At 44.8% G+C, this 57,671-nt stretch carries 37 protein-coding genes, 3 tRNA genes and 6 pseudogenes; 24 read left to right on the forward strand and 22 right to left on the reverse strand.

Annotation, left to right across the window (positions count from 1 at the left end; all coding sequences use genetic code 11):
- A pseudogene (locus SU60_RS00585) lies at positions 1 to 593 on the forward strand (lipase family protein); the annotation flags it as partial.
- A gap of 44 nt (positions 594 to 637) precedes the next feature.
- On the opposite strand, the gene SU60_RS00590 reads toward SU60_RS00585, so the two are convergent.
- The 4 genes from SU60_RS00590 to SU60_RS00605 form a co-directional block, all read right to left on the reverse strand.
- Positions 638 to 710 (reverse strand) — tRNA-Cys (locus SU60_RS00590).
- A gap of 31 nt (positions 711 to 741) precedes the next feature.
- A tRNA-Leu gene (locus SU60_RS00595) sits at positions 742 to 827 on the reverse strand.
- A 331-nt stretch (positions 828 to 1,158) separates the two neighbouring features.
- Positions 1,159 to 2,238 carry a hypothetical protein gene (locus SU60_RS00600; RefSeq protein WP_041153854.1) on the reverse strand — a complete coding sequence of 360 codons (1,080 nt, stop codon included), beginning with the start codon at positions 2,236 to 2,238 and terminating at the stop codon, positions 1,159 to 1,161.
- Between the two features lie 76 nt (positions 2,239 to 2,314).
- Positions 2,315 to 4,537: a hypothetical protein gene (locus tag SU60_RS00605; RefSeq protein WP_041153855.1), complete on the reverse strand. Its 2,223-nt coding sequence runs from the start codon at positions 4,535 to 4,537 to the stop codon at positions 2,315 to 2,317.
- A gap of 338 nt (positions 4,538 to 4,875) precedes the next feature.
- Between SU60_RS00605 and SU60_RS00610 the strand changes: the two genes are divergently transcribed.
- Together SU60_RS00610 and SU60_RS00615 are read left to right on the forward strand one after the other, a co-directional pair.
- The gene (locus tag SU60_RS00610) at positions 4,876 to 5,607 is read left to right on the forward strand and encodes an AzlC family ABC transporter permease (protein WP_041153856.1); all 732 of its coding nucleotides are present in this window, start codon (positions 4,876 to 4,878) and stop codon (positions 5,605 to 5,607) included.
- Complete coding sequence (locus tag SU60_RS00615; protein ID WP_041153857.1) at positions 5,604 to 5,912, forward strand: AzlD family protein; 309 nt, start codon at positions 5,604 to 5,606, stop codon at positions 5,910 to 5,912. The genes SU60_RS00610 and SU60_RS00615 overlap by 4 nt, the downstream gene beginning before the upstream one ends.
- 72 nt (positions 5,913 to 5,984) lie before the next feature.
- Here the strand turns inward: SU60_RS00615 and dld are convergent, their stop codons facing one another.
- The 4 genes from dld to SU60_RS00640 form a co-directional block, all read right to left on the reverse strand.
- A complete protein-coding gene (gene dld / locus SU60_RS00620; protein WP_041153858.1) occupies positions 5,985 to 7,691 on the reverse strand; it encodes a D-lactate dehydrogenase in 1,707 nt (568 codons plus the stop codon).
- A gap of 244 nt (positions 7,692 to 7,935) precedes the next feature.
- Positions 7,936 to 8,009, reverse strand: a tRNA-Cys gene (locus tag SU60_RS00625).
- A 237-nt stretch (positions 8,010 to 8,246) separates the two neighbouring features.
- Complete coding sequence (gene viaA, locus SU60_RS00635; RefSeq protein WP_041153860.1) at positions 8,247 to 9,692, reverse strand: ATPase RavA stimulator ViaA; 1,446 nt, start codon at positions 9,690 to 9,692, stop codon at positions 8,247 to 8,249.
- Between the two features lie 9 nt (positions 9,693 to 9,701).
- Positions 9,702 to 11,366, reverse strand: a complete 1,665-nt coding sequence (locus SU60_RS00640) for an ATPase RavA domain-containing protein (RefSeq protein WP_041153861.1) — start codon at positions 11,364 to 11,366, stop codon at positions 9,702 to 9,704.
- Between the two features lie 272 nt (positions 11,367 to 11,638).
- Between SU60_RS00640 and SU60_RS00645 the strand changes: the two genes are divergently transcribed.
- Both SU60_RS00645 and ltaE read left to right on the forward strand, forming a co-directional pair.
- Positions 11,639 to 12,154 (forward strand): NUDIX hydrolase, encoded by a 516-nt coding sequence (locus SU60_RS00645; RefSeq protein ID WP_041153862.1) that lies wholly within the window; start codon positions 11,639 to 11,641, stop codon positions 12,152 to 12,154.
- Positions 12,155 to 12,193: 39 nt separating this feature from the next.
- Positions 12,194 to 13,198: a low-specificity L-threonine aldolase gene (gene ltaE, locus SU60_RS00650; protein WP_041153863.1), complete on the forward strand. Its 1,005-nt coding sequence runs from the start codon at positions 12,194 to 12,196 to the stop codon at positions 13,196 to 13,198.
- 50 nt (positions 13,199 to 13,248) lie between these two features.
- Here ltaE and SU60_RS00655 read toward each other — a convergent pair whose 3' ends face one another.
- Positions 13,249 to 13,767: a lipocalin family protein gene (locus tag SU60_RS00655; RefSeq protein WP_041153864.1), complete on the reverse strand. Its 519-nt coding sequence runs from the start codon at positions 13,765 to 13,767 to the stop codon at positions 13,249 to 13,251.
- A 240-nt stretch (positions 13,768 to 14,007) separates the two neighbouring features.
- Here SU60_RS00655 and SU60_RS00660 point away from each other — a divergent pair, with 240 nt between their 5' ends.
- The 4 genes and pseudogenes from SU60_RS00660 (at position 14,008) to glgC (ending at position 19,527) form a co-directional block, all read left to right on the forward strand.
- The gene (locus SU60_RS00660) at positions 14,008 to 14,388 is read left to right on the forward strand and encodes a cystatin domain-containing protein (RefSeq protein WP_041154096.1); all 381 of its coding nucleotides are present in this window, start codon (positions 14,008 to 14,010) and stop codon (positions 14,386 to 14,388) included.
- Between the two features lie 285 nt (positions 14,389 to 14,673).
- A pseudogene (locus SU60_RS00665) lies at positions 14,674 to 15,977 on the forward strand (inosine/guanosine kinase).
- Positions 15,978 to 16,210: 233 nt separating this feature from the next.
- The gene (locus SU60_RS00670; protein ID WP_041153865.1) at positions 16,211 to 17,959 is read left to right on the forward strand and encodes a formate--tetrahydrofolate ligase; all 1,749 of its coding nucleotides are present in this window, start codon (positions 16,211 to 16,213) and stop codon (positions 17,957 to 17,959) included.
- A 353-nt stretch (positions 17,960 to 18,312) separates the two neighbouring features.
- The gene (gene glgC / locus SU60_RS00675) at positions 18,313 to 19,527 is read left to right on the forward strand and encodes a glucose-1-phosphate adenylyltransferase (protein ID WP_041153866.1); all 1,215 of its coding nucleotides are present in this window, start codon (positions 18,313 to 18,315) and stop codon (positions 19,525 to 19,527) included.
- A 98-nt stretch (positions 19,528 to 19,625) separates the two neighbouring features.
- Here the strand turns inward: glgC and SU60_RS00680 are convergent, their stop codons facing one another.
- The gene (locus SU60_RS00680) at positions 19,626 to 22,796 is read right to left on the reverse strand and encodes a chitinase C-terminal domain-containing protein (protein WP_041153867.1); all 3,171 of its coding nucleotides are present in this window, start codon (positions 22,794 to 22,796) and stop codon (positions 19,626 to 19,628) included.
- 277 nt (positions 22,797 to 23,073) lie between these two features.
- On the reverse strand, positions 23,074 to 23,952 hold the full coding sequence (locus tag SU60_RS00685; RefSeq protein WP_041153868.1) for an AraC family transcriptional regulator: 879 nt from the start codon (positions 23,950 to 23,952) through the stop codon (positions 23,074 to 23,076).
- A gap of 205 nt (positions 23,953 to 24,157) precedes the next feature.
- Here SU60_RS00685 and SU60_RS00695 point away from each other — a divergent pair, with 205 nt between their 5' ends.
- Entirely contained in the window at positions 24,158 to 25,306 is a 1,149-nt protein-coding gene (locus SU60_RS00695) for an iron-containing alcohol dehydrogenase (protein ID WP_041153870.1), read from the forward strand.
- 230 nt (positions 25,307 to 25,536) lie between these two features.
- Here the strand turns inward: SU60_RS00695 and SU60_RS00700 are convergent, their stop codons facing one another.
- The 3 genes from SU60_RS00700 to SU60_RS00710 are packed head-to-tail and all read right to left on the reverse strand — an operon-like array spanning position 25,537 to position 30,435.
- Positions 25,537 to 26,805, reverse strand: coding sequence for a sigma-54-dependent transcriptional regulator (locus SU60_RS00700; protein WP_041153871.1), 1,269 nt, complete (start codon positions 26,803 to 26,805; stop codon positions 25,537 to 25,539).
- On the reverse strand, positions 26,795 to 29,149 hold the full coding sequence (locus SU60_RS00705) for an ATP-binding protein (protein WP_041153872.1): 2,355 nt from the start codon (positions 29,147 to 29,149) through the stop codon (positions 26,795 to 26,797). The genes SU60_RS00700 and SU60_RS00705 overlap by 11 nt, the downstream gene beginning before the upstream one ends.
- On the reverse strand, positions 29,149 to 30,435 hold the full coding sequence (locus tag SU60_RS00710; protein WP_041153873.1) for an ABC transporter substrate-binding protein: 1,287 nt from the start codon (positions 30,433 to 30,435) through the stop codon (positions 29,149 to 29,151). Before SU60_RS00710 ends, SU60_RS00705 begins: the two co-directional genes overlap by 1 nt.
- Positions 30,436 to 30,721: 286 nt before the next feature.
- Here SU60_RS00710 and SU60_RS00715 point away from each other — a divergent pair, with 286 nt between their 5' ends.
- The 6 genes and pseudogenes from SU60_RS00715 to SU60_RS00740 all read left to right on the forward strand — a co-directional run bounded on the left by SU60_RS00715 (position 30,722) and on the right by SU60_RS00740 (position 37,270).
- Positions 30,722 to 32,098, forward strand: a complete 1,377-nt coding sequence (locus tag SU60_RS00715) for an MFS transporter (protein ID WP_041153874.1) — start codon at positions 30,722 to 30,724, stop codon at positions 32,096 to 32,098.
- A 138-nt stretch (positions 32,099 to 32,236) separates the two neighbouring features.
- Positions 32,237 to 33,714 (forward strand): annotated as a pseudogene (gene pyk, locus SU60_RS00720) (pyruvate kinase).
- A gap of 209 nt (positions 33,715 to 33,923) precedes the next feature.
- On the forward strand, positions 33,924 to 34,658 hold the full coding sequence (locus tag SU60_RS00725) for an amino acid ABC transporter ATP-binding protein (protein WP_041153875.1): 735 nt from the start codon (positions 33,924 to 33,926) through the stop codon (positions 34,656 to 34,658).
- Positions 34,658 to 35,454: pseudogene (locus tag SU60_RS00730) on the forward strand (amino acid ABC transporter permease). Before SU60_RS00725 ends, SU60_RS00730 begins: the two are co-directional and overlap by 1 nt.
- A gap of 9 nt (positions 35,455 to 35,463) precedes the next feature.
- A complete protein-coding gene (locus tag SU60_RS00735) occupies positions 35,464 to 36,282 on the forward strand; it encodes a transporter substrate-binding domain-containing protein (protein WP_041153876.1) in 819 nt (272 codons plus the stop codon).
- A 67-nt stretch (positions 36,283 to 36,349) separates the two neighbouring features.
- Entirely contained in the window at positions 36,350 to 37,270 is a 921-nt protein-coding gene (locus tag SU60_RS00740) for an amino acid ABC transporter permease (protein WP_041153877.1), read from the forward strand.
- A 199-nt stretch (positions 37,271 to 37,469) separates the two neighbouring features.
- Here the strand turns inward: SU60_RS00740 and SU60_RS00745 are convergent, their stop codons facing one another.
- A complete protein-coding gene (locus SU60_RS00745; RefSeq protein ID WP_041153878.1) occupies positions 37,470 to 37,976 on the reverse strand; it encodes an RNA-binding S4 domain-containing protein in 507 nt (168 codons plus the stop codon).
- A 113-nt stretch (positions 37,977 to 38,089) separates the two neighbouring features.
- Between SU60_RS00745 and SU60_RS00750 the strand changes: the two genes are divergently transcribed.
- On the forward strand, positions 38,090 to 39,043 hold the full coding sequence (locus tag SU60_RS00750; RefSeq protein WP_041153879.1) for an endonuclease/exonuclease/phosphatase family protein: 954 nt from the start codon (positions 38,090 to 38,092) through the stop codon (positions 39,041 to 39,043).
- A gap of 29 nt (positions 39,044 to 39,072) precedes the next feature.
- Here SU60_RS00750 and cra read toward each other — a convergent pair whose 3' ends face one another.
- A complete protein-coding gene (cra, locus tag SU60_RS00755) occupies positions 39,073 to 40,053 on the reverse strand; it encodes a catabolite repressor/activator (RefSeq protein WP_041153880.1) in 981 nt (326 codons plus the stop codon).
- A gap of 395 nt (positions 40,054 to 40,448) precedes the next feature.
- Here cra and fruB point away from each other — a divergent pair, with 395 nt between their 5' ends.
- From fruB to fruA, 3 genes and pseudogenes are all read left to right on the forward strand, one after another.
- Positions 40,449 to 41,582: a fused PTS fructose transporter subunit IIA/HPr protein gene (fruB, locus tag SU60_RS00760; RefSeq protein WP_041153881.1), complete on the forward strand. Its 1,134-nt coding sequence runs from the start codon at positions 40,449 to 40,451 to the stop codon at positions 41,580 to 41,582.
- 9 nt (positions 41,583 to 41,591) lie between these two features.
- Positions 41,592 to 42,583, forward strand: a pseudogene (gene pfkB / locus SU60_RS00765) (1-phosphofructokinase).
- A 19-nt stretch (positions 42,584 to 42,602) separates the two neighbouring features.
- The gene (fruA, locus tag SU60_RS00770) at positions 42,603 to 44,336 is read left to right on the forward strand and encodes a PTS fructose transporter subunit IIBC (RefSeq protein ID WP_041153882.1); all 1,734 of its coding nucleotides are present in this window, start codon (positions 42,603 to 42,605) and stop codon (positions 44,334 to 44,336) included.
- 82 nt (positions 44,337 to 44,418) lie between these two features.
- On the opposite strand, the gene SU60_RS00775 is transcribed toward fruA, so the two are convergent.
- Positions 44,419 to 45,117 carry a hypothetical protein gene (locus SU60_RS00775; RefSeq protein WP_041153883.1) on the reverse strand — a complete coding sequence of 233 codons (699 nt, stop codon included), beginning with the start codon at positions 45,115 to 45,117 and terminating at the stop codon, positions 44,419 to 44,421.
- Between the two features lie 182 nt (positions 45,118 to 45,299).
- Positions 45,300 to 45,490: pseudogene (locus SU60_RS21090) on the reverse strand (efflux RND transporter permease subunit); the annotation flags it as partial.
- Between the two features lie 351 nt (positions 45,491 to 45,841).
- On the opposite strand from SU60_RS21090, the gene SU60_RS00785 reads away from it, so the two are divergent.
- Positions 45,842 to 46,567 carry a TetR/AcrR family transcriptional regulator gene (locus SU60_RS00785; RefSeq protein WP_041153885.1) on the forward strand — a complete coding sequence of 242 codons (726 nt, stop codon included), beginning with the start codon at positions 45,842 to 45,844 and terminating at the stop codon, positions 46,565 to 46,567.
- Positions 46,568 to 46,735: 168 nt separating this feature from the next.
- On the opposite strand, the gene gcvT is transcribed toward SU60_RS00785, so the two are convergent.
- Together gcvT and SU60_RS00795 are read right to left on the reverse strand one after the other, a co-directional pair.
- Positions 46,736 to 47,854, reverse strand: a complete 1,119-nt coding sequence (gene gcvT / locus SU60_RS00790) for a glycine cleavage system aminomethyltransferase GcvT (RefSeq protein WP_041153886.1) — start codon at positions 47,852 to 47,854, stop codon at positions 46,736 to 46,738.
- A 255-nt stretch (positions 47,855 to 48,109) separates the two neighbouring features.
- A complete protein-coding gene (locus SU60_RS00795) occupies positions 48,110 to 48,733 on the reverse strand; it encodes a helix-turn-helix domain-containing protein (protein ID WP_041153887.1) in 624 nt (207 codons plus the stop codon).
- 399 nt (positions 48,734 to 49,132) lie between these two features.
- On the opposite strand from SU60_RS00795, the gene SU60_RS00800 reads away from it, so the two are divergent.
- The 3 genes from SU60_RS00800 to gcvP all read left to right on the forward strand — a co-directional run bounded on the left by SU60_RS00800 (position 49,133) and on the right by gcvP (position 53,821).
- On the forward strand, positions 49,133 to 50,428 hold the full coding sequence (locus tag SU60_RS00800; RefSeq protein ID WP_041153888.1) for a serine hydroxymethyltransferase: 1,296 nt from the start codon (positions 49,133 to 49,135) through the stop codon (positions 50,426 to 50,428).
- A gap of 36 nt (positions 50,429 to 50,464) precedes the next feature.
- The gene (gene gcvH / locus SU60_RS00805; RefSeq protein WP_041153889.1) at positions 50,465 to 50,845 is read left to right on the forward strand and encodes a glycine cleavage system protein GcvH; all 381 of its coding nucleotides are present in this window, start codon (positions 50,465 to 50,467) and stop codon (positions 50,843 to 50,845) included.
- A 111-nt stretch (positions 50,846 to 50,956) separates the two neighbouring features.
- Positions 50,957 to 53,821, forward strand: coding sequence for an aminomethyl-transferring glycine dehydrogenase (gene gcvP / locus SU60_RS00810; protein ID WP_041153890.1), 2,865 nt, complete (start codon positions 50,957 to 50,959; stop codon positions 53,819 to 53,821).
- Positions 53,822 to 54,252: 431 nt separating this feature from the next.
- Here the strand turns inward: gcvP and SU60_RS00815 are convergent, their stop codons facing one another.
- Together SU60_RS00815 and SU60_RS00820 are read right to left on the reverse strand one after the other, a co-directional pair.
- A complete protein-coding gene (locus tag SU60_RS00815; protein ID WP_052481444.1) occupies positions 54,253 to 55,506 on the reverse strand; it encodes a hypothetical protein in 1,254 nt (417 codons plus the stop codon).
- 21 nt (positions 55,507 to 55,527) lie between these two features.
- Positions 55,528 to 57,060, reverse strand: coding sequence for a bifunctional metallophosphatase/5'-nucleotidase (locus SU60_RS00820; RefSeq protein WP_245228335.1), 1,533 nt, complete (start codon positions 57,058 to 57,060; stop codon positions 55,528 to 55,530).
- Positions 57,061 to 57,671 lie beyond the last annotated feature (611 nt).

Below are 57,671 nucleotides of genomic sequence, written 5' to 3' on the forward strand. Positions count from 1 at the left end.
AATTCGGGCCTTACTGATTGGCTATCAAACTTTGCAATGTGGACGAGAAGCTGCCGTCAGTTGGGTCTTAACTATCGTATCCATGCAGGGTTTTACCATCTCCTTTTCCAAGAGAGCCAACCAAGCCGAAATGAAGACCGCTTGGGTCAAACCGTGCTAGAGCGTTTAGAAACCACCGTCGTACCACTAATATTACAGGGAAAGCGCATTACCGTTACCGGGCATTCATCAGGCGGTGCTATTGGTAGTGTATTTGCGGATTATATAGAAAAGAAACATCCCAAAAGCATTAAGCGCATCGTAACATTTGGGCAACCCGCCATTGGTGACTGGTCATTTAAAAGGAACTACGGCTTGGCTCACAAAACCTATCGGATATGTTGTGACATCGATATTGTCACATTTATGCCACCAGTACCGTTTCTTTATTGGCATGTGGGTAAAATGCTGTGGCTATACAACGGTCGAATTTACGAAAATACTCCCACGTTTATCCGTTTAGGTCGCTCTCTACTAAGCTGCTTATCCGCCCCTTTTCTTATCATTTGATGAGCAAATACATAAGAGATAAAGACTTTTTTGATGAAAGATAGCGCAGAAACAAAAAAACCAGCCGATTGGGCTGGTTTTAAGATAATGGAGGCGCCTCCCGGAGTCGAACCGAGGTCCACGGATTTGCAATCCGCTGCATAGCCACTCTGCCAAGCGCCTTAATTTTTAGTTCTCTAAAGAGAAAATAGATGGTGCCCCGGGCCGGACTTGAACCGGCACAGCGCGAACGCCGAGGGATTTTAAATCCCTTGTGTCTACCAATTCCACCACCAGGCACGCAATACTTTGCGATGCCGTTTAGTACGATAAACACCATCTTTGATATCGCTTTCTGCGTTATCATTTAATTCTATTCATGGGGCGAAACGTTTATCCCCGTGTTCTTACTGGACTTCTCCGTGAGAACGAGGCGTACTTTACCGCATAGAAAAATATCGTCAATAAAAAATTTCAATTTTATCAATCAGATGACCAAAAACGCGCCACAACGTATATATGAGCAGCAATCTGCCTATTCTGCGACCATGAAAAAGTAGAAATAAAGCACTGCTTCATGAGGACATAAGATACTATCTGTGGCCCAAAAATGACCAACACAGCCCGAAATTATATATTGAACCCAAAACCAATATTCACATTCAGGTGCTCTGCATCTTGGTAGTCTATCGAGTCACTTGCTACACCTAATGTTAGGCCGTACCACTGAGCTTTTAACCCAATCGCATCCGATTGAATGTTATATGTCACTTGAGTAAATAACTGATTGTTCCAACGTGCAAACCACTCCGCGTCAACTAGCCATAAGTCATCGACATATAAGCTTTTTAAGCCAAACGCATTTTGATCAGCGACGTAAGACACGCGACTATGATATTTCGTAGGCAAGTGTTGTGTATAATCCGTGTCGTCTTCTCGTCCTGTTACCGTAGGCCGAATAGAAACAAATCCATCTTCATCCGTTTCTGCGGTGGCGGTATCCGCTGTTGCGCGTGTACGGGGCACTCCTCGCCATTTGATGGCATTAAGTACGTCTTGCGCCCATAGGCTTACAAACCATTTATCCGTTGGCATCCAGTTCAAACCAACGTCAGAGCTATATCCGAAATGGCTTTTCTGATCTCCGCTCAATTCTCTATCAAGTAACACATCTTCACTGTAGACATAATTCAAGTTGAGCAACCCATCATAATTCTGTCCTTGAAGATGCTGCACATGACCATTAAGTCGGCCACTCATCACTTCCCGGGCTTCTAGATAGCTGACTGATACGTATGAACTGAATGATTCACTCCAATCGTGACTCCAACCCAACTTCAGCCCATTACTGACAAGATGCTCAACATTAAGGTCAATGTCATACACTTTCCCACCTTGCATGTCTTGTCCATTTACTGATTCTCCATAGAGTAACATTGCGTCGGGGCTGTAGTTTAAGTACCACTCGTAGCGGCTAAACAAAGACACTGAAAACTCTCCCATTCTGACACCAATTTCCGCCTGATTTAGGGTATATGCGTGTTCAGAGGTTGAGTAATGCCCAGGGTGGCCTTTAATTAGGGGGTAAATTTCGTTGTTTTCCGCGTAACCGGAGACATGAATATCGGTAAATATTTGCGTACTGTCATTAGGTAGTGACAGAGGAATAAAGCTTAATAATGGTGTGATTAAAGCAGTGCTAACAGTCATAATCGAATAGGCTCAAATAGAAATAAGAAAGAGCTCAGGATAGAGCTCTTTCATTAAAGGTCGGAAGTTCAGTTACTTAGAATAATGTTTCAAAGTCACCGTTGGTGTAACGAACGACAACCGCAGTATCGGTATCGTCAATGTTCGCTACAACGCTGCCATTAACCTTGATTTGGCCAGAAAACTCACCTTGCTCATTTTCTGTCAGCTCTGCGCTAGCAGTACTGTTACTCAGAACAACAACAGGTGCTTCGTCCGATTCTGTATCGATCGTACTGTCGATGTTCAGTTGGTCTTCGTTATAAACTACATGACCATCTAGTACGACTGTGTTTACGCTAGGACGAGTAACTTGAAGGCTAACCTCGCCTTGCTGAGGGTTTTCAGGGTTGAGTTCAGTATTTACTTCTAACAGTACAGAGCCACGGATGAACTTAGACTCGGTTTCTTCTTCAGTTAAGCCTTCGTCTTCAGATTGAGTATTATCTGAAAAATTATCGCTATAGCTCCAAACTTCATCTACGTCGTTGAACGCGATGAAACCATCTGGGTTGTCGACACGAATATCAACCAAAGCTCCAACAGTTTGTTGGTTGTACTCAATCTCACCGCTTAGAGTAAATATAAGGTTCTCGAACGTTGCGTTTTCATCAAACTGGTAAGTGTTGCTGTTCTCATACACATCACCTTCTTGCGTTTCGACGAAGCTGTCTGATTCTTCAAAATTGTATACCAAGCCGTTTACGGTTGCAGTCACAGAACCAGACAATGATACAGGATTGCTTTGCACGTCCTGACCAACAATCTCTAGATTTGTTAGTACGAAGCTTAGTTGATCAGCAGAAGAAGAACCTGTTTCTAACTCGTCCTCATTACCATCTTGATATGAACCAGAGTATTGGTTTTCTTCTTTGAAGTTATCAACAATCACTTGGCCAGATTCAGCACTTAGCGTCGCTGCGCCATTTTTAACCAACAGCTCAGTGATTTCTAGGTTGATATTAGCGTTCGAACTGAAGCTATCTTCACATACATAGGCATTTTCAGTTTCTGTACATGGTTCTTCTGATTCCGTTTCATCGATCTCAATTGAACCAACAACCGTCAACTTTACGCTTTCAGTATTGATCACATAAGTCTTAGTTGCTTCGTTTACAGTAACGTTATAGTCGCCTTGCTCATCGAAAACTTCGCTGTTGATATGGTAAGCAATGGAAGAAAATGCTGTTGCCAGCAGATCAAATGCGCCATTCACATCTTCTTCAAGAAGGGCTGGAATAGGCTCTAGACTTTCTTCCAAATTTGCGAAACTGACACGTAAGTCACCGTCTTCCGCTGTTGCTGAGTCGTATACGGTACGCACTTGCTTAACTAAGTTTTTCCCCGCCGTAATATCATCGGTGGCTTCAGGTTCTGAAACGGTCGGCTTTTCAGTTTTCTCTACTTCGATCTCTTGCTCAACAGAAGTCAATAGAGCTTCATCTTCAGCATTCTTACCAACCTCATCAATAACATCCGTCGCTTTGCTTAAAATAGCCGTACGCAAGGTATCGTCATAATCGGTTGTATTGGCTTGATTCGACCATAAGTTTTCAACGGGTTGACCAGCGTCTGCGATGGCAGCAGATAACGTGGCAGCTTTAATCGAAGCTAAGTCACCATTTTCAACCGCAGCTTTCACTGCTTCAGCATCGGTTAAGTCCACAGCACCAATTTCAGACAGTTTCTGTGGGTCTACGCCAAGGACTTCGGCAACGTATTGCTTACCGGCATTGACACTTTCAATGGAAATTTCGCTACCTGCACCGATTTCAATCGCACGTTTTGCCGCTGCATCAGTAAGGTTGGTCATGTGTGAAGTCAAAGAACTAGATGTAGGAGCAACGAGTGAAATCAGCTTGAAATCATCGGCCACATTGAACCAATCGCCAAACGCCACATCACCTGTTGCACAGCCAGCATAATCACATTTCATGCGAGTTTGCAGCTCTGGGTTATTCTGCAAAACAAACAACAATGCTTTGTTTTGAGGGAGATCAGAAACAGAGTAAGCCCCTGTGTCGTCGGTCACTGCGGTGGCGATCAGCTCATCATCCGGACAGGATTTCCCCGCCACATTAGCAGCTGTTGCCAAACACACAGTTACTAAACCGTTTTCAACAATACCTTTATTCACAATACCTGAAACAGATGATTGTGCACTTTCGTTAGTGCTAGAAGACGAACCACTGCTGTCGCCTCCACAGCCAGCCAAAAGCCCTGTAGCCATGATCGCCACAGCGAGTACTGATTTTTTCATGAATAAACAATCCTATTGTAATTTTTCTAGTCATTTAGAGTGATGAAATTATCTTTTTTTTAAACTAATTTATCATCGACGCCGAATATATATTAGCTACAAATCATTATCAATATGAATAATTCAAACATGATTAGTCGATTAAATATGGTTAAATTACACTCATGTTTTTAGACCTATGATCACAATACTTGCCAATTTTAGAGAAGAACTCATTTTAAAGTTTTTGCTATTCACAGAAGCAATATTTGAAAGAAAACGTGATTAATGTTAGAGATATAGTTCTCAAAATTATAACAATTGCTTAATATTAGCGTTTCACGTCTGCTAGGTGCTCCATGACAGAAAATCAAAAACACCTCCACTACCCTTCGAGTGGATTGCACGAATTCACCCATACGGATGTTTGGAATGGATTTACACAACTTGTCCCCCTTTCCTTTTTCGTTGTGATATTCGGTCTCGCTTTTGGCGTGGCTGCAGCACAAACAGGTTTAGATGCCTTTCCTACATTGCTGATGAGTGGCCTTGTCTTTGCAGGCGCGTCCCAGTTCGCAACGTTAGACATGTGGGGTGAACAGGTTCCTTTAGTCCCAGTATTAATCACGGTTTTCGCGATCAATGCTCGCCATCTTTTAATGGGCGCGACCCTCTACCCATGGTTAAGACAATTGCCACCCTTTAAACGTTACGGTGTCATGCTAGTGGCGTCAGACGCGAACTGGGCGATGGCGATGAATGCCTTTAGTAAAAAAGAGCCGGGAATGGGCTTGTTGGTTGGAGGTGGGCTGGCGCTCTGGGGCTTCTGGATGATAGGGACGTGGATAGGCATATATTTCGGAAGCGCGATCAATGATCCTGTAAGCCTTGGTCTCGACATGGTTATGGGCTGTTTTCTACTCTCTATGGCAATTGCGGGTCCTACCAACTTAAGAGTATTCGCTATTTGGTTAATTGCGGCGGCATCGTCAATGCTGGCTTATTGGTATTTACCTGAAAATAGCCATGTGGTGGTTGGTGCCCTCACTGGCGGAATATTTGGTGCGTGTTGGAAGGAGAAAAGCGAATGAGTATTGAAACCAGTTTTATCGGCACGCTCATCATTATATTGGCAATGGCAGTGGTCACATTAATGACCCGTTGGGGTGGTGTATTTGTCATGTCACTGATACCGATCAGTGAACGAGTTCAGCGATTTATAACGGCCATGTCTGGATCGGTATTAATCGCGTTGTTAGCCCCCCTCGCAGTAGAAGGCGATAGTGGCGCGAGAGCGGCGCTTTTGTCCACCGCCGTCGTCATGTTTATCATTAAAAAGCCATTACCCGCCATCGCTGCGGGGATTATTGCTGCGGCTTTAGTACGAGCAATATAAATTAAGCCAAACTATTTGGGCTTAATTTACGAAATCATATAAGTTCAAATCATGCGAGCAGACTCGCAACCGTTAGGCGCAGCAATTACAGTTACGTTTGTACTTGTCCATTTTACCAATACCTGGGTTAAACGTATTGGTCGGGTCCAGCTCATGATAGAACGTTTGTAGCGAATTCTCTGCTTCGTATAAGTGCCCCACATTGTGTTCTGCGGGGTACTTTGCTCCTCGACTGTTCAAGTGCTCAAGCATGAGTCTTTTCATTAACTTGGTATCTGTGCCTTTTTTAAACACATAATCCTGATGGAACACATAGCACATAAAATGACCATAATAGAGCGACTCCACAAGATTCTTGCTCACTTCTTCGGGTAAGCTTTCAATCCACTCTTCATCATTCCGACGCAAAGCAATATCCAAAGCAACAATATCTTCTACTTCGTTTCTATGAATCGTTTCATAGCGAATCGCTGCACCCGCTGCCGCAAAGCGATGTAAAAAGGCTTTTTTACCTTCATCCGGAGTACACTCGAAAAAATCGCAATCACTTTCAATCGCCCACTCTTCCCGCAGGTATTTCCTCGCTTCATCAATACCACCATCACTCATCTTTAGAATAAGGTGATGCTCATACTTATTTCGGAACTCCAACATTCGCTCAGGCAGATGCTGAGGGAATAATTTGCTGGCATAGTATAAGATAGTATCCGGAAGGAATTTACTGACGAACGGCACACGTTCTAAGAAATTCTCCACCTTGGCCTTCATTGCAAACATTTTCGGTAGGCGGTCGGTTCCCAACTTATCAATGGATAGAAAGACATCTTTGCCGTACTTTTCTGCCATGTTAAAGATATCTCGATGCAGATACTCTCCCATTTCAGGTAAGTTTTTGAACTTGGATAGGATGTCTTGTCTGAGCTTGGTTAATTTGGCTGGATTATTAGTGCCGAGGTAAAAGACCTGCTCTTTTTCCGGGACCGGGTAGCTATCGACACGAACCGCAAAGACACCTAACTTACCCGCGCAACCACTCGCTTCAAACAGTCGACGTTCATCAGCATTAAAACGAGAAGGAATATCAGAAGTCACATCACGGACACGTTGGTCGTACTCCTTATCAGATGCCATGCGATCATCATGAATGATTTTCTCAGCGTCAAAATTACCGTCTTGTAAGTTTTGTAAAATCTCTTCTGGCGTTTCGCCTAATCCATCAATCCCTAAATGATTCACTAAGTGTAGATTGCCTTGCTTATCCACTTGGGCGTAAATCGCAAGCTCAGTATAAGCTGGCCCACGTTTAACAAGCGCCCCACCCGAGTTGTTTGCAATGCCTCCAACCACAGTTGCGCCAAGAGAAGAAGAGCCGATAATAGAGTGCGGTGCGCGGTTTACGGTTTTGAGCGCTTTTTCGAGCGAGTGCAAGCTGGCTCCGGGTAGACAGACTGCTTGTTTACCACCATCGATTAAGTGAATACGTTTTATCTTGGTGATATTGATAACCACAACATCACGATCATAATCGTTACCGCTTGGCGCTGATCCTTCTGTAAGTCCCGTTTTTGCTGCTTGCATAATAATAATGCAATTAGCCTCAACACACTGTTTAATAACGTTCCACTGTTCCAACAAAGTATTAGGGAATACAACTGCGAGCGCGGTACCACTTCCTGAGCGAAAACCAGAGCGGTAATATTTCGTTTTCACTTGTTCGGTGAGGACGTTTTCTTCTCCAACGACGGCTTTAAATTGTTCTATCAACTGCTTTTGTTTCATTTCCCGTTCTCTATTTTTATAAGACCTCTTTCGGCAAAGATTGATAAACCGTAGCGGGTCACTGTGTTAACGAGCGAAACAATAGCAAAACTATTTTTTAACAGCTGTGCGCGATCACGTGTTATTAAAAAGAGGCGGATACGATATGCGGTTTATGTGTGGTGTGTTGGCTGCGGTACGACGTTGGGAAGTCAGGGAACAAGCGTAAAATAGAATAGCGTTGAAAATATCGATGAATAGAGAATGGAGGCGCCTCCCGGAATCGAACCGAGGTCCACGGATTTGCAATCCGCTGCATAGCCACTCTGCCAAGGCGCCTGATTTGAAAACGCAACACGGTATGTTGCGTTGCCGTGTACTTTACGGATTCCCAAAACATAGTCAAACAAAAACCTATCAATTACGGTTTGTTTGCTTCGTTTTACGTCAATCCGATGAAAGTTCAATCGAGTTGCTTAATTATTGTTTTCCGGAATTGTTGCGTTATGCGGTTATTGTGTTAGGTAATGAGTGCTTTACACAATAAAACCAGCGTTCACATTTTTAGCGTGCAAGCTAAGCGCGTTTTAACAAGCGACCAACCACATTAGGATGATAAGACCAGGTGTGATCAAACATCGCCATCAACGCGGGGTTACCGTACTTAGACAAACTAATCGCATGGAATCGATTTTTCTTCGCTTTTAGAGCGTCGACTTTCGCCAGCAATTCATCTTGTTGCTTCGGTGCAATGAAATCGGAAATCACCACCATGTCGGCATTTTTGTATTTATCACCACTCATCAAGTCGATCGCTTTATTCAGGGTTGGTTCTAAATCCGTACCGCCATGAAAGCTGTACGTTAAGAAGTCCGCCGCTTCACGCAATCCATCCTGCTTAGTCAACTCATACGTAATGTGTTCCGTAGAAAAGATGATCACATAGCAATCTCGTTGCTCTGCTAGAGCGATTTGCATCAGTGCATACGCCATGGCTTTCGCACATTGTTCAGGGAAGCCGCTCATTGAACCAGACGCATCGACACAAACAATAAACGGTCCTTTCTCAATATCAACCGCTTTATGATCAGGACGATGCGCTTTCACCTTACGCAAGGTACGTGATTTGCCCTGAGTGCGGTAATTCATCAAACGCTTATCAACCAGGTGCTTGTAGAACACCACTTCCAACTCAGGATAAGCTAAAAACATGGTTTCATTCGGAAGCAGCTTGTTTAGGTCGTCACTTTCGTGGATGCCCACAATGTCATCGGTCGCTTCATCGCTTTTTTCCTCGACCATCTGCAGCTCTTCCATCGGTGCGCGGTTGAGGTCTGGATCGTTGACTTGCCCTGCCATTCGACCCAGCTTTTCAGCGATTTCTTGAAGTCCTTTGTGTTTTTTCAAAAACTCGGCATGACGTTTCATTACGGTCAGATCCGTTTTGCTGAGCTTGGCAGATGCCATATCCCATAAACGTCCTACACTCTCCGCATCTCCGGACTCAGTGACCTTGTCCATATTACGCATGGTTTCCATACGTTGATAAAGATCATTCAACACTTTCTCTTTATTGACTTCGAGCTCACTCAACTGCGCCTGTTTAATTGCATCAGCAAGGCTTTGGTACCATTGGTCGCAGAAATAATGCGGGAACATTGGGTTATTTACCCCTTTGTTCTTCTCCATCATCCGACGCGCTTGCATGTAAAACGCAGAGTGCCACTCTAATTGCTTAATGATGCCTTCGATACGTTCAAAAAACTCTTCTTCATCCCAGTGAATCACCTCCTGGTACAGAGACAACTCTTGCTGGAATCGCTCCGTTTCACACACTTTGGTGATGCGCTTTTTGACATTCCCCCGCCATTTCAGCAGATGATTTTTAACCGAGGATTTCATTCCTCTATTTTCCGCCATCATCATCACTTGAGAACGTGCCATGAGGTCGTTTACAGCGCCGTCGATGATACCCGAATCCGCTATCATCAAAGCTAAGTTGAAACCGTCTGCCCCTAACATATGGTCTCCTTATGAGAAAAACTCTGGTAAGTTTTTGAAGCGCTGTATGATTTTTTCGCTTTCACGTTGTACCGACTCAAGTTGCTGGCTGACCTGCTGTAAACTCGATTCCATCATTCGTGGTAACTCGGGATCGACAAAGCTGTGCGGCAATGCATCATGGAAGTTCGCTTTTACCTTGCGCATATGGTGTTCGGCTTCACGCAGTTGGCTAACCGCTTTTTCGCTCAACGTCAGCCATTTCTGATACTGTTCGATATCTAAGCCTTGCTGAGTCACTAAGCCCACTAAAATGCCTCGGTTGGCGATATCACGAATCACTAAGTTGTTCGCAGCATCAACATCCAGCCTCAAACGGCACATATTGGTGTTCTGATTGACGTAGCCGTATACATCACCATTGCCGTCTTTGATCACACGGTCTAGTTCATCCTTAGGTAGATAAACCCATCGGCTATCGCCTTTTTCAGATTCAGACACTGACATATTGCTTTGCAATATAACGAGCTTAACCAAATTAACCGCTGCGCCCACTTTGTACGTTTTCGCTTTAGATGTATCAAAACGCATGGTTTCTTTACGCAGAATACCGGTCGAAGTTTCCGAGGTAAGAGACATGCGGTAGGCATCTTCAAGTTCATGTTGGACGTCGACGAGCGTCTCACGGCAATAATCGATTTCCTGCTCTGCGTCTTGCTGATCAAAAGCGTGCTTTAACGCAAACTCCTGTACCACACTACGCACGACATCACGGGATTCTGGACTGTTCCACAAACAATCTTGCAGCAAGAGTAAATCAAGCGGGTTAATTTCGTCACGACCATTAAAGAATGCACTTGCTTTTAGCAATTTTACCGCTTTTTTCCAACGACGATCCGACACATACATGTCAGTTTGAGCCACATCGCCAAACTCCGCTTCCACCTTCTGCTCTAACATGGTTTTGAGTTGGAAAAGCTTTTCGAACGCATTGTCTGTAAGCGTCAATTTATCCAATTGTTGCTGCCACTGATGATACTCTTCATCAGTGATTGCTAGGCCTTCTGGCACTTGCGCTTCTTGCGCGGTACCAACAGTCAGCATAGATTTGAAATTCTGTTTATTTTGAATACGATTGACGAACACTCGCACAAGCATACGGTCATAAAGTGCGTCTAATCCACTATCTTCATCTGGCAGTTCATTCGAGGCTGAAACCAGCAGACGCATCGGCACACGCTCGATGTCACTGCCGTTTTTGAATGTTTTTTCGTTCACCACGGTTAGCAGCGTGTTCAAGATAGCGGGACCCGCTTTCCAAATTTCATCTAGGAAGACGACTTGTGCCGTCGGTAAGTAGCCTTTGGTCAAACGAACATAACGACCATTATCTTTTAGCTCTTGAATGCTCAACGGACCAAAAACTTCCTCTGGCGTTGAAAAGCGAGTCATTAAATATTCGAAGTAGCTACTATTATCAAAAGCTTGTATAAGGCGTTTGGCAATTAAGCTTTTGGCGATCCCCGGAGGACCAAGAAGGAAAACACTTTCACCAGCAAGTGCAGCTAAAAGACAGAGTTTTATCGTATGTTCACGTTCATAGACCCCATCAGTCAACGCTTTAGCTAGCTTATTGATACGCTCTGAAAGAAGCGCTTTCTCAGCGTTTGACGTAGTAATGGAAGGTTGAATCATACGTGCTCCGACTGCTGGACTAATGCGTTGTATTTAGCGTAGTAATTAGCTTTATACATATGTTGCCACTTTGTTACAAGTGTATTTTATTCTAGCTCCCCTTATAGCAGACGCACGGCGTTCTCTTTTGTCAGTAATCATAGTTTTCATTTATGGGACTCCAATCACGAACAACGCAAACGTTTGTTCTCTTTTAGGTCAGTTTTTTCTTTTTTTTCTGCGTATTTATCGTTACTGTTCGAGCTAGCCTTACTAGCTAGGATTCACATTCCATGAGTAAAACAATTCATAAATGGAAGCAGATTTCTTTGGTTGAAGAAGCTATCGCCCTTCCAACAGGTCAAACGATTACTCACACCACAATCCATCATCCGGGAGCTGCGGTGATTTTACCTGTCACAGACGAAGGCGATATCGTACTGGTTCATCAGTTTCGGCCATCTTTAAAAAAGTGGCTATTAGAACTGCCGGCTGGTACACGTGAACCTGAAGAAGACCCGCTGTCTTGTGCCAAAAGAGAACTCGAAGAAGAAACCGGATTCAGCGCAGAAAAATACACATCATTAGGTCAAGTTACCCCTCTTGCTGGTTTTTGCGATGAAATACAATATTTATTTGTAGCGGAACATTTAACCGCAACTCATCGTTACGAACCTGACGACGATGAGGTCATCGAAGTAGTGACACTGTCACCCAAAGAGATTGACCAACAAATCATTGAGGGTTTGATAACCGATGCCAAAACGATTGCTTGCCTTTGCAAAGCACGCCTTTGTGGCTATCTATGATTTACGACTAAGCTATAATTTACGACCAAGGAGATAAAGATGGACTTTCGCTCGGATACCGTCACCCAACCCACGCAATCAATGCGAGAAGCTATGTTTACGGCTCCCGTCGGTGACGACGTTTACGGTGATGATCCCACGGTGAATGAACTAGAACTGTTTGCCGCTGAACTTGCTGGTTTTGAAGCAGCACTTTTCACTACATCCGGCACCCAGGCGAACCTGTTAGGATTGATGGCTCACTGTGGTCGCGGCGACGAATACTTGTGTGGTCAACAAGCACATAATTATCGCTATGAAGCCGGTGGCGCAGCGGTTCTCGGTTCAATCCAACCACAACCTGTTGAAAACAATCCTGATGGCTCCCTGCCTTTTGATAAGCTCGAAGCGGCGATCAAACCTGATGACAGCCATTTTGCTCGCACTCGTTTACTCAGTTTAGAAAACACGATTAATGGCAAAGTGCTTCCACTGTCATATTTGTCGGAAGCAAGACAGTTTGTAGATAAACATAACCTTCAGCTACATCTCGACGGTGCTCGCGTATTTAACGCAGCAGTTGCATTAGGTGTGCCTGTTAAAGCAATCGGTCAATATTTTGATTCTATGACCATTTGTCTTTCTAAAGGTCTTGCCGCGCCTGTTGGATCGCTGCTGTTAGGTAGCCACGACTACATCGCTAAAGCGCGACGTCTGCGAAAAATGGTTGGTGGCGGCATGCGTCAAGCAGGTATTTTAGCCGCAGCGGGTAAACTGGCATTGACGGAGCAGGTTGATCAACTGAAGCAAGATCATGTCAACGCGAAAAACTTAGCTCAAGGATTGTCTGAATTGCCTGGCTTCTCTGTTAATCCTGATTTCGTTCAAACCAATATCGTGTTTGCTAAGATAGAGCCGCACATAGATATCAACCGTATTGCTGAGGAGCTAGCAAAACAGAATATCGTTATCACGCCAGGGAACCCTGTACGCTTTGTTACCCACAAAGACATCTCTAGCCAAGATATCGACCTGTTCCTATCCAGTTTGAAAGCCCTACTGTAGGACATACGTTCGCTTCCCCATCACGGGGAAGCGGTATTTTCTAGACACCCTTACTGCTGCTCAACCATGATCAGCCCATCAACATCGAAACCGTTTTGTTTCGCCACACGTTTAAAACGCTCTACCAAAGCGTCATCTACCGTCGGTGTTCTTGAAAGTAGCCAAAGGTATTCGTGGTTATATCCAGAAACAAATGCATAGTCATACTCATCTCCGAGTTCGAAGATAATATATGAGGAGTAAAACGGACCAAAAAACGACACTTTAAGGTGCCCTGTATTTTCATCTTCAACGAAATACGCTTTGCCTTTCGCTTGATTCCACTCCCCCTTTTGAGCAGAGTACCCACGGTTTATCACATCGATACCGCCATCTGAGCGAACCTTATATTCCGCAGAAACTTGCGATAATCCAGCCTCAAATGAGTGGTCTAATCTAGCAATTTCATACCATTTACCGAGATAGGGATTAAGGTCAAAATTATTGACTGGTTCTATTCCATCAGGTTTAGATGTGCAGCCGAACAGCGCAAACAATACAACGGTTAACAATATCTTTAGTTTTTTCATGCAGCTCTTTACCATATGCAACACAATTAAATGGGTTATTTTACGATTCACTGTGAATTTCGATCACTAAAGGTAGTGCTATTGAAATTCCTCCACCAATGAATGTAGGTTAAAACCTACACACTTGTACATCGATTCCTTCAATTTAACTGTTTATATATCAAAAGTTTGCATGATATAGACATTTCTTTTCACGCGACACGGATATAATATGTGTCGAAATCAAGTGAGGTCGTTGTTATGAATTTAAAATTAGTGTCAGCTTGCGCCGTGTTAACTTTGGTTATGGGTTGTCAACCACAAGACAAAAGTGACACGGTAAATGTCATTACCTCGACAGATATATGTGACTCACAAGATAAGATGCTAGGTGGGTGGGAAAGGTTCGACGCGACTCCAGATGTACAAAAAGCGATGGCGTTTGTTCTGACAAAAATGGACACACCGGCAACGTTCAAGCAGATTACTGACGTTCACGCGCAAATCGTTAGTGGCGTCAATTACGCGATAGAGTATGAACTGGATGATGCCTCGGTGTGGAATACCATTGTTTACCGAAATCTGGAAGGTCAATACGCGTTAGCACAATCCCCACGAAAAGGACGTTTCTGCAAGCAGTAATATCAACATAAACAGCAGATCAAAGAATCCGATAAGTGCAGAACGTTTATTGAATTGACTGACGGTATAGGTAAGCACACTGTCACGGACGTTTAATTACATAGAACTATGCCAATATGTTACAAGTGGCACCATCAACGTCTTATAGACCCCAAACACTGTTTGGCACCGAGGGTAAGAACAGTACAAACATTACCAACCTCATAAATTTACCTGCAACTTGAAAATATATTACATATTTTTGTGATACAATCCCGGCCTATTTTTTCTCACTCACATACAAGTATGAAGTTTCCTGGTCAGCGCAAATCAAAACACTACTTCCCGACCCATGCTCGAGATCCGTTAGTCAACCAAATTCGACAAGCACCAAAGCTCTATCGTCCAACGATCGTTGGTGTTGGTCAAACCATCGTGGATATTGAAGCGCGTGTCGATGATGCGTTTTTAGAAAGATACGACTTAAGTAAGGGACATTCACTTGTCCTTGAAGAAAGCAAAGCAGACGCTCTCTACGAAGAATTAGTTGAACAAGGATTGATTACACATCAATATCCGGGTGACACGATAGGCAATACACTTCATAACTATTCTGTCCTTGCTGATAGTAAGTCCGTACTGCTGGGAGTGATGTCAAAAAACATTCAAGTCGGTTCATTTGCATACCGTTATCTATGCCGTACCTCTTCACGTATGAACCTTAACCATCTACAAACCGTCGATGGTCCTATTGGACGTTGCTATACACTGATAACTCAAGATGGCGAACGCACTTTCGCTATCAATGAAGGTCATATGAACCAGCTTCTTCCTGAAAGTATCCCAGAAGAAGTCTTTGATAAGGCGTCTGCACTTGTGGTCTCTTCTTATCTAATGCGTGGAAAAAAAGACGACCCGATGCCGCAAGCGGTGCAAAAAGCCATTGAATTTGCTAAGCAGCATGATGTTCCAGTCGTCCTAACGCTTGGGACAAAATATGTGATCGAGGGTAATGAAGCTTGGTGGCAAGATTATATCCGTGAGCACGTATCGGTCGTCGCGATGAATGAAGAAGAAGGGGCTGCGCTTACTGGCGAAACCGATCCGTTGAAAGCCGCGAATGCTGCACTGGAATGGGTTGATCTCGTCCTGTGTACAGCGGGTCCTAACGGTCTCTATATGGCCGGATATGCCGATGATAAAGTGAAGCGCGAAACGAGCCATGAAACACTTGAAGGTCTATCGATAACTTCAATAAATACGAATTCAGCCGCGCTATGCGCAAAAGCGACTGCGAGAATCCAATAAAAGTGTATTCACACATCGGTCCATATTTAGGTGGACCTCTTAAGATCAAGAACACCAATGGTGCGGGTGATGCGGCTCTATCAGCACTTCTTCATGATATGGCGGCGAACTCTTTCCACCAAAAAGAAGTACCAAGCTCTGAAAAACATGCCGTTCGTTGTCTTACTTATTCATCACTATCGCAGATTTGTAAGTATGCAAACCGTGTCAGCTACGAAGTCTTAACCCAGCACTCTCCCCGCTTGTCACGCGCATTGCCAGAACGTGAAGACAGCTTAGAAGAAACCTACTGGGATAGGTAAAACACCCACTCTGAACACAATGCATACATAAGGCCACCATCGGGTGGCCTTTCGTTTTGATCTAGAGCACTAATTAGTTTTATTAGTTAGAATGAAGCACGATCATTGGCGAATAATTCTTTACACTAACGCCTCAGCCAGTATTATTCTCGCGCAAACGTTGCGCAACACTAGAGTCTGATTTGATTATTTGACACTAAACGGCACGTGTTAGTCATTTTTTGGGAGTATCCATGCAGTCTGATATTGAAATTTGTCGAAACACCCAGTTATCTTCCATTGAACGTATCGCCAAGCAAGCGGGTTTACTGCCTGATGAATATGATACTCATGGTAAACATAAAGCTAAAGTTAACCCCAAGTGCCTTCAACGACTTCGTGATAATAAAGATGGCAAATTGGTGCTCGTCACTGCGATCACCCCAACTCCGCTTGGTGAAGGCAAAACGGTAACGACCATTGGATTAGCTCAGGGACTGGCGAAACTCAACCAACAAGTCATGGCATGTATTAGGCAACCCTCAATGGGACCTGTTTTCGGTATCAAAGGAGGCGCTGCAGGCGGTGGCTATTCACAAGTCGCGCCAATGGAAGAGCTTAACCTACATTTGACCGGTGATATTCATGCCGTCACAGCTGCGCATAACTTAGCATCAGCCGCACTGGACGCCCGTTTATACCACGAGCAACGCGAAGGATATGACGTATTCGAAGCTCGCACTGGCCTCAAAGCTTTGAAGATTGATACCAACCGTATTACGTGGAAAAGAGTCATGGATCATAATGATCGAGCGTTACGTTTGGTCAAAATCGGGCTCAATGAGCCTGGTAAAACCATAAACGGTTACGAGCGAAATGAAGGGTTTGACATCTCCGCAGCCTCAGAATTAATGGCGATACTAGCACTCGCCAAAGACTTAAAAGATCTTAGACTGCGTATAGGAAAAATCGTCGTCGCTTATGACTTAGAAGGGCACCCTGTTACGACAGAAGACTTGCAAGTTGCTGGTGCAATGACGGTGACCCTGAAAGAAGCCATTGCACCGACCTTGATGCAAACGCTTGAAGGTGTCCCTACCCTCATTCATGCAGGTCCATTCGCCAATATCGCGCATGGTAACTCGTCAATCATCGCAGATGAGATAGCATTAAAACTGTCCAGTTACACGGTGACTGAAGCAGGTTTTGGCTCGGATATGGGGTTTGAGAAAGCGTGTAACATCAAAGCGGCCGCCTCTAAGAACGCCCCAGATTGCGTGGTAATTGTCGCTACTCTCAGAGGCTTAAAGGCCAATTCAGGCCATTATGAATTGCGCCCAGGAACTCCGATTCCCGAGTCAATTTTTGAGACCGATGAGGCTGCTTTACAAGCGGGCTTTGAGAACTTGAAATGGCACATTAAAAACGTTAAAAAATATGGTATTCCCGTTGTTGTCGCACTAAATCAGTTCCCTCAAGACTGTGAAACAGAACTGGCACAACTGAAGCAGCTTGTTCATGAGTTTGATCCACAGGTCAGCGTCGCGATTAGTACCGCTTTCTCACAAGGTGGTGAAGGCACCATTGACCTTGCCCAACTTGTGGTCAACGCATGCGAGCAGCCAACCGCTTTTAGACCGCTCTATCAATCGGATCAAACTCTCAAAGAAAAGTTAATGGCAGTATGCGAAACTGGATATGGCGCATCTCAAGTGGACATGAGCGACCTTGCTAAGCAGCAGCTCTCTCAATTTGAGCGTTTAGGTTTTAATCACCTAGCGGTATGTATTGCCAAAACGCCACTGTCCATCACTACCGACGCCACTGTTAAAGGTGCACCAACCGGCTTCTCGGTACCCATTAGGGAGTTGCGTTTATGTGCAGGCGCAGGATTCGTCTATGCTCTTTCAGGCAATGTCATGACCATGCCTGGCTTGCCGGACAAACCTGCATTTATGAACCTCGACATCGACGAAGACGGCCATATAATCGGGCTTTCGTAACGATTCAGTCTTTCAAATCGAATCATGTATGGGAGCACATACGAGCTCCCTCTATCTCCTTGATGCCACACCACTTTACATTGTAAATCACCAAATTAGAACAGACTTACCCGCACACCCCGCTATGGTGCAATGCTTAATTCAATTTTCACTAATATGGTGCAAACAATAACATTGTTACGACTAAAACCATTGATTTAAGTAAGGTAATTTCTATGGCCCGATTCTTGTACTAAAGTTGATGATAGAACATAAATACACCATAACGTGCTATTCAAAACTTTATTTTTCGTCAACCAACTCCCCTTGGTTAGTATTGTTTTTAGGCTCGTACAATAGGGAAAGAGAAAACTATGCAAGACGCACTCGCTGTAATTTTAGCTGGAGGTGTGGGCTCCAGACTTAGCCCACTCACCGATGACAGAGCCAAACCTGCGGTTCCATTTGGCGGTAAATACCGCATCATCGACTTCACGCTAACCAACTGCCTTAACTCAGGTCTCAGAAAAATCCTCGTCTTAACACAATATAAATCCCACTCACTTCAAAAACACCTAAGAGATGGTTGGTCGATATTTAATCCAGAACTGGGTGAATACATTACCGCTGTTCCTCCACAAATGCGCAAAGGTGGTGCATGGTACGAAGGTACAGCCGATGCGATTTACCACAATATGTGGTTGTTGTCCCGTAATGATGCAAAATACGTTGTGGTTCTATCTGGTGATCACATCTACCGCATGGACTACGCCGCGATGCTTGAAGAGCATAAAGAAAAAGGGGCAAAATTGACCGTAGCGTGTATGGATGTACCTGTTGAAGAAGCGTCTGCATTTGGTGTAATGGGAACGGATGAAAATGGGTTAGTGAATTCTTTTATCGAAAAGCCAGATTGCCCCCCTACTTTACCCGAAGACAAAACAAAGAGCTTAGTATCGATGGGCATCTACATCTTTGATATGGATGTGCTCCAAGAAGTACTCGAACAAGACGCCAAAATAGAAACGTCGAGCCATGACTTTGGCAAAGATATTATCCCGAGGTTAATCGACAGTGAATCGGTCTATGCTTACCAGTTTTGTGGCAGCAAAGGACGTGTAGACAAAGATTGCTACTGGCGGGATGTCGGTACGATAGATTCATTCTACGAAGCAAACATGGACTTGCTTGAACCCGTTCCCCCAATGAACCTATACCAATCAAACTGGGCCATTCGTACCTATGAACCTCAATTCCCACCAGCCAGAACCGTTTCTTCCGCAACAGGGAACGAAGGGATCTTTATAAACTCTATCATTGCGAATGGTGTGGTTAACTCCGGTGGCTCGGTCCAACACTCAATTATTGCGTGTAATGTGCGCATACACGATAGCGCGACGGTGATGAATAGTATTCTGTTTGATGATGTTGAAGTCGGTGAAGGTTGCCAATTGGAAAATTGCATTATCGATAAACACGTACGAATTCCACCCAACACTCAAATCGGTGTCAATAAAGTGGAAGACGCAAAGCGATTCCGTATATCTGAAAAAGGCATTGTCGTTATTCCAGAAAGCTACGAGTTCTAGTTATTACCCGCGTATATTCTGGCGTCGCGAGCAAATGACAATATGAAAAAAGCGCACGATTCACATCGTGCGCTTTTGGTCTATATCTAGTTTACAAATTAAAGGTTACATACGGTTGACCAACTACCGTCGCTACCTGGCTCAGATGAAGTCCACCAGTTTGCTTTGTAAACCACACCATTGTGAATGACTTGGTCACCTTGATTTGCATGACTTGGATTACCCGCCCAGTCTGTTTGTGGGAAGTCTGGGTAAGTCACGAGTCCACTTGCGTCACAAGTACCTGGCTCTGTTGAACCACCGTCACCTGTTCCAGCCCCTGCGCTCAGTTCACCAATTGGAAGATCTGGCTGCTCAAACTTGAACGCAAACTCTTTACCACCAGAGATCACGGTGTAGTTTGCTGGACCAGAAATTGGTAGGTAGTAAACCATATCTAGTTCATAGGTACCGCCCGCTGGTAACTCTTTCCATGCCGGTAGTGAGAAAGACACACGATGCATCACGCCGTCCAAACCACCAATGTTATCTCCACGTGTATGACCCGATGAAATCACACTCAAGCCACCACCAGACTGGTCTTTTGCGTTATCCGGAGCAGATACAGGAATATCAAACTGGAATTCTGTACCGCCAGGAATTGCTTGGCCAGTATTGTTGGTAAAGGTAATTTTCGGATTAATTGGGTAGTTTTGGTCACCAACTTTAAAACCACCAACACTTACAGCGATGTCTACCGCTTCCGTTGGGATCGCACCAGTTGCAACTGTATTTCCATAAGGCGTTGCAGACTTAAATTTGTCGTAAATGGCCTTGGTCATCGTGTTACCCATGTGGTACTCACCATTACCAGCCGCACACGCTTGTTCGGTCGCATCAACCGTCGTACGGTTACCATTCTCATCTAGTACGTAACAGTTATAGTCACCAGCTAGTTCCCAGAACATGATGCCACCGATCTCTTTGTCGATAACGTAGTCCGCTTTCACTTCGATCGATGCTTTATCTTCGGTAGACAGGAAGACACTCTTCTCTGCGTTCCATAACCATGGAGCAACCGCAACATCATCGTAGTGACGAGTGTACGTACCAACAAGTTGGTCAGACGGATCATTAACCGGATCTAAGCCATACGCTTGCGCATAAGAACCCCAAATGCCTTTCTCTAGGTTCTTAGCATGCCACATTGGGTTAGAGCCTGCGCCCATTTCGTTGCCTGCTGGGTCTAGATCGTGCCACATATTGTCGATACCCATTGCACCGTGACCACAGTTATTACTCTCTCCTTCACCCGTACCAGCGGCACACTCAGACTGATTTGGAAGTGCTGCGCGTCCCCACAGACCATTTTCACCGCCTGTTACGCCTTGCCAACCACGAGTGTAATATGGAACACCAATGTTAATACGACCTGCTGGCATTGAGCCGCGGAAGTAATGATATGCCCAGTCTGTATTCAAGTAGCCGATACCACCGTAAGCAGCTGTACCGTACACATTCCACTGCGCTAGCTCAGAGTCTTTACCTGTGTCGAACAATGCTGCGTTGTGACCAACGTGATCGTTCCAAGCACCGTGAAGGTCATACGACATGATATTGACATAGTCTAAGTACTTGGTGACATCAAATGTTTCCATACCACGCAGTAAGTAGCCAGATGACGGAGCAGCAATGGTAAGCATGTAGTGAATACCATCTTGAGCCGACGCTACATCAAGCTTCTCACGTAATACTTTCATTAACTCTTGGTAAGACGCCCATAGGTATTGACGACGAGGTTCCATAAAATCTGAGTCATATGGGTTACCTGCACCTGCCATTGAAGTTGGGTATTCGTAGTCAATATCCAAACCATCGAATTTATAGGTACGCATCATTTCAACAGCAGACGCTGCGAACTTTTCTATGCCAGCATGGTTAATCGAACCATCGGCATTGGTTGTCATCGTATAGAAGCCGCCATCAGCAACACGGTTGCCATTTGTATCGAAATGACCGCCAGTCTCTGCCCAACCGCCGATAGAGATAAGCGTCTTAACATCGTGTTTCTGTTTGTAAGTGGCTAGCGCACCAAAGTGACCTTTAAAGCCCAAAGCAGGATCGACATCTACGCCCGGCCAAGTTTTACCCGTTGCAGGGTTGTTTGGATCGTTGACATCACCAACATTCACTTTACCGTCAGAACCAATGCTAACAAATGCGTAATTGATGTGCGTAAGTTGTTCCCAAGGAATATCTTTTACAAGGTAAGTGGCTTGTGGATCATCGCCACTGCGCCAACTCGTGAAGTAACCAATCACACGACGTGGATGGTCAGCACCCATTTTCTCACGACCTTCTTCGTCGTAAACGGTACAGTAAGGGACGTCGACACTAGGTGTTTGATATAAGCCGTCAGGGCGACAGTTAGACGCAACCTCACCACCACTTACCGTCAGTGTAACCAGTGAAGAGTCTGTCGTCGCACCTGCATCATCCGTTGCTTTTGCATATACAGCAAGAGAGCCCGCTTGAGAAGGCGTAACATCTAAAGAGTAAGGCGCGCTTGTTGCTGTTCCGGCTAAAGAACCCGCTACGTAAAAGTCCACTTTCTCGACTGTACCATCAACGTCAGCGGCGTTTGCCGTTAGCGTAACCGTACCTCCGAGTTCCACAGAAGAAGCAGAAAGCGTAACGTCGACTGTCGGAGCTTCATTACCTGGCTGAGAAGTGCCAACGGTTAAAGAGACAACACTTGCCGTACTCACTGCACCAACATCATCATAAGCAATGGTCGAGAAGACATGCTGACCTTCAGTAGCCGTCCATGATGCAGTGTAAGGAGCGGAAGTTGACTGACCAACTACAACACCATCAACGAGGAACTCAACGTTGCTAACCGTACCGTCTGAATCGCCCGCATCTGCCGCTAGCGTAACAATATCGCCCGCTGAAATGGTTGCTGATGCCGAAGGGGACGTGAGTGTTACCGTCGGCGCTTCATTTTGCGGTGGTATAACAGGATCTGTGCTATCACAAGCACCTAGATTTTCCCATTCTCCCCACTGACCAGACTGTGAAGGGTTATTATTTTGAGTCCAGTAACGCGCCTTATATGCGTTACCTTCGTGCTCAACTTGGGCGCCACCGGTGTAGACTTTCGATGAATCCCACGTTTCCAAAGGGGCGCAGTCAACAGCAGCGTAGCTGTTAAAGGCCATAAGACAAGATGCAGTCAGTGTACTTAGCGTAAAGACACTTTTTACTGCTTTCCCGTTTTTAAGGTGCATAATTGCTCTTCCTTAAGTTATTGTTAAAACAATAATAAGCACGTCTATAAGGACGTGCTTACACTTTTATTTCGACGTAAAATAACTTAAGTACAAGTTGAAAGTTTCACACTCCCCACTTGTTCGTTTTCAATAGCACCTCTCAAGAATCCACTACATAGTTGCAATAAAAATCTTAATAAATGGCACCAATCGCTAATTTTACAGAGCGAATAAATAACTCCGTCGCAAATTAATAAAACTTACAAAAAAAGTAACCATTCTTGAATGTATATCACTAACCTTTTGTTGACCTTGGGGTTTGGTTAAAATGTCGCTTGTACTCCCGACTAAACTGTGATGGGCTACTGTACCCGACCAAACGAGCGGCGTCATTCACGCGACGTCCTTCGATCTGGATCAACTCACGAGCTTTATTCAGTCTTACTTTTTTAATGTACTGCAGAGGAGATTCGAGTGTGACATTACGAAAAGCATGATGAAATGCAGAAACGCTCATATTCGCTTCTTCGGCGAGCATCTGCACATTAAGCTGTTCATGATATCCCTCGTGCACTCGCGAAAGCGCTTTTGCCACCCTTGCGTATGATCCTTCCTGACGGGCTAGTTCAAACAACACATAGCCTTCCTTGCTAACCAGCGTTCGATAGACAATTTCCTCAAGAATCAAATCGCCTAACATAGCGACATCCAAGTCATTGCAGAGTGCGTTCATCAACCGTTTACAGACGTCAAGCATACCCTCGCTCATGCTTACCGATTTCAGTCCACATAAAGAATCTGAGCAGGTGTTACTAAACTTTTGCTCATCTAACTTTTGAACCAGTTTATGTAATAAAGCAGGAGCGATATCAATGGTTATCCCTAACAAGGGCTTATCTTCGTTGGCAATTGCCTCACACTCTAATGGCATTGGCACTCCAACGACAAGGTATTCTTCAGGCCCGTACTTCACTGGAGTCGTCCCGATATGGATGTTTTTATGCCCCTGCCCCAGAATGATGATCCCTGACTGATAAACAAAAGGCTGACGGTGATTTCCCTTGCTACTGCGATAAAACCATACGCCCTCGACGGCCGTTTTTTGAATACCTTCTAAATTATGCAAAGCGTGTTTTTCGACATATTGCTGCATGTGTTCGGCAAGTGAACTCATCCTATCTACTCCATAATGACCATAACGTCAGCTTCTTCGAACCATTGATATACTATACTTTCGTTTCCACTAAGATTCATAGCAAACTTTGTTAATTTTTGTAGAAATAGGCAAGTTATTTGCAGAATTACACCTACCGAAGCGACTAAACAAGTATTAATATGCATATAAGAAATTTCCTCATAAAAGAAATAAGGGGTCTGTAATGAACTTTTCATACGTTAATCCAACCAAAATTTACTTTGGTCAAAATCAAATTTCTTCAATCAAAGAAGCCATTCCAGCTGACCAAAAAGTATTGGTGATCTACGGTGGTGGCTCGATTAAAAAGAATGGTGTCTATGACGACGTAGCGAGCGCGTTAGAAGGCCGTGATTGGTTAGAGTTTTCTGGTGTTGAACCAAATCCAACCAAAGAAACCTTAGATAAGGCAGTTAAAATCGTAAAAGAGCAGAATGTCGATTTTATCCTTGCAGTAGGCGGCGGTTCAGTGATTGATGGTTCAAAGTATGTCGCTGCGGCCTCCAAATACGACGGTGATGGTTGGGATATAATGACAGGTAAGCATTCTGTCTCAGAAGCAACGCCATTGGCTGCTATTTTGACACTACCAGCAACTGGTTCTGAGTCTAATATGGGCGCAGTAATCACCAAAGCAGAAACGCAGGACAAACTCCCGTTCATGTCTCCTGCCGTACAGCCAAAGTTTGCTGTTCTTGACCCTGACGTCATGAAAACACTGCCAGAACGTCAACTAATCAATGGTATTGTCGATGCATGGGTTCACGTTTGTGAGCAGTACTTGACACTACCAACAGGAGCGATGGTACAAGACGGCTATGCAGAAACCCTGTTGAAAACGCTAAAAGCACTGGGTGATCAATTTGCTGATCGTGATAATGACATGTGGCGTGCGAACCTTATGTGGTCAGCGAACCAGGCCTTAAACGGCTTAATCGGTAGCGGTGTACCTCAAGACTGGGCTACTCATATGCTTGGCCACGAATTAACTGCGCTTTGGGGTGTTGACCATGCGCGTTCACTTGCCATCATCCAGCCGTCTCTTCTTCGTAACCAAATGCAATATAAACGCGCGAAACTGGAGCAAATGGGACGTAATGTCTTTGCTCTTGAAGCTGGAGACGACCTAGCCGAACGTACTGTGCAGGCAATTGAAGCTTTCTACCACCAATTGAATGTAGCAACCCAGCTTGAAAACTACGGTGAGGATCGTGAACAGGCAATCAATGCAGTGATCGGGCAATTAGACAAACACGGTATGAAGGTTCTGGGTGAAAACCAAGCTATCGATCTTGCGGTTAGCCGTGAAATTCTTGAGCTTGCTGTCGCCTAAACTATTCCATTAAATAAAACGATATCCGCAAAATAAATTTAAATCCGACTCGTAAGTTACGTCAGCGGATAAACGAAGTTAAATTTGCGGTATCCCCGCTGAAACGCGCATGTTCGTTTCAGCGGGGTGTGTTGGTTCGTAGGTAAGTCAACGGTGAGAATAGCCAGTTTTTCTAGAGCAAAAATCATTAACAAAGACAGTGAGCCAAGCGACTTCCCATTGGGGAACGTTCATCGAGACTTATAATCCCCTTTCTCAATGCCATGCTTTTTCATTCTTAGATACAGTTTTTTACGCGGAATTTGTAGATGATTTGCAGCGTCCGTTACTCGCCCTGAATGTAAAAAAAGCGCATCCTCAATCAACTGCTTTTCAAAATCGTCAACGAGTTCATCAAGTGGTAACTGGATGTCATTCTGTGAGTAAATTCGCTCTTTACCAGTCAGTTTTACAATACCGATAGCATAGAGCTCAGCAATATTTCTCAATTCACGAATATTGCCAGGCCACGGGTAATTCCGTAATAACGTGAGATAGCTAGAATCGACACTGGGCAGTGTTTTGCCAAGCTTTTTACAACTTAACTTCAGAAAGTAATGGAAGATTGTCACAATATCATCAGGACGTTGGCGCAAAGGAGGTACGTGTATTACGCCTTGGTTAAGTAAGTAGTAAAGTTCGGGTAGTAACTGATGCTTAGTGATGTATTCTTCTGGTTCAGAGTCAAAGATAGTGATAACTCGGAGGTTCTTTTTGCCATTACGTTCACGAGCCAGAAGTAACTGGGCCAAATGTCGTTGCCCCTCTTCCGGTAGCTCAGGTAAATTTTCGAGTACAAGTACACAAGACTCGTCAATATTCGTGGCTTCATCAATACACGCTGTCGCTGTCGCTTGACTGAGTGAAAGAGAGTTTAATTGCATCTCCTTACTTTGAGACATCATGTCTTTGACCAGTTTCGCAGCACTATGGCGCCCAGTCCCAGACTCTCCGTAGATAACAATATGAGTATCTAAAAGCGCATACTGAGCCACCAGCTTACGGATTTGATCCATGTGTGCGGATTTGCCTATCAATGAGCGTGAAATCGACTTTTCTGCTTGAGATTGCAGTTCGATTTGGCTATTACGAAGATCTAACTGCTGTTTAACGAGCGTAAGCAATTCCGCAGGATTAATTGGCTTTTCAAGAAATTCACACGCGCCTTTCTTCACCGCATCCACAGCCATTGGAATATCACCGTGTCCCGTAATGACAATCACCGGAATACGTTCATCGACATTTTTTATCATCCGAAGCAGTTCCAGACCATGCATTTGTGGCATATACATATCGAGAATCACCACACCAGCCCACTCTGGAGAAATATACCGTAACGCTTGTGTTGGATCGTTAATGGCTTTTGACTTTATTAATGAGATATCCATTAAATGTGAGTACGAGTCTAATACGTCCTGATCATCATCCACCAATAAGACAGAGTATAAGTTATTGCTCATTCGGTAACTCCAACACAACCATTGCACCTTTATCTAATGAGGAAGCCAGGTAGATACTTCCGTTATGCTTTTCTATTAATGACTTACAAATATTCATACCCAAACCGAGCCCTACTTCTTTTGTTGAGACAAAAGGCTGGAAAATACGCTGAACGATCGCTTGTCCGAAACCAGAGCCGTTGTCACTGATGGCAATCATCGAAGATTGACTTGATTGATCCAGTAACAATATTTGGATTCGTTTTTGCTCACCTCTTGTGACCTCCATCAACGCGTCACAACTGTTTACCAATACATTGATGAAAATTTGTTCTAGCGCCAGCGTGTCTCCCATGACCATCACGTCATTTGGTAAGTGATTTTCAATGACAATTTGCTGTCGCTTCGCCCGAGTATTCACAATCGTCATTGCTTGCTCGGCCACTTCATGAATGCATACACGCTCCGCTGTCTTTTCACCATCAGGCTTGCGTGCAAACTGGCGTAAGCTGTTTATGATTTTACTCATCCTTGCCGCCAGCCCTTCTATGTGAGTGAGCGATTCTTCTACCTTTTCCGGTGACTTCTGCTCTAGGAACATACGCGCACTGTAAAAATAAGTCGACATTGCATTTAACGGCTGGTTAAGCTCATGAGCCAAGCTCGTCATTGTTTGACCGACTACCGCCATTTTTGCGGCTTGAATGAGTTCATCCTGCGTCTTCTTCAGGTTCTCTTCCGTCCGGATCCGTTCCTCTATTTCAGTTTCAAGTAACTGGTTTTTAAGCACTAAATCTTGAGTTTTTTCCAGAACACGACTTTCTAAGGTTCGGGTGGTGATCTCTTGGTGAGTAATATCCGTGATGGTCATGATCAACTTATAATCCGCACCGTGTGCGAAAGGTCTGATGTCAAAACGCACGTATTTTGGCTTTTCACCACCGAGCGCCAAAGTAACATTAACTTTGCCGAGTTTTAGCCATAAATGTGAACCATCAAAGACCTTTCTTAATTGCTCACGACAACTTTCCGGAAAATATTCCCAAATCGGGTAGTTTTCTGCCACATCACCCAGCTTTAAGAGTTTACGCGCGCTTAAGTTGGCAGACTCAACCACCCCATGAACATCGGTCGTGATCAAACTCGCTGTCGTATTATTAATTAAACTCAGCGCGTTGGTACGCTGTATCTCCTGAACTTTTTCACCATATTCAATCAGCTTTTCACTCAATCGACCAATCTCGTCATTTCCATCGACCACCACGGGATGGCTCATATCGTTTTCAATGATGGCATCAATGCTGTCCCCTAAGCTAATCAGACGCGCGACAATACGACGATTGATAAAGTAGTAGGTCAAAAACATACTGGTCAGAATAGACAGGCTAAAGCAGACGATCAGAACATGGTTACCGTAAGATACACGCTCGGTCGTTTCACTTTTTACGTGTTTAAATGTTTTGTCGGCTTTGAAGACCAGCTCGCCAATCTGCTCATAGATTGCATCCACTCTGGTAGAGATCTGCGTTTGCATACGCTGCATATCACCATTTAAGGTCACCAAAGACATCAATTGTTCATTGAATGCACCATCAGGGCTAAGAACCATCACAAGCTCTTGCAATAACTGCTCATAAGCAATCGAAGTCGGCTGATTGAGCAATGTCACGCTACTTTCCTGAAGATCCATCAAGCGAAAGTGAATCACTTTCATACCGTTATCAACTTGTTCAGGTATCGAAGCCGCTGCAATGTCAATCGCCAGGTCGTAGACTGCTGATTCAATGTCGATCACTCGTTGCAAAGTGCTGAGTTGAGCAAGAAGTTGCTGGATTTCTTTAGAGTCATTCACCCGCTCAATTTGCCAATAGACTTCTTGACGTACTGGTTTAAGCTCAGAACGAATGTCTTGGTGCAACCAATCAATTTGTTCCATTAACTGGTCCACTCGGCGCGTTTGATTAATTTTGGTAGAAATGAGCTCAACGTACCTTGCTAATAAAGACGTGAGGCCAGCGTCCGATTCCAATAAATCAAAAAACTCTGAGCTCATATTACTGCTTTTCAGGACACGAGACATCTCGCTAAGCTGCTCATTAATCAGCATCGCTTGCTCAGTGAGTTGTACTTTATTATCTACTGCCTCTAGTGCCTCTACTCTTCGCTTTATCTCACTCGTTTTACTCTCAAGAAAGTAGCTCGCATTATATTTTGGGACACTGTCTTCCAACAGTATACGTACTTGATTATCCAAACTATTCCATGTTGTCCAAGCAACGACGCACACAACGGTGAGTAGCAATGTACTGCAAGCAAAAGCAGCGATTAGGCGAGCTCCGATCGTTTTATATTTCGGGTATATCACTATTTGTCTTTCCCTCTCCACTCCGCCAGTTGCCTTTCGATATCGAGTAACTTATCCGACATTGCTCTTCCCAAGTCGTGTGAAAACTCAGCAAGAAGGGCCTGATGATGTGTCAGCCCTACTTCCGAGTCTTTATCCAACGTTGCTAGCTTGCGAGCAATCTGCATGACTTGAGCTTCGTCGATTGGTAACTCAAACAGGCGTTTCTCTATCGCGTTGAGCTCACGTAATTTATTTGGACTTTCTTCCGCACGTTGCTTCAACTTGATCAATGTCAGCCAAGCGTCCTGCAATTCCGGAAGACGTTTGGTAATAACCGTATCGAAGATCTGGTTTATCAACACTTCTCTTGGCATCGTCAATGACAGATCAAGCACCGGATTGTCTCCTCCGAATCGAGCGGTATCATTCAATGCGGTTTTTGAAAACGTACTGGCCGCCATTTGTTGTTGCACTTTCCTTGACAGTAAATGAGATATGAAAGACTCAGCAAGTCGATCTCTTTTCCCTCTATTGATTTGTGCAATGTAAGTCGGCATGAGGGTAAAATCCTCATCATAAGCGAACCCAATATAGTTCAAGTTGCGCTGCGTAATGAGAGCGTAACTGTCAATCGTTGGTCCCAAGCCAAACTTTCCTTTGGCAATATGATCTGCGACCCCAAAGCTGCGCGAAGAAATCGTCGCTAGGTTTGCACCGACATTCAGCAAGATGCGCCATCCTTCTTGCCAGCCATATCGATTAAGTACACTTTCGACCATCAGTTGTGTCGTCCCAGAACGACTTGGCGTGCTCATCGTGACATGACCAAAATAAACTGGATTGGTGAGATCTTTAAACCGCTGAGGTTTAGGTAGAGCGTTTGCAGTTAAATAATCATTGTTCCACACGACCCCAGCACCGGAGTAGCCAAACGCAACGACATGTTCTTTATTTGGTAATAAATAGGGCGATAACCATTCTGGTACTTTAATCCGTGATGGGATATCCGCCAGTCGATTCTGTTCCGAAAGTTCCTGCATCACAAACGGAGAGGAACTCAAGACTAAATCGATATCCTGTATATAGCTCTTAGTCAGCAGTTGTAGGCTTGACTGAGTTCGCCGATGGATCACTCTCACTTCGGCATCAGGGTAATGCTGCGTAAAGTCGTCGACCAGCGCTGTGATTGGTGCTTGTGAAAACGTTGTGAGTATCACCAATTCATTATCAGCTGCTAACGTGAACGGTGTATTGAGGGCTACGCCAAAAATAAACAAGCGCGCTAAATTACGAATACTAACCATCAAAATAACCAAAACCTTAAAAAATGTGCGTCAACTCATATCTACGAAAGATCATGTAAAAATACTGTCTTGCCTTGTTGGGTCATAATTGACGCACCAGATTCATGACCCTGCTAATTCTATCAGTAAGCCACATCACACTTATGTGCCAGTTTCCCGTTTTTGACTCATGAGAAAAAGCAATATGTGTCAATTACGTCCCAAATCCACGCTTTTGTACTGATCGTTCTATCACCCCAAGATGGCCCTGCAACAAAACATTTGTGATTAAAACTTGGAGTGTAAGATGTTTAACTTCTTTAAAACACGCCCAGATCTCCCGCTTTCGGATGGGTCTAAAGGCGAAATGCAAGCGCGTTTCAAACGCTACCAGTGGCAAGTATTCTTAGGCTTAGTATTTGGTTATGCCGTGTTCTACGTTGTTCGTATGAGCCTCGGTGTCGTCAAGAAGCCGATGTTGGATGCGGGCATCGTAAGCATCGAAGAACTCGGTATCATGGGTTCCGCTTTCTTCTTTACTTATGCGATTGGTAAATTCTCGAACGGCTTCCTTTCTGACTATGCCAACATTGGCCGATTTATGTCGTTCTCCCTATTGCTATCCGGTATTACAGCAGTCTTCATGGGACTCAATACCACAGCGTTCTTCTTCGTTCTACTATGGGGTCTGAACGGTTGGTTCCAATCGGTTGGTTCTGCACCATCTTGTGTATCGTTGTTCCAATGGTTCTCACCAAAACAGCGTGGTAGCCGTTACTCTATCTGGGGTGGTTCGCGTAACATCGGTGAAGGTATCACTTGGATCCTAACGGCGACACTTGTGAGCTATTTTGGTTGGCGAGCAGGCTTCATCGGTGCAGGTATTGCAGCCGTAGCCGCCGCTCTATGTATGTTCTTCGTCTTAAAAGACCGTCCTCAAACATATGGTCTGCCAGATGCGGCTACCGCATTCGATGAAGAGCCGGAAATCAAGAAAAAGAATGATCCGAAAGAAACACGTCGTGCTCAAATGTTCATTCTAAAACAACCTGTTGTTTGGTTAATCGCAGCCGCGTGTGCAGCAATGTACATCTCTCGCTACGCGATGTCGTCTTGGGCCGTACTTTACCTTCAAGAAGCGAAAGGTTACTCACTGATTGATGCTGGTTTTGCCATGTCTACTTACCCAATCGCGGGTCTTGCAGGCGCAATCCTATCAGGAATTATTTCAGACAAACTGTTTAACGCTAACCGCCATATCCCAACGCTGCTTTACGGTATCGCAAACATCGCTGGGATGTGTCTGATGTTCTTTGGCCCTGACAACCGCATTATTGATGCAGTTGCACTAGGTCTGATTGGTTTTGCTATCGGTGGTCTGGTTGTCTTCCTTGCGGGTCTGACAGCTTGTGACTTAATGCCTAAAAACGCAGTAGGCGCAGTAAAAGGCTTCATCGGTTTGTTCTCTTACATTGCCGCATCTGGTCAAGAACTGGCTTCTGCAGCACTGATTAAAATCACTGAGGTAGATGGCGTTACTAAATACGACTTCACGCAAGCCCAGTACTTCTGGTTAGCTGCCAGTGTTGTTTCTCTGCTTCTTGCACTGACCGTTTGGAATGCCAAGAAAGTTGTGGATATCGAACCAGAGCAAAAAGAACTTGAAGTGAGCCCTAGCAACTAATAACTCCTTTGCGGGAGGTAACCCTCCCGCCTTTTAAATAAAAGTTTTAAGTTCGATGCCATAAGCGTACTGATGAAGTGTCCTTATGAGATTGAAATTCCCCCCTTTATTTATTTTAAGTGTCGAATGAGGTGATAAATGTGTAAAACAAAAATAGTGGCAACCTTAGGGCCAGCAAGCGAAAGCCGCGAAATATTGACTAAGCTGATTCGTGCAGGTGCGAACGTTGTCAGACTCAACTTTTCTCACGGCACAGCAGAAGAGCACATCGCAAGAGCGAATCTTGTTCGTGAAATTGCAACAGAGCTTAATACTCATGTAGGCGTACTGGTCGACTTACAAGGTCCTAAGATTCGTATTTCGTGTTTCGAGCAAGGCGCAGTGTTGCTGAATCAAGGTGACGACTTCACTCTAAGTGGCACTTTAGATGCGTTATCTGGCAATCAAGAAATGGTTGGTCTTGATTACCCTGAGCTGATTAAAGACGTTACCGAAGGTGACACGTTGTTGCTTGATGACGGTCGTATCCAACTCAAAGTGACACAAGTTAACCGTAACGAACAATGGATTAAAACCACGGTGCTGAACAGTGGCAAACTGTCCAACCGCAAAGGTATTAACTTGTTAGGTGGTGGTTTGTCTGCTCCAGCGCTAACAGAAAAAGACATCAATGACATCGACACTGCTGCGAAGCTGAGTGCGGACTTCCTCGCCATCTCCTTCCCTCGCAACGCGAAAGACATTGAGTACGCTCGCACCCTTGCTCAGAAAGCGGGCTGCAATGCAAAAATCGTCGCGAAAGTCGAACGTGCAGAAGTGGTGGCAAGCAAAGAATCGATGGACGATGTTATCCAAGCATCGGACATTATCATGGTTGCACGCGGTGACCTTGGTGTAGAAATCGGTGACGCACGATTACCTGCCGTACAGAAGTCGCTAATCCATCGCTCCAAACACTGGGGTAAGCCTGTGATTACGGCCACACAGATGTTGGAGTCGATGATTGAAAATCCACTTCCAACAAGAGCCGAAGTCCTCGACGTGGCTAACGCTATCATTGATGGTACCGATGCGGTAATGCTATCCGCAGAATCTGCAGCGGGTAAATACCCCATCGAAGCGATAGAAGCGATGGTACGTATTGCAGAAGGCGCTGAACTTGAATTGGAGTGCAATCACAACTGTTGGGATAAATTACAGCACCTGTGCTCCAATCCAGGTAAGAGTTTTGCGTTGTCTTCGATGATTTCTGCATCACGCGTACACCGTGATCTCGGTGTCGCCATTTTAACTCAACATGGTGAAACACCACTATTAATGTCTCGCTGTCAAAGCAAAACCAAAATTTGGGCTTTGAGTGATAACCCGAGCTTGCTCGCTCAAATGACGATATTACGTGGTGTGGAGCTATGTACTTTAAAGCCAAAGAAAAGTGCTGTGACCTTGCTCCACAAATCATCGACTGCTTAAGCAACAAAGCTAACGAAATGAATATCTCGTCAATACTGATGACCCAACTCGATTCTATCGAAGGGATGGGTGACATCAATGCTTGCCGACTACTCAGCTTGAAATCGAGTATAAACGAAGCAAAACGTGCCGAGATAGCTGCGTAGCGCAACCGTATCTTGCTCCCTATTTTCAAGCTAAAACTTGAATTTATCCCTCTCCCCCCAAAACTTGCTCCACAGGGATTTGGCCTGCCGAATGGCAGGTCTTTTTTCTCACTTCCAAAGCAATTTTCTGAATGTGTCCCGACACTTAATGAAATCGTACTCATAAATTGATATGGTTTAAAGACTGTTGTTTTATGTAGAATCCATTGTTGAAGAATCGAATTCCGATCGTCGAATTTCACGACGTAAACAAGTGGTACGGTGAATACCATGCGTTAAAAGACATTAACCTCTCCGTGCATTCCGGAGAAATCGTGGTGGTATGTGGTCCGTCTGGCTCTGGGAAGTCGACACTGATCCGTTGCATCAATGGATTAGAAGCCATTCAAGACGGTCAGTTAAACGCATTTGGATTACCAGCACATACCAGAGAGCGCAAGCCTGGCCAAATTGGTATGGTCTTCCAACACTTCCACCTCTTTCCGCATCTCACCGTTCTAGAGAACCTAACGCTCGCTCCGATCCGAACCCTAAAGCTGTCAAAGCAAGAGGCAACTAAGCGTGCCAGACATTACCTAAAGCGAGTCAATATTGAAGAACAAGCGGATAAGTACCCGATTCAGTTATCGGGTGGTCAACAACAACGGGTCGCCATTGCGCGCTCACTCTGCATGGAGCCCGATCTACTACTATTTGATGAGCCCACCTCGGCACTTGATCCAGAAATGATCAACGAGGTACTTGATGTCATGGTCGAACTTGCCCAAAGCGGCATGACCATGATTTGTGTAACGCATGAGATGGGGTTTGCCAAAAAAGTCGCGCATCGAGTGGTATTTATGGATGAAGGCGAAATTGTTGAAGTGAACTCACCGACAGCATTGTTCGATACGCCGCAACATCCAAGGACTCAAACATTTTTAAACCAAATACTAAGTTATTGATGATTTATCGTGTACTGAAACCTGTCTTACAAGCCGTACTGCAAATCGTGATTCTATTTGCCTTCATCGCTTGGGTACTCAACTCTGGCGCACAGGCTATGGGTTATCAATGGCAATGGGATCGCGTGCCCGACTATCTGTTTTTTTACGAAGATGGGGAATGGTGGTCAGCCGAACTCATTGATGGCTTAATCGTGACACTCAAAATCTCCGCCATCAGTTTATTCTTCACCTTAGTGTTTGGATTGGTGACGGCTCTACTTCGGCTCAGTGATTCTAAAGTGGGGAACGCTATCGGCACGGCTACGTGGAATTGATCCGTAATACTCCATTATTGGTACAAATTTACCTGCTGTATTTTGTCTTTGGACCAGTAATTGGATTAGACCGATTCAGCACCGCTGTTTTGGCCTTATCACTTTTTCAAGGTGCCTATACCGCTGAGATATTTCGCGCGGGCTTAAACAGCATTCCTAGAGGTCAGTTTGAAGCTGCAAAAACACTAGGCCTATCTCCGGTTTATACTTATCAAGATGTCATTTTGCCGCAAGTGTTACAACGTACGCTACCACCACTAACAAACGAAATGGTGTCACTGATTAAAAACTCGTCTATCGTCAGTGTCATGGCGATATTTGATCTCACAACAGAAGGACGCAATATTGTGTCAGAAACGGCCATGCCGTTTGAAATTTGGTTTACCGTGGCAGCAATTTACCTTGCTCTCACGCTCTCATTATCCGGCTTATCTGCTTGGTTGGAATACAAGCTTGGAGCCAGTTGGCGCAAATTATAAGGAGATAACATGAAGTTATTCAAAGCGACCATTACTGCATTACTGGGGCTTGCTATTGCGATGCCATCCATCGCAAACGAGCAAACGGCGACGCCAAATTTGGATAAGATAAAAGAAAGAGGAACGTTACGTGTTGGCATGTCCACCTTTGTTCCTTGGGCAATGCGGAATAAACAAGGCGAATTGATTGGCTTTGAAATTGATGTAGCGAAGCGTTTAGCGCAAGACTCTGGCCTTAAAGTGGAATTTGTACCGACAGCTTGGGATGGCATTATCCCTGCACTTCTGGCCAAAAAGTTTGACGTGATTATCGGGGGGATGTCCATTACACCCGAACGAGCGAAAAGCGTTCTCTTCACCAAGCCATATTCGCACTCAGGCGTACAAGTGGCGGCAAACAAAGCGCTGGCAGAAGGGTTTACAGAGTTTTCCGACTTTAATTCTCGTCGCGTGAATATTGCCGTTCGCCGTGGCGCTTTTACGGTGCAAGTGGCGCGTGAAACATTCCCGAAAGCGAAACTACTTCAATTCGATGATGATGCGCAAGCCTTCCAAGAGGTGTTAAATGGTAATGCTCATGCTGTGATAGCGTCTAGCCCGAAACCTGAACATGAAACGGTAAAACACCCAGATAAATTATTTCTTCCTTTCACCGAGCGTCTTTCTAAGGGGAATGAAGCCTTTGCCGTACGTTTGGGGGAAACCGATAAAGAAGCCTTCTTTAATCAGTGGATTGACGCGCGCACTCAAGATGGCTGGTTAGAAGAACGCTATGAATACTGGTTTTCTACACTAGATTGGCAAGACCAAGTCGCGCAAGGCCAATAATCCAGTAAGGCTCGCAAATAGAGCGAGCCTTTATCTTCTTCTTAATCGATAAAACGGAGTCACCTTTTTGAGCGGAGAAACTCATCATCGCGTTGCCCCAAACAAACCACAGCCGAAATCATACTTGATGCGCTTTAACCGTACCGATTGGGTCCTACTCATCCTTTGTCTGGTGGCGGGCATTTGGCTGTACTACCGTTCTACTATTGGCGTCCACTATATCTGGCGATGGTCCGATGCCTTAGCGCTGCTGTTTACCCCCAGAGCGGACGGAAGCTTCCCCTATTTCTTTCAAGGTTTACTCTCCACCCTTAGACTGAGCTTATGGGGTATCGCTTTTGCATTGGTGTTGGGGTCACTACTTGGGTTAGCGCGTTTTTCAGACTCTAGCTGGTTGCGCGTGCCTGCCAACGCGTTTATTCAATTGGTACGTAACATTCCGCCTTTAGTGTTTGTGTTTATTTTCTATTTTTTCATTTCCAACCAGTTGATTCCTTTACTGGGACTCGACGACCTATTAAGAAATTACCAAGGCGACGTCAATCCAGTACAACAGTTTTTATTCGGCCCCGCCAATCTTTGGGAGAATCTCGCTTCCGGGGTGTTGTGCGTGGGATTACTCTCCTCAGCTTACATCGCAGAAGTGGTACGTGCAGGGTTACAAGGCATCGATCAGGGACAGTGGGAAGCCGCGGATTCGTTGGGGCTCTCACGATGGGTCAAGTATCGGTTTGTCATTGCGCCACAGGTATTACGGGCAATAACGCCCCCATTGGCTGGACAAACCATTTCCTTAGTTAAAGACACCTCCATCGTTTCACTAATTTCAATCCAAGAGATGACCTTTGTCGGTACAGAGATGGCCAATTCGTCAGGTTATATTTTCGAAATCTGGCTAATTGTAGGCTTGGCCTATTTCGTGATTTGTTTCGGACTCTCGCTACTATTCCGCCATATAGAAAAGAAAACTAAGTCTTATTCTTACTAAATAGGTAGTTTACATGGGCAGGTTTTCTCTTTGACCGATAGACCTATAAGACTGATAGTTCCCTAAAGCAGTTATCTAAAATCGAAAGTTAGCTGAAATAGAAGACGATCGAACTCTCAACGATGAACTAAACGAAAGGCAAAAAAAAGCGCCGAACCAAACGTCGACGCTTCGTATTGTCATTTACACATGATTCACATCAGAAGAAATCGATTGAATTACGGCCACTGTTAGGATCACGCGTTGGCTTTGGCTTGTCTTTTGTCGCGTTTTTCTTGCTATTTTTAGCGGGAGCAGATTGAGCTTTACTCGACTTATTCGCGGGCTTTTGCTTCTTAGAAGCATGTGAAGCTTTATTTTTTGGTTTCTGCTGTGCTTTTGGCTTCTGTTTGGCTTCTTTCGCCTCTGGCTCAGTCACAGGCGCATCACATACCACGACATAGTACTCTTGGTTGAATTCAAAAAAGTCACCATCGTACATTTTTCTGCGCTTACGAGTTTCTAGCTCACCATTGACCGCCACATAGCCCTCATCAATGATGTGCTTCGCTTCACCACCGCCGCTCACTAAATTGGCAATTTTAAAAAGTTTGTACAGTTCAATTGGGTGTGAATCGACATCGATACCTATCGCTTCGATTTCAATTTCTTCACCTTCAAACTCGGCGTCTGCTAGGTACGCATCATCGTCGTAATCTTGGGTCATGCTGTATACTCGCTTATCTTGATGATCGGGAGTGTAAACCTTATACCTAAAAATGGAAACCTCTCCGGTTGTTCTTATATACTCGCTAGTAAATAATCCAACGAGTGTTCATTTTGTATCAAGCTGACCGAATCACCTTTGCCACCGCCAATCTATTTAATTTCGTCGCACCACCCGACGCCTATTATGACTTTGAGAACATCTATTCAGTGAAAGACTGGCAAGACAAACTCGCTTGGACACAAAATCAAATCGAAAAGTTGGAACCGGACATTATTGGCTTGCAAGAGGTGTTCAGTATTGACGAAGCAAAAGCATTCTTTATGTCGATCGGCTACCCACATTTTGTCACGGTTGATACCCCACACGTTGAAGGCGACTACATTTACTCTCGCCCCGTGGTGGCGATTGCCTCGCGCTTGCCTCTAGTGAATGTAAAACCAGTCATGTTTGACACACAATCACTCATACCTTTTGGCGTCAAAGAAGAGCCAGAGTTCAGCCGCATCCCAGTATATGCAGAGGCTATCCACCCAACTCTTGGCCATATCGCCATCTATGTGGTGCATTTAAAGTCTCAACGTCCAGCAGACGCGGAAAACAAGGAAGAATCAAGCCCTATCATCGCGCGATGGCTTTCGACTCAGCAGCGAGGTTGGGAAGCGGCTATGCTGCGTGAGACAATGCAAAAACAGTACAGGGTGAACCCTATCCCAACCGTGCTCATGGGCGATATGAACCAACCTGTGGCACCGCTCAGCGTGAACAGCATATTAGTAGAATCATTTAGTGACAGCGTCACTGAATTACAATTGAGAGATGGATGGGATCTACAGATAAATCCTATTTCGCCGATCCGCCCAGCAACGCATTACCATTTTTCCCAAGGCAATGTGCTTGACTACATCTTATTGTCGCAAGAATTTGACGTGCATTCCGATCTGTCCATTGGTGAAGTCGTCGATTATCAAGTGTTTGATGGTCACCTGATCAATCCATCCTTCGACAAAGACAAAAATGCCAGCGATCATGCGTTTGTGGCACTAACGGTCGACATAAAGCTATAACTTCACTACTTTGACAATGATGTCGTTATCTAGCGACGCTTCACAATCTTACGCGGAATCAACTCTACCCCTGTCTTATGACGTTTCGCCGAAGCGTTTAAAGCAAGCTCCATGGCACTATCTGCGATGACTTCGAACTGTTGAGGTAACGAATTAATTTTTATTGGCAGAAAATCCAATAGTCGGTTATCACCAAACGTCGCAAGTCGTGTCGTGCTCATCAGTTCCGGCTTTTCAAACATCACATCCAATACCCCTTCCAACAATGTATAAGAAGTGGTGACTATGGCCTGTGGAAGAGTGCCTTCCGCTAACCAACGTTCTAAGACTTTCTTTCCTTCTTCACGGGAGAATTGATGACCGTAACCCACGGTGATGGAACATGCTTGCTGCTGACATGCAGACCGAAAGCCTAACTCACGTTCTCTAGAAATTTGTAGCTCTTGCAACGCACCGATTAATCCAATGGATTGTATCTCTGGCGAGAGCACCGATTCAGTCAACTCAAGTGCCGCATCAAAATCCTCACTGATCACACAACAGAAATGCTCATCATCTAATGGGCGGTCAAGCGCAATTACGGGAGTCCCGCTGTTTTGAACTTTCAGGTAGAACTCATTCGCAGATGGCATACCACTCGCGACAAATAAGGCATCAATTCTCCGGCTGACCAAAGCTTCTGCTACTTTTTGCTCGGTGTCAGGATCGTCGTCAGAACAACCAATCAAAATCTGATAGCCCGCCTTACGCGAGTTGAGTTCAAGCAATTTCGCCAAACGGGCATAACTGGTGTTTTCCAAGTCAGGAATGATCAAGCCAAAAGAGCGGGAGTTCCCCGCGCGCAAAGCTGATGCGGCGTGGTCTGGCTTATAATTATACTCTTCAACCACTGCCATGACGCGCTTTTGCGTCTTCTCGCTAATTCGGTATTTCTGCGCTTTACCATTAATGACATAGCTTGCCGTGGTTTTAGATACGCCAGCCAATTTGGCCACTTCATCCAGTGTCATATTCTTCACCTTAATCTGTGCGCGCGATCATAATAATAGATTAATGATCCTTTGATAGGTTGAATTATATGCTGAACCGATTCAGTATAAAAGCTGAAAGGATTCAGCAAAACGTAAAAATTGATGTAAATCACGAAAATACTGACGTTATTCAATTTATCGTCTACGATTGATAAAAGTAACACTTCATCATGACGAACATCATACTTTAAGCCGTTTTGCTGAGTGTTTTAAAAAATTTTGCTCATTTGCTGAATCGATTCAGTTGATCATAAAAAATAGAACCGAGCAATTTTTAACTAGGGATGTAGGCATGTTGGTTTAAACAAAGGTCGACATTCAACAACACAACCGCCATGAATTTTAAATTGATACCTTAAGGCTGGAGAAGCACCATGCTTAAGCTAAGTAAGAACGACATTACTCTTTCACAATCTGCTACCGATAAATTCGAAGCGATCAAAAACATCGCAAAGAGCCTGACCGAAAAAGGTTTGGTTGAACAAGGTTATGTGGACGGCATGCTAAACCGCGAAAACCAAAACTCGACGTTTTTAGGTAACGGTATTGCGATTCCTCACGGTACAACCGATACACGCGACATGGTTAAATCCACTGGCGTAGCCGTTCATCACTTCCCTAAAGGTGTGGAATGGGGCGACGGAAATACAGTGTTTGTTGCGATCGGCATCGCGGCTAAATCTGATGAGCACCTTGGGATTCTAAAGCAATTGACTAAAGTGCTTGGTGCGGATGGTGTAGAAGAACGCCTACGTAATGCAAAAAATGAAGATGAAATCATCGCCCTGCTCCACGGAGATGTTCAACTCGAAGCTGATTTCGATGCTTCTCTGATTCAACTTCAATTTCCAGCAAGCGACATGATCCAAATGAGCGCGGTTGCAGGAGGCTTGTTAAAAAACACTGGCTGTGCAGGCAGTGAATTTGTTGCAGACCTTGTGACAAAAGCACCAACCAACCTTGGTAACGGTTTATGGTTAGTTGGTAGTAATAAGCAAGTATCACGCACTGGCGTTTCTTTCGTATCAACCGCTAATGACTGTGAATATGAAGGTCAAAAGGTTCGCGCACTTGTCGCTTTTGCGGCTTGCAATAACGCTCACCAGTCTATTCTAAATACGCTATCTACTTTGGTGTTTAACAACGAGCACAATAAACTGTTGGATGGTTCTGCTGAACAAATTCTTGGTTTGTTTAAGGGTGAAGAAATTTCTACCGCCTCAGCGGAAGACGGGAACGTTGCGGTCTTCAAAATCAAAAACTCTCACGGTCTACATGCTCGCCCTGGCGCGATGCTGGTCGCTGAAGCGAAAAAGTTCGAGTCTAAGATTCAAGTATCTAACCTCGATGGCGATGGCAAAGTCGTGAACGCGAAAAGCCTAATGAAAGTCATTGCGCTTGGCGTGAAACACGGCCACCAGCTTCAGTTCTCTGCTGAAGGTCCGGATGCAGCGCAAGCACTTGAATCGATAGGTAACGCTATCGCGTCTGGCCTTGGCGAAGGTTAAGGAGCGTTTATGACTGTTACACAGACAAACCAAGTTACAAAAACAAATAAAGTCGTCACGATCACGCTCAACCCTGCCTTGGACTTAACGGGGTCAGTAGAGTCGTTAAATGTTGGCTCGGTCAGTCTTGTCCAACAAAGCGACCTGCACGCTGCGGGTAAAGGGGTGAACGTTGCTAAGGTACTCAGTGATTTAGGTGCAGACGTAACGGTGACTGGCTTTTTAGGCAAAGACAACCCTGAGCTGTTTCATCAATTGTTTGAAGAAATCGGCGTACAAGACGAATTTATTGAAGTCGTCGGTCGACCCGCATCAATGTCAAACTGGTTGAGTCAACGGGTGAAGTGAGCGACATCAACTTCCCTGGTGTTCAGGTAACGAACGAAGATATTGCGCGCTTTGAAGAAACACTATTTCGCCTAGCTGAAACCCATGACTACTTTGTATTGGCTGGCAGCCTTCCGGGCGGTGTCTCTTCAGATCTCTGCGCAGAATGGATTCAAAAGCTTCACCAACTCGGTAAAAAAGTGCTGTTTGATAGTAGCAAAGCCGCCTTAAAAGCTGGCATTGACGCTAACCCATGGCTCATCAAACCCAATGATGAAGAACTGAGTGACTTCGTTGGTGAACATCTTGAAACCCCTGAGCAATGTCAAGCCGCTGCTCAAACACTGAGCGATAAAGGTATTGAAAATATCGTTGTCTCAATGGGCGCAGATGGTGTGATGTGGTTAAACCAAGGGGAATGGCTGCGTGCACAACCACCAAGAATGCAAGTGGTCAGTACTGTTGGTGCTGGTGACACCCTCGTAGCTGGCCTTTGTTGGGGTCACATGCAAGTGATGCCAAAACACGATTTATTGCGCTTCGCAACCGCACTGTCTGCACATGCAGTCAGTCAGGTTGGCGTTGGGCTAACCAGTCAGGAAGAACTGGAGAACATCAAGCTCCAAACGCAAGTGAGCGAGCTTTACCCTAATACAAGCTTAGATAAAAACTAAGGAACAGAAGGTTATCAGTATGAATATTGCCATTATTACTGCCTGTCCAAGTGGTGTTGCAAACAGCATCCTAGCGGCTGGTCTCCTAGAAAAAGCGGCAGCAAAACTGGGCTGGAATGCAAACATTGAATGCCAATCGAGTGTTGTTGAGCCAACCCTATTAACAGACGCCGATATCGAGCAAGCAGAAGTTATCGTTATTGCGGCTAACACGCCTGTTGATACTTCTCGTTTCGTTGGTAAAAAAGTGTATCAAGCAGAAATTAGTGAAGCGGCAAAAGACGCAACGGCATTCCTTGAAACCGCCGTTGAGAAAGCTTCAACGCTTGAAACAGCAACCACCGTTTCAGCGCCAGTTGAAAGCACATCAGGCGTGAAAAAAATTGTCGCGATTACTGCATGTCCGACTGGTGTTGCCCATACATTTATGGCAGCAGAAGCTCTCGATGAAGAAGGCAAGCGTCGTGGTCACCAAATCAAAGTAGAGACGCGTGGCTCCGTAGGTGCGAAGAATCAGCTTACTGCGCAAGAAATTGCCGACGCAGACTTGGTTATCATTGCCGCTGACATTGAAGTGCCGCTTGATCGCTTTAACGGTAAGAAACTGTACCGTACTAAAACAGGACCTGCTCTGAAGAAAACCGCAGAAGAGATGGATAAAGCATTTGAACAAGCAACGGTGTACCAACACTCTGGTTCTTCGAATGCGTCAGCAGACACGGAAGAGAAAAAAGGCGTCTACAAACACCTTATGACAGGTGTCTCCCACATGCTTCCAGTTGTTGTGGCTGGTGGTTTGATCATCGCCCTATCTTTCGTTTTCGGCATCGAAGCGTTTAAAGAAGAAGGCACTATGGCCGCTGCACTGATGAACATCGGTGGTGGCTCAGCCTTTGCTCTGATGATACCGGTCCTTGCTGGTTTCATTGCATTCTCTATCGCTGACCGCCCTGGCCTAGCTCCTGGTTTAGTCGGTGGTATGCTCGCAAGCTCGATCGGTTCTGGTTTCCTTGGGGGGATCGCAGCTGGTTTCATTGCTGGTTACTCAGCAAAACTCCTTGCGGATAAAGTATCACTTCCACAATCAATGGAAGCACTAAAACCGATCCTAATCATTCCTTTCGTTGCCACCTTATTTACTGGCCTAGTGATGATTTACATCGTCGGTGGACCTGTTGCTGGCATCATGACCGCTCTGACTGAATTCTTGAACAACATGGGCTCTGACCGCGCGGTACTGCTAGGTATTATTCTTGGCGCAATGATGTGTTTCGACTTAGGTGGTCCAGTAAACAAAGCGGCATACGCATTTGGTGTAGGTCTATTGGCTTCTCAAACTTACGCGCCAATGGCAGCAATCATGGCTGCGGGCATGGTTCCAGCACTCGGCATGGGCTTGGCAACGTTTATTGCTAAGAGCAAATTTGCTGAAAGTGAACGTGAAGCGGGTAAAGCATCATTCGTGCTAGGTTTATGTTTCATCTCTGAAGGTGCTATTCCATTCGCAGCCAAAGATCCAATGCGTGTTATCCCTTCATGTATGGCAGGTGGCGCATTAACGGGTGCTCTATCTATGCTGTTTGGTGCGAAGCTAATGGCTCCACACGGTGGTCTGTTTGTTCTGCTTATCCCGAATGCAATTACACCTGTAGTAATGTACTTAGTCGCTATTGCAGCTGGTACAGCAGTAACAGGCTTTACCTACGCATTCCTAAAAAGCAAAGCAGAAACCAAACAAGAAGCAACTGCATAAGCCACTGATAATAAGTTAACAATGCCACCCTCGACTTGGCATCTGGTACCCCTCCTAACCATTGGTTAAGAGGGGTATTTTTTTACTTAGGATTAGGCTCTGACACAATATCCACTTCCCCAGTTTTTATATCAACCGTTGCACGGTAGATGCTATAAGGATCAGCATGATGTTTAAACGTAAAGTAATATTCATTATAGGGGGTCCATAATTGCTGGCTAACTGCAGGTCGAATATCGTAGCCATCTTTTTGATACACCTCTGTCGCCATCACGTTTGCGATCGCGGCTTGTCTATCCGCATCGCGTTCAACTTTCGGTTCAAGTGATGGATTACTCGGATAAGACGCGCCATCATAAGACATCAATCGGTATGAACCGTTGCTCCAAACAATGAAGTCTTGCCACCCATTGGTCGACGATTCCGCTAATACGACGGGGGTTTTAACTACCGTCATCGTATTGATGATTTTCCCATCGTTATCAAAAATGTACCCTGTACAGCCCCCGCTGCCACAAAAATAACGGCTTTGCATCAATACCATGTGCTCTGCACTACCATCTTTGTTTAAGTCAACACTACCGGCAAGATATTGAATATCATCTTGCTCAAGAGATAAACCAACGGGTTTAAGTACTTGACTATCAACCCACGATACAATTGTCGCTTTACTGGCACTGTTGACTGCCGCTGTCTGTTGCTGTGGAGCATCGATGGATGAGCAACCAATTAATGTTAATGATCCAAAAAGGAAAATTCCGTGTAGTACGCGAGTATTCATACAGCCTCTCTTTATTGTGTGCTTTGTTGAGTATACGCGTTAACGCCCTACTATTGGTAAGAAAAACAGAGAATCCAAGTTCGAATTCGCTCCAATGGCACTTATGTTAGATCGAAAAAAAACCCTGAGGACTTCCCTCAGGGTTGGGCAGGAATCTAACTTGCTTAAAGTCAGGGAGTCCCTTACGCAGTGGTTGGTTTTATCCTAAACAGAATTGCAAACATCACTGGCACAACAATCAGTGTCAGTATTGTGGCAAAACCAAGACCTGCCATAATCGTAATCACCATGGAATCAAAGAATGCATCAAATATCAGCGCCACCAAACCGAGAATCGTTGTCATTGCAGCCATACTCAGGGACGAATACGGTGGAGCGCACGGTATTCAGGTCCAAGATACGGATTCGGCCTAACACAGAGCGCATAAAGGTGACAACCAACGTGCTGCAGTCGCTAGAGTTTGAGAGGCGTCTTTATTCCTGATGACCTGAAACACCTTTACATACGGGTATAAAACAACACCATCAAAAAACGCGAGTTATATCGTATGTTTGTCTACAAACGACTTATTACACACCCGTGCAGTATAATTAAAAATTGACACCAATCAAGTTATTTTCCATATGTATAATAAATAGAAAGGGAAATATGAATTTGATTAGTCAAAGCACGCGGTTTCTGGTACAAGTAACCAGCAATGCCATATAAAGGAAAATTCAAACTATGAATGAAAGAAAGCAGGGACGAAGAAGTGCCGAGACAGCAGAACAAACCAAATGCCTTATTCTTAAAGTGGCTGCAGATATGTTTTGTGAACTGGGTTACGAACGCGTTTCACTGCGTAACATCAGTGAAAAAGCTGGAGTTTCACATAGTTTGATTCGTCATCATTTTGGCAGTAAAGAGAAGATTTGGCAGGCAGTCACTGACGCTATGGATAAGTTCATGCAAGACTATATGGCCGAGCTCATCAATAAAATGCCTGAAGATACCCCTTCAAATAAAAAAATTTATCTGTTTATGGTTCAGATGCTTGCCTTCTGCTTGATGAAACCCCACCCAGTTCAGATGATTGCCGATTCAATAAGACAAGATGACAATGCGCTATTTGAATATTTCTTAAAGTCTAAAAGAGGCTTCTCGTCAATCTTCACAAGTACCTTTTGTCAGTACAATAAAGAATACCCAGACGCACCATTCAATCCATGGGAAGCCAAATGGCAAATGCTTATTTTTGCACATGGGGCCAACTCGCTGTCCCCGATGATGCAAGAAACATGGCCAGACAGTGCAAATCAGCGCGACCAGCTTTTAAAGAATCACTGGGAACTGTTCAACTCCATCATGGCGAGTAAATGTGGCATCACCCAACAAGACATGCTCCATCCGGATAAACTGGACGATATCGTCATTGATATGTGTTGTGATATCGAAAGTGCGCTTGTTTGACGCTGTATACGCAGTACGTAGCAAAAAGAATCATTAAAAATGCCGAGCTAATTTGCTCGGCATTTTTGTTCCAATACTTTTTTAATGTGGCTCAACCACGGCTATGACTTATTCGCGTATAGCTTATTCGCGTATGAGTTGTTCGCGTATGGATTATCCACGTATAACTTATCCACGATAGTAACGCTGAGGTACAAATGGCATCTTCTCAACCGTCATTGGCAGCATTTTGCCACGAACTTCAGCAAACAATTCATTACCAATCGCAGCCAAATCAGCTCGGACGTACCCCATAGAAACAGGCTTACCTGCATTCGGACCCGCAGTACCACTGGTCACGATACCAACTTTAACACCCTCAGAATCAAACAGTTCAACGCCTTCACGAACCGGCGCTTTTGTCTGACCGACAAGGCCAACACGTTTACGTACAACATCTTTCGTTTCGATTTGCTGCAAGATGATATCGGCACCAGGGAACCCACCTTCTCGCTCCCCGCCAGTGCGACGAACTTTTTGAATCGCCCACAACAAACTAGCTTCAACTGGCGTCGTTGTTGTATCCAAATCATGGCCATACAAACACAAGCCACACTCTAAACGCAGAGAGTCACGTGCGCCTAGGCCAATCCATTCGACTTCATCTTCGGCAGTCAGTTTTCGCGCTAGCGCTTCGGCGCTGCCTGCAGGAACTGAAATTTCGTAACCATCCTCACCCGTATAACCACTGCGTGAAACGATGCACTCGATACCTGCAATATCAACGATGCGAATATCCATAAACAACATGTCTGCAACTTCTGGAGCAAGACGAGACAATACTTGCGCCGCTTTCGGACCTTGAATAGCCAGAAGAGCACGATCTTCAATCACTTCTAACTCAACACCAGCCGGTAGATTTGCGTTCAGATGCGCGATGTCCTGCTCTTTGCATGCTGCGTTAACCACGACAAAAAGATGATCACCTAGATTAGCAACCATCAGGTCATCCATAATCCCGCCATCGTCATTGGTAAAGAATGCATAACGCTGCTTTCCTTTATCAAGGTCAATAATGTCGACAGGAACTAAAGTTTCTAAAAATGCAGCAGCACCTTGACCAGTCAAACGAAGTTGCCCCATGTGAGAAACGTCAAACAGGCCTGCAGCATCGCGAGTATGTAGATGCTCCTTCTTTACGCCAAGTGGGTACTGAACAGGCATGTCATAACCAGCAAACGGAACCATTTTTGCGCCAACTTCTATGTGAAGAGCATGCAGTGGTGTTTTAAGAAGTTCTTGAGTCATTTTCGTCTCCATTTAGATAGACCCGCAGATGCGATTGCATTTATGTTTCCAATAATAAACACGCTTCACTCTATTTTGCACGAACAAGAAGAGCCTTGACGCTAAAAATGTGACTTTTAACATTTTATAAACAACAAAGCGGTTTAAAATTGAACGTAATTACGTCAATCACCATCAATATACACGTTATTTTACCCCTGCCAGCACCAATAGCAATCGTTTGCATTCACTATAGGAAATATAGGCCATTTAACACTACTTAGCCGTAACCCATAGTATATGGGCATCTTCATCACTGACACTGGTCAACATATGACCCATGTTAGCGTCATAGTAAACACTGTCGCCTTCATTCAAAATGACTGGCTCATAGAACTCAGAATAGAATTTCACTGCTCCAGATAAGATCAGCAAAAATTCCTCACCATCGTGACGAATCCAGTCTTTATACTCTTCAAAGCTTCGAGCTCTTATCTGACTCTTAAACGGCATCATTTTTTTATTGGAAAGTTGTGTCGCTAACAGCTCATGCTCATAGGTCTGAGTGGGATGCGGCTTGCCTTGGTTTTTCTTGGTAATATCTCTACGACCAGCAGCAGCTTTTTTCCTAGGCGGTTCAAACAGTTGCGGCATATCTATTTGCAAACCAGACGCCAGCTTTTGCATTGCTTGGAAAGTTGGTGAAATCTGCTCATTTTCGATTTTACTTAGCGTGGAACGAGCAAGGCCTGTGCGCTGGCTCGCCTCTTCCAAAGTAATACCTAGTTTTGCGCGAATATCCTTAATGCGTTGACCCAATTTCAACGGGTCAACATTTTGCTGCTTTTGCTCTTTCGTCAGCGTCATCGATGGGTATTCATCGTAAATGTTGTCTGCCATAAATCCCTCTAACAATATCCCTAATTGTGTCTTCCCTGCATTGTGCATGAACCCTATAGTGGATAAAAGTCCACCAGGACCATTAAAGCGTGCTCTTGTTAACAAATCAAGAAATCATGTTTCCTATACGAAATTTTGGTTGAATGTTTTTGTCGCAAACGTTATGTTATCGACTTGTTAGATGTAGAGATGCAGTTTTTCCGTTAGAGATTGAAGCAGGAAGCGTGAATCCAACGGAGTTTTTGCCCATTTTTTAGGGCTGGATGTTCGCCCTGTCTTGCAATGCGAGTTAAGCGTCGCAGCTACGCAGGACAGCTGTTTTGAGGACAAATGAACCGAACCGCAAACCAATAATTCATTCGATGCGGGTTCATTTTCAAATTTGGAAGGTCAACCACCATGAACAAGAGTTACCCTAACCACAGCTTGGAAAACTTTTTCTCTACCAATCTCTCTGCGACTGATGACGCTGTATTTGCGGGTATCCAAGCGGAGTTTGCTCGCCAAAATGAACAGATTGAACTGATCGCTTCCGAGAACATTGTTTCTAAAGCGGTCATGCAAGCCCAAGGCACTTGCCTAACAAATAAATACGCTGAAGGTTACCCAGGTCGTCGTTATTACGGTGGTTGTGAGCATGTTGATACCGTTGAGGCTATCGCTATCGAACGAGCGAAAAAGCTTTTTAGTTGCGAATACGCAAACGTTCAACCTCACTCTGGCGCTCAGGCCAACGGCGCAGTTAAACTCGCCCTTCTTCAACCAGGCGACACCATTTTAGGCATGTCTTTGGATGCAGGCGGTCACTTAACTCACGGTGCGCGCCCTGCTCTATCAGGTAAATGGTTTAACGCGGTACAGTACGGTGTTGACCGCGATACACTAGAAATCAATTATGAAGATGTTCGTGCTCTGGCTGTCGAGCACAAACCAAAGATGATCATCGCAGGTGGTAGTGCGATTCCACGCGTTATCAATTTCGCGAAATTCCGTGAAATCGCAGATGAAGTTGGCGCGATCCTGATGGTAGACATGGCTCATATTGCCGGTCTTATCGCAACAGGCGCTCACCCTAGCCCATTGCCACACGCACACGTCGTAACAACAACCACGCACAAAACACTTCGCGGTCCACGTGGCGGTATGATCCTGACTAACCACGAAGACATCATTAAGAAAATCAACTCAGCCGTCTTCCCTGGCCTTCAAGGTGGCCCATTGATGCACGTTATTGCGGCAAAAGCGGTGGCGTTTGGCGAAGCCCTTGGCCCTGAGTTTAAAACTTATATCAATTCAGTGATCAACAACGCAAAAGTATTAGCTGAAGTATTGCAGACTCGCGGTTGCGATATTGTGACAGGCGGAACAGATACTCATCTTATGCTGGTTGACCTTCGCCCTAAGGGGTTGAAAGGTAACAAAGCGGAAGAGGCACTTGAACGTGCAGGAATCACGTGTAACAAAAATGGCATCCCATTTGATTCAGAGAAGCCTATGATTACATCGGGGATCCGTTTAGGAACTCCAGCTGGCACAAGCCGCGGCTTTGGCGCAGAAGAATTCAAACTCATTGGTAATTGGATTGGCGATGTACTGGATGGGTTAGTTGACAGCCCAGAAGGTAACACAGAAGTAGAACAACGCGTTCGCAAAGAAGTGAAAGCGCTGTGTGAACGCTTCCCTCTTTACCGATAAACAATTTTAACGCAGTTATTTTTTGGAGATTAAGCAATGGACAACACATTGAAGTTTGCAGATAGCCACGAGTGGGTACGCGATAATGGTGATGGTACAGTGACTATCGGAATTTCTGAACATGCGCAGGAAATGCTAGGTGACGTGGTATTCGTCGACCTGCCAGAAGTGGAAGACGAAATTGAAGCTGGTGATAGCTTCTCACTCGTTGAATCGGTAAAAGCAGCATCAGATATCTACGCACCAATCAGTGGTGAAGTGGTAGAAATCAATGAAGAGTTGGAAGATAGCCCAGAGCTTATCAACGAAGAACCATACGAAGGCGGCTGGATTGTGAAAGTGAAGATGTCTGACCCATCAGAACTCGACAATCTGAAAGACGCAGAAGAATACCTAAACTCTATTGAAGAAGAGTAATTAGGAAGATTTTCAAAGCTGTCTCCTTATGGAAGGCAGCTTTTTTCAATGTTCGGAAATATAGACCTTATCGTTGACGACACATCCGAACGATGGAGTAGGTAAAGGACAATGACTGAATTACTTCAAAGCCTCAGCACGCAAAATGAGTTCGTTGCTCGCCACAACGGCCCAAACAAATCTGACCAACAAAAAATGTTGGATGCGATCAACGTCGCTAACCTTGATGCACTTATCGAAGAAACGGTTCCAGCACAAATTCGTCTGGAAAAACCGTTATCGTTAGCAGAAGCGAAAAGCGAAGCAGACATGCTTGTCGCGATGCGTAAGTTTGCCGATCAAAACCAAATCAAACGCACATTCATTGGTCAAGGTTACCACAACACCTTCACGCCAAACGTGATTCTACGTAATGTACTGGAAAACCCAGGTTGGTACACTGCGTACACACCTTATCAGCCAGAAATCTCTCAAGGTCGTTTAGAAGCGCTACTGAACTACCAGCAAATGGTCATGGACCTAACGGGGATGGAAATCGCGAACGCTTCTCTATTAGACGAAGCAACGGCAGCCGCCGAAGCGATGACACTATGTAAGCGCGCTGGTAAGAGTAAAAGTAACGTATTCTTTGTCGCTGACGATGTTCACCCGCAAACGCTAGAAGTTGTAAAAACTCGTGCGAAATACATCGGCTTTGACGTTCAAGTAGGTTCACTGGAGTCGCTACCAGAACAAGACGTTTTTGGTGCACTCGTTCAATACCCAGGCACAACCGGTGAAGTTCGCGACTTGACGGACATCATCGCTAAAGCCCAAGCAAACAAAACTCTCGTCACGGTTGCAACTGACCTACTCGCTTCAACTCTGCTTAAACCAGCAGGTGAAATGGGTGCGGATGTTGTTATCGGTTCAGCGCAACGCTTCGGCGTGCCAATGGGCTACGGTGGTCCACACGCTGCATTTATGGCAACGCGTGACAAACACAAGCGTACTATGCCTGGTCGTGTTATCGGTGTCTCTATCGATGTTAACGGCAACCAAGCTCTACGTATGGCCATGCAAACACGTGAGCAGCACATCCGCCGTGAAAAAGCGACCTCGAATATCTGTACTGCGCAAGCATTGCTAGCAAATATGGCGTCTTTCTACGCGGTATTCCACGGCGCAGAAGGTCTACGCACGATTGCTCGTCGCACTCACCACATGACTGCGATTCTCGCTGCCGGTCTGACTAAATCTGGCTATGAGCTAACACACCATAGCTTCTTCGACACCATTACTATCAATACAGGTAGCAAAACAGAAGAACTGTATGCGAAAGCGCAAGCAGCAGACATCAACCTACGCAAGCTCGATGGCAAGCTAGGTATTAGCTTCGACGAAACAACAACAACGGCTGACATCGATGCGCTATTTGCTGTGTTTAACGTACAACTAGACGTTAACGCCCTGTCTTCTGAAATCGCAAGTAATGAGTTTGCCGCCATTCCAGAAGCACTGCGTCGAACTTCAGAGTTTCTCACCCACCCAGTGTTCAACACGCACCACAGCGAAACGCAAATGATGCGTTACCTAAAACAGCTTGAGAACAAAGATTTCTCATTGACGCACGGCATGATTCCACTGGGCAGCTGTACAATGAAACTGAACGCGGCCGCAGAAATGATTCCTGTAACTTGGCCTGAGTTTGGTTCAATTCACCCGTTCGCACCTCTTGAGCAAGCGGCTGGTTACACTGCCCTTGCTAAAGATCTAAAAGAGAAGCTATGTGAAATCACTGGCTACGACGATTTCTCGCTACAGCCAAACTCTGGTGCATCAGGTGAATACGCAGGTCTTATCGCGATTCAACGCTACCACGATAGCCGTGGCGAAGGTCACCGTAACGTATGTTTGATCCCAAGTTCAGCACACGGTACTAACCCGGCGACAGCGTCAATGGTGTCAATGAAAGTGGTTGTGGTTAAATGTGACCAAGACGGCAACATCGACATGGGTGATCTTGCTGATAAGATCGAAAAACACAAAGACAACCTATCAAGCATTATGATCACTTACCCTTCTACGCACGGCGTTTATGAAGAGCAAGTGAAAGAAGTATGCGAAATGGTGCACGCAGCTGGCGGTCAGGTATACCTAGACGGTGCCAACATGAACGCTCAGGTTGGCCTAACCTCTCCGGGCTTCATCGGCTCTGACGTATCTCACCTGAACTTACACAAAACTTTCTGTATTCCACACGGTGGTGGCGGTCCGGGTATGGGTCCTATCGGTGTGAAATCTCACCTGGCTCCTTTCCTACCTGGTCACATTGAAAATGGCGTGGAAGGCAAAGAGTTAGCGGTTTCTGCTGCTGATATGGGTAGTGCATCTATCTTGCCTATTTCTTGGGCGTACATCGCGATGATGGGTGAAGCAGGTCTGCTAGACGCGACTAAAGTGGCCATTCTTAATGCCAACTACGTGATGGAACGTCTACGTCCTCACTACCCGATTCTTTTCCGTGGTAAGAACGGCCGCGTCGCGCACGAATGTATTGTCGATATTCGCCCGCTAAAAGAAGAGACAGGCATCAGCGAAGAAGACATCGCAAAACGTTTGATGGACTACGGTTTCCACGCGCCAACGATGTCATTCCCAGTTGCTGGCACATTGATGATAGAACCTACTGAATCTGAAGATTTAGAAGAACTTGACCGTTTCTGTGAAGCCATGATCGCAATCCGTGAAGAGATGACGAAAGTGAAAAACGGTGAGTGGCCACTTGAGAACAACCCTCTTGTGAACGCACCTCACACTCAAGTGGATCTCGCATCGGACTCTTGGGATCGCCCTTACTCTCGCGAGCTAGGTTGTTTCCCATCGAAGGCGACGAAGTCTTGGAAATACTGGCCAACAGTAAACCGTGTAGATAACGTTTACGGCGACCGTAATCTAATCTGCTCGTGCCCAAGCATCGAAAACTACGAAGATTAATTCCGTATGTGATCACAGCTTATCAAGTTGGACACAGGCTTGATAAACATAGAAGTACAAAAGCGAACCGGAAGGTTCGCTTTTTTATTTGAGTACATTCGTCTTGGATTTAGGTAAGTAAAATCATTATTGGACAGAAATGAGTTAGAGTTGGCGATCCAAGTCAGATAATCTGAATTTGGGCAAATCTGGCTTAAAAATAAGAGCCTTAAATGGAGAATTTTTACCTTTGAATCAGTCTTTCAACCCTGACGGTCTGGAAATCCCCAAACTTTGCAACGGAGCCGCTTTTTGTCGACACAGACTTTCCACTACTGAGCTAATTTCCGCTGGCATAACACCAAGTTTGTTCCCAACCTCTAGCCTATCGTCAAAAACCAAATTAAAAAAATAACGGTAAATATCTTGCCATTGGTGGAGACGTTTCAGGCTTATTCTGCGTGCATACTCAGGCTTAACCAGCCGTTGAACTCATGCCAAAAATATTGGTTCCAATTGGGATGAGATGGGAATAACTGTTCGACTCTAAACTGCTTATTGGTTAACACGCCTATGCCAACATGCCAGTAGCTTTGCGCATAATCAATGAACAATCGATACCATTTTTCATTCCACCAGCTCATGGTTTTTGTCATCGCAGTTGATTTTGAATTTGGCATTTGTTTTTGTACATGGCAATAGAACAGAGCTGTTTGATCACGGCTGACTTCCTCACAGAAAGCGGTAATCGCAGCTCCACGCAAAAAACTTTCATGTTCAAGAACAATAGCTTGAGGAGGAAAGCTAATCACCTTCTGTCGTAGATTCTGGAAGTGAGCATGAGCAGCATATACTGGGCGAAAAATGAGCGCCTCTTTAGACAAAGCGTGACGATGCTCGGCATAGGCAAGCATATCAAACTGACTGCGAGCCATGATTTTGCTGTAAGTTTTCTCAGCTTTACTCAAGACATCCTCATCATCTTCGACCTTTTGCTCAACTGCATCCAACTTATAAATGCCAGACGGTAAAGCTTCTGACAGCAATGAGGATTGGCTGGATAGTGCATTGTCATTGATAAGTAACATATAACCAGAACGAGCATCAGCGCTTGAGACAGTCCAAAGATAGGTTTCACGCTGCTGACTTTGATGGTGCTGGAAACCTGATCGGCAGGTTTGCACGCATGTTCTGGTTTGAATCAACGGCAAACTAAAATTAGCCTCCCACTGACGACTGGCGTAAGTAAGCAAATTCGCAAGCATCGTAATGCGCTGTGAAAACGCTTTATTACTCAGCTTACAGACCTTTTGAAGATTATCAGGAGTCACGCCTTTAATGAGCGCATCCATTATTGGCTGAAGTTGTTTGCTTAGCTTCTCAACATTCGGCAGCGTGACGACTTGCTGACATTGAGCACACTTAACTCGCTGGCTGCCAGAGGCAGTGAAACCGTATCGGTGAAGTTGTGGTTGCAAGCAACCACAGCTATCAAAAAATTCCAGATCAAATTGCTCTCGTTTAATCTGTTGAGCGAGTTCGATTATCGGTTGGTTGGATAATACTGGAGGGAATGCCCCGCATTCGGGGCAATGCCATGCATCATAGCCAAGCCGATTAGAGCGAGTATAAATGCTAAGATCTTGCTGGCCACAATTGGGACAACCGTAAGTCTTACACCCATTATATTCTACTCTAAATGGCATCCGCTCTCCTGTTACCGTTGCTTATTCAGATACATCTACTTGACGACCTAACGCAGGCACTTTGACATGTTTCTTAGCTTTAAACTGGTTAATTAACGTCTGTGTAATAGAGCTACTTTCAGATAACAGTTTGCCATCTGCAAAGACTTTATAGCCGTCACCACCGCTTGCAGCATAAGAGTATGTTGCTACTTTATAGGTTTGAGTATCTTTTACTGCCTTACCTTGAATTTTCAACGTCAGTAAACGTTGCCCCTCAGGCCTTTTACCATCGTATTTTGCTTCAATACCAGAGAATTGAGCTAATCCGTAAGGCAACTTGTAGCTATATTCTAGTAGCTCTTTAACTTGCTTACCCGTCAACTCAACCACTGACAACTTATCAGTGAATGGGAACAGGTCCATAACGTTTTCCATCGTGACCGGACCTTTGTTTAAGTCCACACGAATACTGCCTGAACTAATCATACTTATATCCGCATTACCAGCTTCACGCATCATGTCCGCAACTAAGTTTCCGACATTAGATTCACGGTAATATCGACGGAATGCCGTTTTATCAATTGTCGCTATCTCTTGATTCAGCTCTGGATATTTAGCTCGCGCATCGTCGATTAACTGCCCTGTTTTAGCATCTCTTGCTAACTTGTCAGATTCGACAGGTATCAGTTTCCCTTCTAGCAAGTTTACACTGTGTTTATCTGTATCAACGGCAAACTTAGTGTAACCAAGGTATTTTCCTTGTCCGAAAGTTAACCCAATAACGGTGCCTGTTTTGGGGTGAACAACGGGTTTCCACAAACCATGGTCAGAGTGACCGCCAAAGATAACATCAACCCCCTTTAGCTTTCCTGCCATTTCATAGTCTTCATCGAAGCCACGTTGCACTTCGGGATCCGCTTCTTTATCCGTCTGCATAGGCGCAGTTTTGTTTTGGTGCGTTAATACGATCACCATATCGACTTCATCACGAATTTTATCAACCCAGAACTGAGTCACTTCCGCAGGGTCATCAACGGTTAAGCCTTTGCGGTTTCCTTTCCACATGGTGTTATAAAAGGCATCAACACCCATCACACCAATAACCCCGATACGAATGCCGTTGCGTTCAATGATTGTGTACGGCTGCGCAAAAGGTGCGTTGTTTTGTTCAAATTTAATGTTTGCATTCAATACTGGGTAAGCCGCTCTTGGCATATTTTGTTTGAGTGTTTCCCAACCATATTCAAACTCATGATTACCTAGTGTTATTGCGTCGTATCCCATTGCACTGTACAGGTCAAACGAGAGTTTCCCTTTTGTTTTTTTAGCCAGCGATCCAGTAAAAATATCACCCGCATCGAGCAGGAAGCTGGTGTCTTCTTTTGCTCGCACTTCCTTGATTAATGTGGCTAAGTAAGGAATGCCACCAATACGTGCTATATCAGGGTTCCAGAACGCATCTACAGGTTCGTAAACACTTTCAATATCATTGGTATGGAGTAAGGTTACATTACGAATTTCTGCAACCGCGCTGTTCGAAACACCAATCATAGTTGCAATCAATGACAACATTATTGGCGAGGCAATTTTCTTTTTCATAGTCTGTTCCGTGCAAAGTGAAAAGCAAAATGTGACATGGTTAGTGTCGGATTGATTATGCTTAGCTCAATACACGTAATATTTGAATCAGCTCACATCAGCCATATAGAAAACAGAAATGGAACTCCGGAGTTTCTTTTTGTGTTGGTCGTAAGGCATGCAAAGAGTTATATGCAAAAAGCGAACACGTAGCAAAGCTAGGGAATTCCAGATAGTCTGAGCTGAATAACGGATTAAAAGATAAGTGTGCCTTTCTGTCAGACACACTTATCCTGACATATAAATACAGTATTTGTAGTGGCTTAATGATCCCGGACAGAACTAACAGCATATTTAACCTGAACTCGGGATAACCTAAGCCTATCAGTACTACTCTTTTAGCGCCTAACCTATTTAAAATCAACGCAATAGACCAGCTATTGTCGTATAATGCTACCTAGTTATGCATCTAAAATTACAGTACTAAGTAATGAAAAAGTATCTATGTTTTTAAATCAAAGGGTTATAGCCTTTCTTGTCCCGAATTCAGGTTATTTAGTCATTAGAAAAAATAGGTCAAATAATGAGAAATGTGTCCCAAATCT

Origin of the sequence: Vibrio mytili (genome assembly GCF_000830505.1) — a bacterium.
Taxonomy (GTDB): domain Bacteria; phylum Pseudomonadota; class Gammaproteobacteria; order Enterobacterales; family Vibrionaceae; genus Vibrio; species Vibrio mytili.

Bases quoted from the DNA above. Each gene is read 5' to 3' on its own strand.
- SU60_RS00710 (WP_041153873.1), bottom strand. From the start codon at position 30,435: ATGGTTAGTATTCGTAATTTAGCGCGCTTGTTTATTTTTGGCGTAGCC.
- viaA (WP_041153860.1), bottom strand. From the start codon at position 9,692: ATGTTAGGGGCAGACGGTTTCAACTTAGCTTTGATGATAGCGGATTCG.
- fruB (WP_041153881.1), top strand. From the start codon at position 40,449: ATGCTTAAGCTAAGTAAGAACGACATTACTCTTTCACAATCTGCTACC.
- SU60_RS00680 (WP_041153867.1), bottom strand. From the start codon at position 22,796: ATGCACCTTAAAAACGGGAAAGCAGTAAAAAGTGTCTTTACGCTAAGT.
- gcvH (WP_041153889.1), top strand. From the start codon at position 50,465: ATGGACAACACATTGAAGTTTGCAGATAGCCACGAGTGGGTACGCGAT.
- SU60_RS00695 (WP_041153870.1), top strand. From the start codon at position 24,158: ATGAACTTTTCATACGTTAATCCAACCAAAATTTACTTTGGTCAAAAT.
- gcvP (WP_041153890.1), top strand. From the start codon at position 50,957: ATGACTGAATTACTTCAAAGCCTCAGCACGCAAAATGAGTTCGTTGCT.
- glgC (WP_041153866.1), top strand. From the start codon at position 18,313: ATGCAAGACGCACTCGCTGTAATTTTAGCTGGAGGTGTGGGCTCCAGA.
- SU60_RS00600 (WP_041153854.1), bottom strand. From the start codon at position 2,238: ATGACTGTTAGCACTGCTTTAATCACACCATTATTAAGCTTTATTCCT.
- SU60_RS00670 (WP_041153865.1), top strand. From the start codon at position 16,211: ATGCAGTCTGATATTGAAATTTGTCGAAACACCCAGTTATCTTCCATT.
- SU60_RS00615 (WP_041153857.1), top strand. From the start codon at position 5,604: ATGAGTATTGAAACCAGTTTTATCGGCACGCTCATCATTATATTGGCA.
- SU60_RS00815 (WP_052481444.1), bottom strand. From the start codon at position 55,506: ATGCCATTTAGAGTAGAATATAATGGGTGTAAGACTTACGGTTGTCCC.
- SU60_RS00610 (WP_041153856.1), top strand. From the start codon at position 4,876: ATGACAGAAAATCAAAAACACCTCCACTACCCTTCGAGTGGATTGCAC.
- SU60_RS00795 (WP_041153887.1), bottom strand. From the start codon at position 48,733: ATGGCAGACAACATTTACGATGAATACCCATCGATGACGCTGACGAAA.
- SU60_RS00660 (WP_041154096.1), top strand. From the start codon at position 14,008: ATGAATTTAAAATTAGTGTCAGCTTGCGCCGTGTTAACTTTGGTTATG.
- SU60_RS00685 (WP_041153868.1), bottom strand. From the start codon at position 23,952: ATGAGTTCACTTGCCGAACACATGCAGCAATATGTCGAAAAACACGCT.
- SU60_RS00655 (WP_041153864.1), bottom strand. From the start codon at position 13,767: ATGAAAAAACTAAAGATATTGTTAACCGTTGTATTGTTTGCGCTGTTC.
- SU60_RS00640 (WP_041153861.1), bottom strand. From the start codon at position 11,366: ATGATTCAACCTTCCATTACTACGTCAAACGCTGAGAAAGCGCTTCTT.
- SU60_RS00800 (WP_041153888.1), top strand. From the start codon at position 49,133: ATGAACAAGAGTTACCCTAACCACAGCTTGGAAAACTTTTTCTCTACC.
- SU60_RS00735 (WP_041153876.1), top strand. From the start codon at position 35,464: ATGAAGTTATTCAAAGCGACCATTACTGCATTACTGGGGCTTGCTATT.
- SU60_RS00700 (WP_041153871.1), bottom strand. From the start codon at position 26,805: ATGAGCAATAACTTATACTCTGTCTTATTGGTGGATGATGATCAGGAC.
- SU60_RS00785 (WP_041153885.1), top strand. From the start codon at position 45,842: ATGAATGAAAGAAAGCAGGGACGAAGAAGTGCCGAGACAGCAGAACAA.
- dld (WP_041153858.1), bottom strand. From the start codon at position 7,691: ATGAAACAAAAGCAGTTGATAGAACAATTTAAAGCCGTCGTTGGAGAA.
- SU60_RS00645 (WP_041153862.1), top strand. From the start codon at position 11,639: ATGAGTAAAACAATTCATAAATGGAAGCAGATTTCTTTGGTTGAAGAA.
- SU60_RS00820 (WP_245228335.1), bottom strand. From the start codon at position 57,060: ATGTTGTCATTGATTGCAACTATGATTGGTGTTTCGAACAGCGCGGTT.
- fruA (WP_041153882.1), top strand. From the start codon at position 42,603: ATGAATATTGCCATTATTACTGCCTGTCCAAGTGGTGTTGCAAACAGC.
- cra (WP_041153880.1), bottom strand. From the start codon at position 40,053: ATGACACTGGATGAAGTGGCCAAATTGGCTGGCGTATCTAAAACCACG.
- SU60_RS00775 (WP_041153883.1), bottom strand. From the start codon at position 45,117: ATGAATACTCGCGTACTACACGGAATTTTCCTTTTTGGATCATTAACA.
- SU60_RS00745 (WP_041153878.1), bottom strand. From the start codon at position 37,976: ATGACCCAAGATTACGACGATGATGCGTACCTAGCAGACGCCGAGTTT.
- SU60_RS00715 (WP_041153874.1), top strand. From the start codon at position 30,722: ATGTTTAACTTCTTTAAAACACGCCCAGATCTCCCGCTTTCGGATGGG.
- ltaE (WP_041153863.1), top strand. From the start codon at position 12,194: ATGGACTTTCGCTCGGATACCGTCACCCAACCCACGCAATCAATGCGA.
- gcvT (WP_041153886.1), bottom strand. From the start codon at position 47,854: ATGACTCAAGAACTTCTTAAAACACCACTGCATGCTCTTCACATAGAA.
- SU60_RS00605 (WP_041153855.1), bottom strand. From the start codon at position 4,537: ATGAAAAAATCAGTACTCGCTGTGGCGATCATGGCTACAGGGCTTTTG.